We start from the raw sequence: 57,671 nt of genomic DNA, 5'->3' as shown, positions 1-57,671 counted from the left end.
CGCCCTCGAAATCATGGATGGCGGTGGGGCAGCTGGCGCCGGCCGCCTTGTCCGGACACACCGCATGGACCGTGTGGCCCACCATCTGGAGTGCCTGGAAAGGCACCATGGTTTCATAGTCTTCGGCGTAGTCGCCGACCAGCATCAAGATCTTTTTCGCCATCGCTGTCTCCTGTATGGTTACGGTTGTCCTGGGGGAGCCACGCCGCAAAGCGTGCCATCCGCCCAGGCGTTGCCCATTGTGTTGCCGTTTGCGGCAGCCCGGGTGGTAACCCATTACCGCATCCAGCCTGCCGATTTGGCGGGCTGCCCGAACGAGTCCCCATGCCCAACACCACTATCCAGTCGTCCGCCCTTGGCGACGTTACCCACTACCTGCGCGAACGCATCCGTACCGTGCCGGACTGGCCCCAGCCCGGCGTGATGTTCCGCGACATCACGCCGTTGCTGCAGGATCCCAAGTCCCTGCGCGTGCTGATCGATGTCTTTGTGCACCGCTACATGGACGCCAAGCTCGACGTGGTGGCCGGCATCGACGCACGCGGCTTTATCCTGGGCGCCATCGTGGCGTACGAGCTGAACCTGGGCTTCGTGCCGATCCGCAAGAAGGGCAAGCTGCCGTTCGAGACCGTGGCCGAGGAGTATGAGCTGGAGTACGGCAGCGCCACGGTGGAGATCCACGCCGATGCCTGCAAGCCGGGTGACCGCGTGCTGCTGGTGGACGACCTGATCGCCACCGGCGGCACCATGATGGCTGGCCGCAAGCTGCTTGAGCGGCTGGGCGCCACCGTGGTGGAAGGCGCCGCCATCGTCGACCTGCCCGAGCTCGGCGGCTCGCGCCACCTGCTGGATAGCGGCCTGCCGCTGTTCACGGTTTGCCGCTTTGACGGGCATTGACCCGCATTGACGGCCGCTCTCCGAGCGGCTTGCGCATTGGGCTTGCGGCCATTTCCACCGCGTGGACATGGCGTTGCCCACACATGCCGGCAGGCGCATAATGCCCCATTGACAACGATACGATGGCCGGGCGAAATCTTGCGATCCGCAATGGAGGCACCGGTCACATAAGGGCATAAGGGCGCAGCATGGGCGTACTACTACATTTGCTTTCCGGCGTGGCGCTGCTGGTGTGGGGCACCAACATCGTCAAGGTCGGCATCCTGCGCGTGTACGGCGCCAACCTGCGCCACGTGCTCTCGTCCAGCATTTCCAACCGGTTCACGGCCTTTGCCGCCGGCCTCGGCGTGACCGGCCTGGTCCAGAGCAGCAACGCGACCGCCGTCATCGTCAGTTCCTTCGTCGGCCAGGGCCTGATTGCCGTGGCGCCGGCGCTGGCCATCATGCTGGGCGCCAACGTCGGCACCGCCATCATGGTGCAAGTGTTCTCGCTGGACCTGTCCTGGCTGTCGCCGCTGCTGATCTTCGTTGGCGTGATCCTGCATCTGTCCTGGAAGGGCAACAAGCCTGGCCACGTGGGCCGCGTGCTGATCGGCCTGGGGCTGATCACGCTGGCGCTGGAGCTGATCTCCATTGCCACCCGCCCCGTGGTGGAAGCGGCTGGCGTCAAGGTGTTGTTCGGCACGCTCACCGGAGACCCCACGCTGGACATGCTGATTGGCGCCTTACTGACCATCCTTTGCTATTCCAGCCTGGCGGTGGTGCTGTTCTGCGGGGCGCTGGCCTCGGCCGGGGTGGTGTCCCTGCATGTGGCGATGGCGCTGGTGCTAGGCGCCAACCTGGGCTCGGGCATTTCCGCGTTGCTGACCACCTCCGGCAACAACCAGCCCGGCAAGCGCGTCACGCTGGGCAACCTGCTGTCGCGCCTGCTCGGATGCGTGATCGCGCTGCCTTTGCTGGGGCAGGCCGAACAACTGCTGGCGCTGGTCGACGCCGATCCGCAGCGGCTGGTCGTGAATTTCCACCTGCTCTTCAATGTGGCGCTGGCAGTGCTGCTGCTGGGCGCCACCGGTCCGCTGGCGCGCCTGTGCGAGGCGGTGCTGCCCGGGCGCAACACCGGCGACAGCCAGGTCACCCCGCGCCACCTCGATCCCGCCGCGCTGCCCACGCCGGCGCTGGCGCTGTCCAATGCCGCGCGCGAGGTGCTGCGCATTGGCGACCGCATCGAGCAGATGCTGGACAACATGCTGCGCGTGCTGCGCACCAACGATGCCAAGCTCGCCACCGCCACCTGCCGCATCGACGACGAGGTGGACGATCTCTACACCGCGATCAAGCTCTACCTGACCCGGATCAGCCTGGAGGCGCTGGATGAGCGCGACGGCCGGCGCTGGACGGAAATCATCTCGCTCACCATCAACCTCGAGCATGCCGGCGACATCATCGAGCGCATCCTGCAAGACGCGCGCGAAAAGAAGATCGCTCATAACCTGGCCTTCTCGGAAGCGGGCATGCAGGAGATCTCGCAGATGCACGCGCGCGTGGTGGCCAACCTGCGGCTCGGGCTGTCGGTCTTCCTCTCCGGCGACCTGAAAAGCGCGCAGCTACTGATGGCGGAGAAAGCGACTTTCCGCGAAATGGAGCGCCAGTACGCGCGCACCCACCTGCAACGCATCGCCGTGCAGACCGCCGAGAGCATCGAGACCAGCTCGCTGCACCTCGACGTGATCAGCGATCTCAAGCGCCTGAACTCGTTGTTCTGCGCCACCGCCTACCCGGTGCTGGAAGAAGCTGGCGTGCTTAACCGCAGCCGCATGAAGGAAGACGATGGCGAACCCCCGGCCAGGGCCGTGCCGTCCGCGCAGGCGCACTAAGGAGCCACTAAGGAGTGGCTACAGCTTGTAGCCGATCTCCCGCAGCAGGTTCCGCCGCGAGGCAATGTCAGCCTCGGTTTCCAGCCCGAGCGGCGAAGCGCCATCTACCACGCCAAGCACCGCGCGCCCCTGCGCGGTCTGCGCTACCACCACCTCGGTCGGGTTTGCCGTGGCGCAATAGATCCGGCATACCTCCGGCACCGCGCGCACGGTCGCGAGCACATTGACCGGATAGAAGCCGTCGCCAAGGAACACCAGGAAGCAGTGGCCGGCACCGATTGCCAGCGCGTTCTGGCACGCCAGGTCGATCATCGCCTCGTCGGTGCCGGACCAGCGCACAAGGCGCTTGCCCGAGGCCTCGCAGAACGCTAGTCCAAAGCGGATGCCCGGCACCGCGCCGGCCAGCGCCTCGTGGATGTCGTCCACGGTCTTGATGAAGTGGGATTGCCCGAAAATGAAGTTGGTCGCCTCGGGCTTGGCGATCGGCACTACGGTGAGTTCCATGGCCGTGCTCCTGCATTGGCCTGTGCCAGCCCCGGAAAGGGCTTCAGGAGGCGCGGCCTTGCGCAGTCTATGGTAGGCCGGGCAAGGTCGAATGCAAGGCGCAGCGCGGGCCTACTTCGAGGAGGGCGGGCGGCGTCTGCGGCGCGCGCGCTGCAGCATCGCGGCGATGGCCACAAGCACGGCCGCGCCGCCCAGCGTCAGCGCCAGATTGCCGGATACAGCGCCGCTCGCCTTGGCAGGTACCTGGGCAGCGCTGGCGGCACTGGCCTCCCGGGCGCCTTGCGCGGGCGGAGCGGATGCCGCCGGCGCGGCGGGTTCATCGAGTGCTCGCGCCGCCGGCGCGGCCAGGTCGATCGGCGTGACGGTGGCTTGCGCCACAGCCGGGCCGGCAACGGCGGCGCTGCCGAGCAGCAGCGCGCATTGCCAGGCGCAAAGGATGAGGCGGAAACGCGTGCGCACCGTGGTCAGCGGCGCTCGAGCAGCGGCGCCAGGTACTTGCCGGTGAAGCTCGCGCGGCTAGCCGCCACCGTTTCCGGCGTGCCCTTGGCGATCACCTGGCCACCGCCCGCACCGCCCTCCGGGCCCATGTCGAGCAGCCAGTCCGCGGTCTTGATCACGTCCAGGTTGTGCTCGATGATGACCACCGTGTTGCCCTGGTCGCGCAGCTTGTGGATGACCTTGAGCAGCAGCTCGATATCGTGGAAGTGCAGGCCCGTGGTGGGCTCGTCCAGGATGTAGAGCGTGCGGCCGGTGTCGCGCTTGGACAGCTCCAGCGACAGCTTGACGCGCTGCGCCTCGCCGCCCGAGAGCGTGGTGGCGGACTGGCCCAGCCGGATGTAGCCAAGGCCCACGTCCAGCAGCGTCTTGAGCTTGCGCCGCACGACAGGCACCGCCAGGAAGAACTCGTGCGCGTGCTCTACCGTCATGTCGAGCACTTCGTGGATGTTCTTGCCCTTGTAGAGCACCTCCAGCGTTTCGCGGTTGTAGCGCTTGCCGTGGCAGACGTCGCAAGGCACGTACACGTCCGGCAGGAAATGCATCTCGACCTTGATCACGCCATCGCCCTGGCAGGCCTCGCAGCGCCCGCCCTTGACGTTGAACGAGAAGCGGCCCGGATCGTAGCCACGCTCCTTGGCCGAGGGCACGCCCGCGAACAGCTCGCGGATCGGCGTGAACAGGCCGGTGTACGTAGCGGGGTTGGAGCGCGGGGTGCGGCCGATCGGGCTCTGGTCGACGTTGATGACCTTGTCGAAATGCTCCAGCCCGTCGATGCGGTCGTGCGCGGCCGGCTCCGCCGTGGAGCCATACAGGTGGCGCGCCACCGCGTGGTAGAGCGTGTCGTTGATCAGCGTCGACTTGCCCGAGCCGGACACGCCGGTCACGCAGGTGAGCAGGCCCACCGGGATCTCGGCGCTGACGTTGCGCAGGTTGTTGCCGGTTGCGTTGATGATGCGCAGCAGCTTTTCCTCGTCGGGCGCGGCACGCTCTTTCGGCACCTCGATGCGGCGCGCGCCGGACATGTACTGCCCGGTGAGCGAATTGGCCGACTGCTCGATCTGCTGCGGCGTGCCTTCGGCCACGATCATGCCGCCGTGCACGCCGGCGCCCGGGCCGATGTCGACCACGTAGTCGCAGGCGCGGATCATGTCTTCGTCGTGCTCCACCACCAGCACGGAGTTGCCGATGTCGCGCAGGTGCTTGAGCGTGCCGATCAGGCGGTCGTTGTCGCGCTGGTGCAGGCCGATGGAAGGTTCGTCCAGCACGTACATCACGCCGGTCAGGCCGGAGCCGATCTGCGACGCCAGCCGGATGCGTTGCGCCTCGCCGCCCGACAGCGTGTCGGCGCTGCGCTCGAGCGACAGGTAATCCAGCCCCACGTTGTTGAGGAAGTTCAGGCGCGCGCTGATTTCCTTGACGATCTTGTCGGCGATCTCGCGCTTGGCGCCGTGCATGTCCAGCGTGAGGAAATAGGTGAGCGCGTCGCGCAGCGGCCAGCCGTTGATCTCGTAGATGGCGCGCGCCTGGTCGTTCTCGCCCAGCTTGACGTGGCGCGCCTCGGTGCGCAGGCGGGTACCGTGGCAGGCGGGGCAGGCCTGGTTGTTCTGGTACTTGGCGAGCTCCTCGCGCACCGCGATGGAGTCGGTCTCGCGGTAGCGGCGCTCCAGGTTGGGAATGATGCCCTCGAAGGCATGCTCGCGCACCGTGGTGCGGCCACGTTCGTTCATGTAGGTGAACGGGATCTCCACGTCGCCCGAGCCGTGCAGCACGACTTCCTGCACCTCGGCCGGCAGGTCCTCGAAGGCCGTATCGAGCTCGAAGTCGTAGTAGGCCGCCAGGCTTTGCAGCATCTGGAAGTAAAACTGGTTGCGGCGGTCCCAGCCCTTGATGGCGCCCGAGGCCAGCGACAGGTTAGGGAAGGCCACCACCCGCTTGGGATCGAAGAAGGTGATCTGGCCCAGGCCGTCGCAGCTCGGGCAGGCGCCCATCGGGTTGTTGAACGAGAACAGCCGCGGCTCCAGCTCCTGCAGCGAGTACGAGCAGATCGGGCAGGCAAACTTGGAGCTGAACCCGTGCTCCTGGTTGGTGTCGATCTCCAGCGCGATGGCGCGGCCATCGGCCAGGCGCAGCGCGGTCTCAAACGATTCCGCCAGTCGTTGCTTGATGTCCGGGCGTACCTTGACGCGATCCACCACCACGTCGATGGAATGCTTCTCGGTCTTTTTCAGCTTGGGCAGCGCGTCCACCTCGTAGACCACCGCCGGTGCCTCATGCGTGGTGCCGCCGCCGGAGCGGATGCGAAAGCGCACGAAACCCTGGGCCTGCATGGTGTCGAACAGGTCGGAATGTTCGCCCTTGCGGTTGGCCACCACCGGTGCCAGGATCATCAGCTTGGTGTCTTCCGGCAGCGCCAGCGCGGCGTCGACCATCTGCGAGACGCTTTGCGCCTGCAACGCCAGGTTGTGGTCGGGGCAGTAAGGCGTGCCGGCGCGTGCGAACAGCAGCCGCAGGTAGTCGTGGATCTCGGTGACCGTGCCCACGGTTGAGCGCGGGTTGTGGCTGGTTGCCTTCTGTTCGATGGCGATCGCGGGCGATAGCCCCTCGATCAGGTCGACGTCCGGCTTTTCCATCAGCTGCAGGAACTGGCGCGCGTAGGCCGACAGCGACTCCACGTAGCGGCGCTGGCCCTCCGCGTACAGGGTATCGAAGGCGAGCGAGGACTTGCCCGATCCGGACAGCCCGGTAATCACGATCAGCTTGTTGCGCGGCAGATCGAGATTGATGTTCTTCAGGTTGTGGGTACGGGCACCACGGATTCTAATTTCTTCCATATACCGATTGTCTTCGCCAGGCGGGGCCGCCGGTCGGGTCGACAGGCCGGGTCTCACGGAATTTCAAGAAAAAAGCATGCCAGCAGGGCTGCGACCGGCTTCAGGCCAGCCTCAGGCCGGGCTTTGCCGGCCCGCGCCGGGGCTCGCGGTGTCCGATTCGGAGCCGAAAGCGCAGCGGAGCAAACCTGTTAATATACCGAACTTCGGTTTCCGGGGGTTGCTTGGGCCATGAGACTGCGCCCTGCAGCAACGGTGGCAGAAGCGCCGCAACTTCCGCTCCGGCCATGGATCGAAGTTGTCGCCGCCCCGTCAGCATTGGGGTGATGCGGTGCGTGCGCGGTGCACGACCCGGCAATCCGTCATAGAAATTCCCCACGATCGCAATGTCGTCGATCCATAGCTCCTCCCAAGATGCGGCCAAGGCCGACGATTCCAAGGTTCAGCCCGCTGCCGGGCGCGACCGCATGACCGGCACGGAAGTGCGGGCCAGCATTTCGCTCGCCAGTATTTTTGCGCTGCGCATGCTGGGCCTGTTCCTTATCCTGCCCGTGTTCGCCGAATATGCGCATGGCCTGCCCGATGGCCACGACGCCCAGCGCGTGGGCCTGGCCATGGGCATCTACGGCCTGATGCAAGCCTTCCTGCACATTCCTCTCGGCTGGCTGTCCGACCGCGTTGGCCGCAAGCCGGTGATGGTGGCGGGCCTGCTGCTGTTTGTCGCCGGCGGCCTGGTGGCGGCCAACTCCGACACGCTGTCCGGCATCATCATCGGCCGCTCGCTGCAAGGCATGGGCGCGATCTCGGCAGCCATCACCGCCTGCATCGCCGACCTGACCCGCGAGCAGCATCGCACCAAGGCCATGGCCATGGTGGGCGGCAGCATCGGCCTGACCTTCGCGCTGTCGCTGGTGATTGCCTCGCCGCTGCTGCACAGCATCGGCATGCCCGGGATCTTCACGCTGATGTCGGTGCTGGGCGTGGTCGCCATCCTGGTGACCCTGTTCCTGGTGCCCACGCCGCCGCCGCCGCATCCCGTGCGGCTGCCGTTTCGCAGCGTGCTGCTCAACCCCGACCTGGTCCGCCTGAACGTGGGCGTGCTGGCACTGCACGCGTCGCAGGTGGCCATGTTCATGGTGGTGCCGGCCATGCTCAGCGATGCCGGCATGCCGCTGGACCAGCACTGGAAGGTCTACCTGCCGGTGGTGCTGGTGTCCTTCGTGCTGATGCTCGGGCCGATGATGGCCGCCGAGCGCTATGGCAAGGTACGCCCCGTGCTGCTCGGCGCGGTCGGCCTGATGACCGCGGTGCAGCTGCTGTTTGCCGCCGTGCACGGCCTGTGGGGCATCGTGGGTGTGTTGCTGCTGTTCTTCGTGGCCTTCAACGTGCTGGAAGCCATGCAGCCCTCGCTGGTGTCGCGCTACGCCGCCGCCGCGCGCGGGGCGGCGCTTGGCGTCTACAACACGACGCAGGCGATGGGACTGTTCCTGGGCGGCGCCGTGGGTGGCTGGCTGCTCAAGCACGAAGGCCGTAGCGCGGTCTTCATCGGCTGCGCCGTGGTGCTCCTCCTCTGGCTTATAATCGCCTGGAACATGAAGTCGCCGCCGGCCCGGAAAAGCAGTGCCCAGGCCGTCGCTGCCTGAAGTTGGCAGCCCGCGGTCATTGGTCCGCAAGGGCTGCCCGCATCACTTCGTATAGCTTTTTGCCGTAATTAGGCACTAGCATGACCGCGCGCCCGACTTCTTGGCCGGGGGCGCGTTATTCGTTTACGCATCAGTCAACAGTCAAGGCATTGCCACGCCGCTTGCAGCAGAGGGCGTGGCCCTGGGAGAACATTCACATGGCATCGATCAACAAAGTCATCCTCGTCGGCAACCTGGGCGCGGATCCGGAAACCCGCTACCTGCCCAGCGGCGACGCCGTGAGCAACATCCGCCTGGCGACCACCGATCGTTACAAGGACAAGACCAGCGGCGAGATGAAGGAAGCCACCGAGTGGCACCGCATCGCCTTCTTCGGCAAGCTGGCCGAGATCGCCGGCCAGTACCTGCGCAAGGGCTCGCAGGTCTATATCGAAGGGCGCATCCGTACCCGCAAGTGGACCGACCAGTCTGGCGCGGAAAAGTACAGCACCGAAATCGTGGCTGAGCAAATGCAGATGCTGGGCTCGCGCCAGGGCATGGGCGGCGGCGGTGGCGGCGGTGGCGACGACATGGGCGGTGGCGGCGGTGGCTACGGTGGTGGCCGCGAATCGTCGGGCGGCGGCGGTGGTTACGGCGGCGGTGCGCGCAGCGGTGGCGGCCAGGCTGCCGGCGGCCAGCAAGGTGCTGGCGGCGCGCGTCGCCAGCAGCAGGCTCCGTCGAACGGCTTTGAAGACATGGACGACGATATTCCGTTCTAAATCGTTCTGAGCATCCCCGCCATCCCAGGCCGACACAGTCGGTACGGCCTGCACCGGCAAACAAAAAACCCCGGGAGTCGTTGACTCCCGGGGTTTTTTGTTTCTTGGCTCCTCGAAGGCGCCGTGCGTGCTCAGTGCGGCATGGCGGTGAAGTCCAGCGCGTTGGTCAGGTCGCCCATGGCCTTGCCCTTGTTGGCGAGCAGGGCGGTATCGCGTTGCTGCAGGCCCGGCAGGGTCGGCAGGACAAAGCGGCGGGTGATGAAGCGCAGCGCCGAGGCCGTGTCGTATTGCGTGTGGTCGACAAAGCCTTTCTTCGCGTACGGCGACACGAGGATCGCAGGGATGCGCGTGCCCGGGCCCCAGCGGTCGCCGGCGGGCACTTGCGCGTGGTCGTAGAAGCCGCCGTTTTCGTCGTAGGTGACGAGAATCAGCATGTTCTTCCACTGCGGGCTCTGCTGGAGTTGCGCGATCACGCTGGCGATATGCTTGTCGCCGTCGGCCACGCTCGCGTAGCCGGGATGCTGGTTCAGGTTGCCCTGCGGCTTGTAGAAGGTGACCGCAGGGAGGTTGCCGGCAGCGGCGTCCTGCAGGAACTGGCTGTCGAAGTCCTTCAGGTGCGCGCTGCGGTTGGCAGCCTGGGTGACCGGGTCGAAGTTGGCGTAGTAGTTGAACGGCTGGTGGTGCGCCTGGAAGTTGGGCACCGTGTTGTTGTAGATGGCGGTCGGGTCCTGCGTGGCCTTGGCCCAGGCACCGGCGTACCAGGCCCAGCTCACGCCGCGCGCGTTCAGCAGGTCGCCGATGGTGGTCTGGGTCTGCGGCGGCAGCGTGGTCGCCTTGGTGGGGTCGGCGTAGAGGCCTGTGGCATCGGTGGTGGCGGGCTTGTTGCCGCTCGGCTGGTAGTCCGGCTGCATGGTGTTGACCGCGTAGAACATGCCGCTGGCGTCCTTGGGCGTCAGCGTGCTGTCGTTCTGGTACACCGCCTTGCCGGAGAGGACCGAGGTGGGGTTGCCGGTGCCGGGGGTCAGGCGCACGAAGTTGCCATTGGCGTCGAGATCGATCGCCGAGATCGAGTTCTTGGCCGGCGAGGTGGCCGCGTCGGCGTTCGGGTACTGCGGCGCGCAGGCGCAGATCAGGTACTGGTGGTTCAGGAACGAGCCACCAAATGCACCCATGTAGAAATTGTCGGCCAGCACATATTGCTTGGCGAGCTGCCACATCTGCATCTGGCTGCCGTCGTAATAGCCCATCGTCAGGCCGCCCGCGTCCGAGAACGCGGCGTACTTGTCGTTCTTGCCGCCGTTGATCTGCATCTGGTTGTTGTAGAAGCGGTGCACCAGGTCGCGCGTGGTGACGGATTGCGAGACAAATGTGCCGGTGCCGTTGACGCCGGCAGGATTGTCGATCTGGAACGGCTTGTTCGGCCAGTTGGCGGTGCTGGCCTGCTGCAGCTGCAGGCTTTGCCCTTGCGCGGTGAACCCGCCCCAGGTCGGCGGCAGCACCGGCAGCACGGAGCCGTCGAAATCCTTCTGGGGCTCGGCGGTGCCGGTCGAGGTGGGGTTCACGCCGGGGATGCCGTTGGCGCCCGGGAACAGGCCGTAGAGATTGTCGAAGCCGCGGTTCTCGGCATAGATCACCACCACGGTCTTGATGTTGTCGAGGGCGACCCGCTTGGCGACGCCGTCGCGCAGCGCCTGGGCGATGTCGCCGCCGCCGGCCACCGAGTCGGCGATCAGGTCGATGGTCTGATCGATCTCCGCCTGCAGGGTCGCCTTGATGGTCTTGTCGGTTTCCTTGTTGTGGTCGGCCAGCAGCTTGTCCGCCGTCACGCCGATGCGGGCGGCCAGACGTGCCTTGGCCGCGGTGAGGTCGCCACCGTTGGACTCCATGAGCGCGACCAGTTCGGTCGTAATCGCGCTGAGCACGCCGTTGGCGCCGGCCGGTGCGCGGAACACCAGCGGACGGGTCACGGCTGCGTGGCCGCCGGTGTCATCGTTGCGGAAGGCGTCGCTGCCGATCTCGGCGGCGATCGCGCCCTGGCCGGTGAGCGTAAAGGCGCCGTTCTTGTCGGTGTAGGTGCTGGTCTCCGTGCTTTCGCACTTGCCATTGTTGTTGGCATCGATGCAGACCTTGGCGTGCTCGAAATAGCTGCCGGTCACCACGCCCGAGGTGGTGACAGCTGCGGGCGTGCTTCCGCTCCCGGAGTCGCTGCCGCCGCAGGCGGCCATGGCAGCGGCGGCCACCGCTGCAAGGGGATAAAGTCTTAAGGCTCGGCGCATGGAATATCCTTTTTTCGTTATGTGTAAGGCGGTTTTTTTTGGGACAGCCGCGCGATTCTCGCGCCGCTCCATGTCAGATTGATGATGGCGCCGGGACGAGAAAAAGACATCCGCCACGCATGACATGCCGCTGTCATGCACGCGTGCTAGCGTGGCGGCCCGTTCCTGAATCTCCTGTGCCTGGGCTGCCGCACCCATCCCGCCCTGGCCATTCCACTTCGCCGCACAGATGCCACCGCGCTTTGTTCTGCCGCCAGTTCCTTCCCCGATCCGCCGCCTTGCCACGGGGGCCTTGCTGCTGTCTTTCGCCCTGACCCTGGCGGGCTGTGGCAAGTCCGCACAGGAGGGCGTGGCCGCGGCCCCGGCATCCGCGCCGGCTGCCAGCCAGGTCGCCGCGCCTTCGCGGCCAGCCTATGCCGACGCGTTCTACACCATGATGGCAACGCGCCGGCCGCAGGTGCCGGCCATGGCCGCGCTTGGCAAGGCGCTGTTCTTTGATCCCGCGTTGTCGGCGTCCGGCCGGCTCGCGTGCGCAAGCTGCCACAGCCCGGAACACGCCTATGGGCCGGCCAACGACCTGTCGGTGCAACTGGGCGGCCCCGACATGCTGCGCGCCGGCGCGCGCGCGGCGCCGTCGCTGCGCTATGTGCAGAACGTGCCGCCGTTCTCCGAGCATTTCCACGAGAACGACGGCAACGACAGCGAAGACCAGGGCCCCACCGGCGGCCACAACTGGGACGGGCGGGCGTCTTCCACGCACGAGCAGGCCGGCATTCCCTTGCTGTCACCGCATGAGATGGCGAACGCGGACGCGGCGGCGGTGGCCGCCAGGCTGCGCACCGGCAAGCATGCGCAGACCTTGCGCGAGGTGTTTGGCGCCGACATCCTGGAGCGCGACGAGGTAGCCTTCCAGGCAGCGCTGATGGCGCTCGAGGTGTTCCAGGAAACGCCGTCCGAGTTCTATCCCTACAGCAGCAAGTACGATGCGTTCTTGCGGCGCAAGGTCAAGCTGAGCGAGCAGGAAGCGCGCGGCCTGCGCCTGTTCAACGATCCCGCCAAGGGCAACTGCGCGGCCTGCCACCCCAGCGCGATCAGCGCCGACGGCGTCTTTCCCGCCTTCAGCGATTTTGGCTTTATCGCGCTGGGCGTGCCGCGCAACCGCAAGCTGGCGGTCAATGCCGATCCGGCCTTCTTCGACATGGGCCTGTGCGGGCCGGATCGCACCGACCTGAAGGCGCGCGCAGAGTACTGTGGCCTGTTCCGCACGCCTGGCCTGCGCAACGTGGCGCAACGCAAGACCTTCTTCCACAACGGCGCCTTTCATTCGCTGGAAGAGGTGTTGCGTTTCTATGTGCAACGGGACAGCAATCCCGGCAAGTGGTACCCGCGCAAGGCCGACGGCAGCATCGACAAGTTCGACGACCTGCCGGCGCGGTATCGTGACAACGTCAATATGGAGCCTCCGTTCGGCGGCGCGCCTGGCAGCAAGGCCGCGCTGTCGGAGGCGGAGATCCGCGACGTCGTCGTGTTCCTGAAGACCCTCAACGACGGCTACCGCTTGCCTGCAACCCATTGAGGCGTCCTGGCGGCAGTGGCTGTTCGCCGGTACCTGCGGATTAGCGCGCAATGGTGGGTGGGCACGCGCCCGGCAAGGCGCCGGGCGCCTCGCAGGCCTTTCCTTTTTCCAATCCGTCCCCATTTCCTCCTGACACCGTGCTGTCAGGAGATGTCAGCGCCACACTTCAGCGCGCGGCACGCTGCCGTCCTTCGGGATAGGATAGCGGCCTGACCGTACCAACACCGCGATTCGCGAAGGCTTTCGCCGCGCTCCCGGGGCCCGTGTGCCCTGCCAGGCCCGTCTTCGCCAATCGCACGCCGCACGCAAGCCACCAGCTAGCCACTCGCAAGCCACGCTTTAAAGGACGCATCCCATGTCATCCGGTGTCATCCGTATCCGCGGAGCCCGTCAGCACAATCTCAAGAATCTCGACCTCGACCTGCACACCGGCGAAATGACCGTGGTGACGGGGCCGTCGGGCTCGGGCAAATCGAGCCTGGTGTTCGATACGCTCTACGCCGAAGGGCAGCGGCGCTATGTCGAAACCTTCAGCGCCTATGCGCGCCAGTTCCTGGACCGCATGGACCGGCCGCAGGTGGACCGGGTGGACGGCGTGCCGCCGGCCATCGCCATCGACCAGACCAACCCGGTGCGCAGCTCGCGCTCCACGGTCGGCACGATGACGGAGCTCAACGATCACCTGAAGCTGCTGTACGCGCGCGCCGCCGAGCTGTTCGACCGCCAGACCGCGCAGCCCGTGCGGCATGACTCGCCGGAAACCATCTACGCGGAGCTGCAAGCACGTGCCGCCCAGGGCGATCCACGCCTGGTCGTCACCTTCCCGGTGGAACTGCCGGAAACCACCACCGATGCCGAGATCGAGCAGTGGCTCTCCGTCAGCGGCTACACGCGAGTGCAGGCGCAGCGCGTGGTGGCCTCGCCCACCGGCCCGCGCAAGGTGCTGGACGTGGTGGCCGACCGCTTCCGTCTCGGCAATACCGAGAAGGTGCGGGCGCTGGAAGCCATCGAGGCATCGCTCAAGCGCGGCAGCGGCCGGGTCAACGTCTATGTGCCCGACACTGCCAATGAGGGCGCGGAGCCACAGGTTTGGCGCTTCTCCACCGGCCTGCACAGCCCGGAAAGCGATATCCGCTATGCCGATCCGCAGCCCGCGCTGTTCTCCTTCAACTCCGCCTACGGCGCCTGCGAGACCTGCCGCGGCTTCGGCCGCGTGATCGGCGTCGACCTCGGCCTGGTGATCCCGGACGAGCGCAAGACGCTGCGCGGCGGCGCCATCAAGCCGATGCAGACGCCGGCCTGGAAGGAGTGCCAGGACGACCTGATGCGCTACGCCGCCAAGGCGGGCATTCCGCGCGACGTGGCCTGGTCGAGCCTCACCCCGGCCGAGCGCGCCTGGGTCATCGACGGCTCGCCGGACTGGAACGGCAAGTGGAATACGCACTGGTATGGCGTCAAGCGCTTTTTCGACTACCTGGAGTCGAAGGCGTACAAGATGCACATCCGCGTGCTGCTATCGAAGTACCGCAGCTATACGCCGTGCGAGACCTGCGACGGCGCGCGGCTGAAGACCGAGGCGCTGTTGTGGCGCCTGGGCAGCAAGCCGGGTGCGGACGCCGTGTGCGCGCCGGAGAAGCGCTTCCTGCCGCGCGGCGTGGACTGGGACCGCACGCAGCTCGAAGCGCTGCCGGGCCTCACCGTGCACGACCTGATGCTGATGCCGATCGAGCGCATCCGCAAGTTCTTCGACGAGCTCACGCTGCCGAGCCTGATGCTCGATGACGCGCTCAAGCTATTGCTGGCCGAAGTGCGCACGCGCCTGAAATACCTGTGCGACGTGGGCCTGGGCTACCTGACGCTGGACCGCCAGAGCCGCACGCTGTCCGGCGGCGAGGTGCAACGGATCAACCTCACCACCGCGCTGGGCACTTCGCTGGTCAAGACGCTGTTCGTACTGGATGAGCCCAGCATCGGCCTGCACCCGCGCGACCTGAACCGCATCGTCGAGGCCATGCATCGCCTGCGTGACGCCGGCAATACGCTGGTGGTGGTGGAGCACGATCCTTCGGTGATGCTCGCGGCAGACCGGCTCATCGACATGGGCCCCGGCCCGGGCGAGCGCGGTGGCAACATCATCTTTGACGGCACGCCTGCCGATATCCGCGGCTCGGGCACGCTCACCGGCGAATATCTTGCCGGCCATCGCCAGGTAACCGATCTTTCCCGCTGGCAACCTCGCGCGGTGGATGCCGCCACGCCGCGCATCGTGCTCGAAGGCGCCTCCGAGCACAACCTGCGTGACGTCACCGTGGAGATCCCGCTGCAGCGCCTGGTATGCGTGACCGGCGTTTCTGGCTCGGGCAAGTCCACCTTGCTGCAGGACGTGCTGTATCCAGCCATGGCGCGCCAGTTCGGCAAGTCCACGGATGCGCCCGGCGCCTTTCGCAGCCTCACCGGCGCGGAACAGGTGGCCGATGTGGTGTTCGTCGACCAGTCGCCCATCGGCAAGACCGCGCGCTCCAACCCGGCCAGTTATGTGGGGGCCTTCGACGAGATCCGCAAGCTGTTCGCCAAGGCGCCGATGGCGCTGCAGCGCAGCTATACCGCGGGCATGTTCAGCTTCAACTCCGGCGACGGGCGCTGCCCCACCTGCGGCGGCTCGGGCTTCGAGCACGTCGAGATGCAGTTCCTCTCCGACGTCTACCTGCGCTGCCCGGATTGCGATGGACGGCGCTACCGCGCGGAAATCCTCGAAGTGAAGATCGAGCGCGCATTGCCGGGCCAGCCGCCGCGCGCGTTCAGCGTGGCCGATGTGCTGGAACTCACCGTGAGCGAGGCCGTGGCGTATTTTGCTGGCGACGCGGCGGTGCTGCGCGTGCTGCAGCCGATCGTCGACGTGGGCCTGGAATATGTGAAGCTGGGCCAGCCGGTGCCGACATTGTCCGGGGGCGAGGCCCAGCGGCTGAAGCTGGCAGGCTACCTGGCCGAGACCGCGCAGGCGAGCAATACGCGCGCCAAGCCGATGCCGTACGAGTGCAAGCTGTTCATGTTCGACGAGCCCACCACCGGGCTGCACTTCGACGACATCGCCAAGCTGATGCGCGCATTCGGCAAGCTGCTCGATGGCGGCCACTCGCTGATCGTGATCGAGCACAACCTCGACGTGGTGCGCGCCGCCGACTGGATCATCGACCTCGGCCCCGAGGGCGGCGACGCCGGCGGTGAAGTGCTGTGCGTGGGCACGCCGGAAGACGTCAAGCGCTGCGCGCACTCGCATACCGGCAAGGCGCTGCTGCAATACGACCGCGCCGTCGGCCATGCCTTCGTCGCGGAGGACGCGGGCGTGCCCTTGCAGGCAGCCTTGCGCGCTGCGCGCGCGCGCCGCGCCATCGAGGGCGAGGACGTGGTGCGCATCGTCAACGCGCACGAGCACAACCTGAAGGCGCTCAACGTCGATATCCCGCACGGCAAATTCAATGTGGTCACCGGTGTGTCGGGCTCGGGCAAATCCACGCTTGCTTTCGACATCCTCTTCCATGAAGGGCAGCGCCGCTATCTCGAATCCCTCAACGCCTATGCGCGCTCCATCGTGCAGCCCGCCGGGCGCCCGGAGGTGGATGCGGTGTACGGCATTCCGCCCACCGTGGCCATCGAGCAGCGCCTGTCGCGCGGCGGCCGCAAGAGCACGGTGGCGACCACTTCCGAGGTCTGGCATTTCCTGCGGCTGATGTATGTGAAGCTGGGCATCCAGCATTGCATCCACGACGGCACGCCAGTCACCTCGCAAAGCCCCGAGTCCATCGTGGCGCAATTGCTGCGCGACTACAAGGGCCAGCATGTGGGCCTGCTGGCGCCGCTGGTGGTCAACCGCAAGGGTGTCTATACCGACCTGGCCAAATGGGCCAAGGCGCGCGGTAACACGCACCTGCGTGTCGACGGCGAATTCCTGCCGGTGGACCCGTGGCCGCGCCTGGACCGTTTCCGCGAGCACACCATCGAACTGCCGGTGGGTGACATCATCGTGTCCGCGGACAACGAAGCCGCATTGCGCGCGCTGCTCGGGCAGGCGCTGGAAGCCGGCAAGGGCGTGATGCACCTGCTGGCGCCGCTCGATGGTCTGCAGCACGCGATGGGCAACGGCGGCACCGCCCGCGTCGGCAGCACCACCGTGTTCTCGACCAAGCGCGCCTGCCCGGTGTGCAGCACCAGCTACCCGGAACTGGACCCGCGCCTGTTCTCCTACAACAGCAAGCACGGCTGGTGCACCAGTTGCGTCGGCACCGGCCTGACCCTCACGCGGGAGCAGCGCGCGGTCTACGACGATACCGTGATGGCCGACGACAACCGCGGGCGCGAGCAGACGCTGCCCTCGGAGCAGCAAGAGCCCGATGACGTCGCCGATACCCCGTGCGCGGATTGCGGCGGCACACGGCTGAACCCGGTGGCGCGCGCGGTCACCTTCGACGCGCACCCCATCGTGGAAGTGGCACAGTGGACGGTGTCCGACACGCACCGCTGGGTGCAGGGCCTGCACCTGGCCGGGCGCGAAGGCGAGATCGCGCGCGATGTGGTGAGCGAGATCCGCAGCCGCCTGCAGTTCCTGGAAGAGGTCGGCCTGGGCTACCTGAGCCTGGACCGCGCCGCGCCCAGCCTGTCCGGCGGCGAGGCGCAGCGCATCCGGCTGGCGGCGCAGCTTGGCAGCAACCTGCAGGGCGTGTGCTACGTGCTTGACGAGCCCACCATCGGCCTGCATCCGCGCGACAACCAGATCCTGCTCGACGCCCTGCGCAAGCTCGGCGAGAAGGGCAACACGCTGGTGGTGGTGGAGCACGACGAGGACACCATCCGCCGCGCCGACCATATCATCGACATCGGTCCTGGCGCCGGCAAGCGCGGCGGCACGCTGGTGGCGCAAGGCGGCGTGGCCGCGCTGTCGGCCAGTGCGGATTCGCTGACCGGGCAGTTCCTCGCCCATCCGATCCTGCATCCGTTGCAGCCACGCCGTGAGGTCAAGCCGGCGGGCAAGAACAATGAGGCCATACCCGAGCGCTGGCTGACCGTGCATCACGCCACGAAGCACAACCTGCGCAACGTGACCGCCAGCATTCCGCTGGCGCGGCTGGTTGCCATCACGGGTGTCAGCGGTTCCGGCAAGTCCACGCTGGCGCGCGATGTGCTGATGGCCAACCTGCTCGACGCGGTGGGCCGCTCGGTGATGTCGTCGCCGGCCACGCGGCGCGCGCGCAAGGCGGCGGGCAGCGAGGCGCCCGCGCGCTCGCAGGCCACGGCGCGCACCGAGCCGCGCCGCAAGCTGGAGGTCACGCACAACTGGCAGGGCTGCGAGTCCATCACCGGGTATGAGAGCATCGACCGCGTGCTGGAGGTCGACCAGACCCCGATCGGCAAGACGCCGCGCTCCTGCCCGGCCACGTATATCGGCGTGTGGGACACCATCCGCAAGCTGTTCGCGCAGACGCTGGAGGCCAAGGCGCGCGGCTATTCCGCCTCGCGCTTTTCCTTCAACACCGGCGACGGGCGCTGCCCGGCCTGCGAGGGGCAGGGCGTGCGCACCATCGGCATGAGCTTCCTGCCGGATGTGAAGGTGCATTGCGATGTCTGCCACGGCCAGCGCTTCAACCCGGAGACGCTGGCGGTCACCTGGCGCGGCAAGAATATCGGCGACGTGCTGACGATGGAGATCGACGAGGCGGTGGAATTCTTCTCCGCCATGTCCAATATCGCGCACCCGCTGCAGCTGATGAAGGACGTGGGCCTGGGCTACCTGACGCTGGGCCAGCCGTCGCCCACGCTGTCCGGCGGCGAGGCGCAGCGCATCAAGCTGGTGACCGAGCTGTCCAAGGTGCGGGACGACATCACCCGCCGTGGGCAGCAGGCGCCGCATACGCTGTACGTGCTGGATGAGCCTACCGTGGGCCTGCACATGGCCGACGTGGCCAAGCTGATCCGCGTGCTGCACCGGCTGGCCGATGGAGGGCACAGCGTGGTGGTGATCGAGCATGATCTCGACGTGATCGCCGAGGCCGACTGGATCCTCGACCTGGGCCCGGAAGGCGGCGTGGCGGGCGGCGGCATTGTCGCCGCGACCGACCCCGAGGGGCTGGTGCGGGTGCGGGCCAGCCACACCGGCGCGGCGCTGGCGCCGGTGCTGGCCCGCGGCAAGTCGGCTGGCAAGGCAATGCCGGAGAGCGGCAACGACGCCGGGCACCGCCTTGCGGCGGCGCAGTAAAGCCAGCGCGGCGGCCTCGCCCCTCCCCGGAGGGCGAGGCTGCAGGCCGTTTTCACCCGGCGGCCCCGGTAGCTGACACAATGACGGATTCAGCAACTGGTGGCCGCCGCCGGTCCAGCCGTGCGCCACAGAGGTGGCGGCCGGGCGGGCCATGCGTAGCCGCCGCATGACAGCGTGATAGCAAAACCCCTTTCCCTTTTCTCCCTCCTCTCCCTACCCGCCATCGTGACGGCGCTATCGCTCGCCCTGGCCAGCACGTCCGCGCTGGCGGCACCCGCTGCCGCATCGGACGCTAGCGGCGCACGCGCGCCTGCCAAGGCGGGCAAGCGCGCGGCCTCGGCGCCGACGCCAACCTCCCGGGCCGTTCAGCAAGCCACCACCGCACCGCAGGTCAACCACGACCAATACGCACTGCGCCCCGAGCGCGACGTGCAGCCGCGCAGCAGCTTTGGCCTGCGGATGAAACCCGGCTGGCCGCAGCAGGACGACTCCGGCGGGCCCGGGCGTTAGCCAGCCAGCTCGGCATGCTGCCGGGCATACCGGCGGCAGTGCCTTTGCGGTACGCTCTGTGGGTTCCGCAGTCCGACCCGCAGTCCGACCCTTACACCGCAAGGAGCTCAGATGTCCACCAGCCCGTCCGGCTTTGCGTGCGCCCCGGCCGCAGCCCGCGCCACCGTCCATCACCTGCGCGCCTCGCGCATCCGCGAGGTGGCCAATGCCGGCATCGGCCTGCCCGACGTACTGCCCTTCTGGTTCGGCGAATCCGACCAGGTCACGCCCGCCTTTATCCGCGACGCCGCCAGCCGGGCACTGGCCGGCGGGGCGACGTTCTACACGCACAACCTGGGCATTGCCCCGCTGCGCAGCGCGCTGGCCGACTACGTCAGCGCGCTGCATGGCGCCACCGCCCTGGACAATGTGGTGGTGACCAGCGCCGGCGTCAACGCGCTGATGCTGGCTGCCCAACTGGTGGCCGGGCCCGGTGACCGCGCGGTTGCCGTCACGCCGCTGTGGCCCAACCTGGTGGAAATCCCCAAGATCCTTGGCGCCGAGGTGGAAACCGTCTCGCTCGATTACGGCGCGCACGGCTGGACCCTGGATCTCGACAAGCTGCTGGCCGCGCTGACGCCTGATACGCGCTTGCTCATGATCAACTCGCCGAACAACCCGACCGGCTGGGTGATGTCGCACGCGGACCAGCAAGCGGTGCTCGCGCACTGCCGGCGCCATGGCATCTGGATCATTGCCGATGAAGTGTACGAACGGTTGTATTACGGCGAAGGCGATGGCGCCATCGCGCCGTCGTTCCTGGATATCGCCAGCCGCGACGAGCGGGTGATCTGCGTCAACTCGTTCTCCAAGGCCTGGCTGATGACCGGCTGGCGGCTGGGCTGGATGGTGCTGCCCGCGGCGCTCACCGACGACCTGGGCAAGCTGGTTGAGTACAACACGTCGTGCGCGCCGTCCTTCGTGCAGGAAGCCGGCATTGTGGCGGTGCGGGAGGGCGAGGCCTTTACCCGTGAACTGGTCGGCAGGCTGCGCGCGGCGCGCGATCACCTGGTGGGTGCGTTGGCTGTGGTGCCGGGCGTGGATGTGCATGCGCCCGAGGGGGCCATGTATGTGTTCTTCCGGCTGGCCGGCGCCAGCGACAGCCTGGCGTTGTGCAAGCAGCTGGTGCGCGAGGCACGGCTCGGGCTGGCGCCGGGAAGCGCGTTCGGGGACGAGGGGGAGGGCTTTGTGCGGTGGTGCTACGCGTGTGATCCGGCGAGGCTGGATGAAGGTGTGCGGCGGTTGCGCGGTTTCCTGGGGCGTTGAGCGCCGCGCCGTTCGCGGTGCGAGCGGGCTGGCGTGCGCCATCTTCATGTCGAGACGGCACCGCTAGCACTAGCATTAGCACTACGCTTCACTGCGCAGCGGCCGCTTCTGCCTGCCACCAGCCGCCCCCTAGCGCCTGCAGCAGCGCCGCGGAATCGGTAAAGCGGCTGGCGGTAGCCTGCGACAGCGAAAGCGCGGCCTGCCGGTACTGCCGCTCGGCATCGAGCACCGCAAGCTGGCTGACGCCGCCGAGACGATACTGGCCGGTCACGATCGACAGCGTATCGGCGGCCTGTTTCGCACTGTCGGCGCGCGCCTGCAAGGTGTTGGCATCGGCCTCCAGCGCGCGCAGCGAATCCGCGACTTCGCGCAGGCCCTGCAGCACCGTTTGCTGGTAGGCCGCGAGCGATTGCGCGTAGGCCGCTTGCGCCGCGCGCTTGCGCGCCACCAGCTCGCCGCCCCGGAACACCGGCTGCACCAGCCCCGCGGCCAGCGACCACACGTTGAGGCTGCCAAACAGATCGCGCGCGGAGAGCGCCTGCGTGCCGGCGCTGCCGGACAGCGTGAGCTGCGGGTAGAGCTGCGCGGTGGCCACGCCGATATTGGCCGACGCCTGGTGCAGCAGCGCCTCGGCCGCGCGGATATCCGGGCGCTGCCTTGCCATGGCGGAGGGCAGGCTCACCGGAAGCGTGGCGGGCAAGGTGAGATCTTCCAGCCGGAACTCGGGCAGCTGGACGCTCGCGGGCGCCTGTCCCAGGTACACGGCAAGCTGATGCCGCGTGGCCGCAAGCTGCTGCACCAGGCCCGGCAGCAAGGCCTGGCTCTGCGCCAGTTCATTGCGCTGGCGCTGCGCGTCCACCTGCGCCACGCCGCCTGCGCGCAAGCGTTGCTCGGTGATGGCGAGCTGGCGCTGCTGCGCCGCCACGATGGCCTCGGTGTTGGCAATCTGCGCGCGCAAGCCGGCCTCGCGGATGGCGGCCGTGGCCACGTTGCCGGCCAGCGTCAGGCGCGCGGCTTCCAGCTCGAAGCGTTGATAGTCCACCGCCGCGCGCAGGCCTTCCAGTTCGCGGCGCTGGCCGCCGAACAGGTCGAGCGAGTAGGAGATTTCCACGCTGGCGCCGTACAGCGTGAACGGCCCGGGACTGGGAAAGGCGGTGATACCAAGCGAGTTGAAGTCGACCTGCTGGCGCGTGGTGTTGAGCTTGGCGTCCACCCGCGGCAGCAGGCGCGCGCCGGTGGTGGCCACCAGTTCCTGGCGCGCCTGTTCAATGCGGGCCTGTGCTTGCGCCAGCGTCGGGCTGGCGTCCAGTGCCGCGCGGATGGCGTGGTCCAGCGCGGGGCTGCGGAACAGCGTCCACCATTGCGCCGGCACGTCGGCGCCGCTCTCCAGCGTTTGTGCCTGGCCGTGCGGTGCGTCGGCGGCGCTGGTGCGCGCTGGCTGTGTGCCCTCGGTATAGGACGGTGCAGCGGGCGCGGCCGGCTCGGTGAAGTCCGGGCCCACCGCGCATGCCGAAAGCATGGCTGCCGCCAGCACGGCGAGGACCGTGCGGGATGTGGATTTACCGTGTGGCGAGGCTTGCATGGCAGGCTCCTCAATCCAGCGTGCGGCGATAGAAGCGCACTGCAATGGTCATGACGACGACCGTGAACAGGGCCATCGGCCACACGTTCGGCCAGAGCTCGGTCCAGCTGTTGCCCTTGAGCAGGATGCCGCGGATCAGGCGGTTGAAGTAGGTCATCGGCAGCACATTGCCAATGGCCTGCGCCCAGCGCGGCATCCCCTGGAAGGGAAACATGAAGCCGGACAGCAGCAGGTTCGGCAGGAAGTAGAAGAACGTCAGCTGCACCGCCTGCAGCTGGTTTTGCGCAAGCGACGACAGTGTGATGCCCACGGTCAGGTTGGCGGCGATAAACAGCAGCGCCGCCAGGTAGACCGCGACCACCGAGCCGACAAAGGGCACGCCGAAGACCCAGCGCGCGGCCAGCAGGATGATGGTGGACTGGATCAGGCCGATGAAGATGTAAGGGACGATCTTGCCGCTGATCACCTCCAGCGGCCTGACCGGCGTGGAAAGCAGGTTTTCCATGGTGCCGCGCTCGCGTTCGCGCGTCATCGCCAGGCCCGTCATCATGACCATGGTCATGGTCAGGATCACGCCCATCAATCCGGGAATGATGTTGTACTGCGTGAGTCCCTCCGGGTTATAGAGGCGCTGCACCTGCACGTCGAACGGCGGCTTGCCGCCCGCCAGGTGCGCCAGCGCGCCCTGCAGGTCCTTGTCCGCGACCGAGAACGGCAGCTGCGACAGCGCGGCGATGGCCGAGCCGGTGGCGGAAGGGTCGGTGGCATCGGCCTCCACCAGCAGCGCCGGGCGTTCGCCACGCAGCAGCCGGCTGGTGAAGTCGGGCGGGATGCTGAGCACGAACTGCACCTCGCCCTTCATCAGCGCCTCGCGCCCGGCGGCTTCGTCGGGCAGGGTGCCGACCACGTTGAAGTAGGTGGTTGCCTGCATGCCGGCCACGAAGGAGCGGGTGAACTCGCTCTGGTCTGCGGCGATGACCGCGGTGGTGAGGTGGCGTGGATCGGTGTTGATGGCGAAGCCGAACAGCATCAGCTGCACGATGGGCAGGCCGACGATCATGCCGAAGGTGACGCGGTCCCGGCGCAGCTGCAGGAACTCCTTGATCACGATGCTCCACCAGCGCTGCAGGGAGAGCGGGAAGCGTGCGCCGTTGGTGGCCTTGGCCGGTTCGCCTGCGTCGCGCGTCATGCCCGGGCCCCCTTGCCGTCCTGCCTGGTTTTTTGCTTTTGCTTGCCCGCGCGCATATTGTCCTCAGCGCCGCTCATCATGTGGATGAAGACGTCTTCCAGGCTGGTCTCGATCGGCTCGATCCGGTGCTGCGGGCCGGCAACGCGGCGCAGCGTGGCTTCCAGCGCGGGCGCGTCGTGCCCGGTGACGTGCAGGGCGCTGCCGAACACCACGGTCTGTTCCACGCCCGGCGCGCCCTTGAGCTGATCCGACAGCGCGGAGAGCTGCTCGCCCTGCACGCTCCAGGTGACGAGCTTCTGGCTGGCTACCACTTCGCTGGCCGTGCCCTGCGCCAGCAGCTTGCCGTAGGCGATATAGGCGAGCTTGTGGCAACGCTCGGCTTCATCCATGTAGTGCGTGCTGACGAGCACCGAGATGCCGCGCGCCGCTAGCTGGTGCAGTTGCTCCCAGAAATCGCGGCGCGCCTTCGGGTCGACCCCGGCGGTGGGCTCGTCCAGCAGCAACAGTTCCGGTTCATGCAGCAGGCAGGCGGTCAGCGCCAGGCGCTGCTTCCAGCCGCCCGAGAGCGCGCCGGCCAGTTGCTGCGCGCGGCTGGCCAGGCCGAGGTGCTCGAGCGCCCGGTCCACCACCTCGCGCCGGCGCGGCATGCCGTACACGCGCGCCACGAAATCCAGGTTCTCGCGGATGGAGAGATCGTCCCAGTAGGAGAACTTCTGTGTCATGTATCCCACGCGCCGCTTGATCTCGGCGGTCTCGCGCAGGATGTCGTAGCCCAGGCAGGTGCCGGTGCCGGAGTCCGGCGTCAGCAGCCCGCACATCATGCGGATGGACGTGGTTTTGCCGCTGCCGTTCGGGCCGAGGAAGCCGAAGATCTCGCCGCGCGCGACTTGCATCGTCAGGTTGTTGACGACGTGCTTGTCACCGTAGTGCTTGTTGATGCCGTGCACGTCGATGGCCAGGGCGCTGGCTTTGCCGGGCCCGCCGTCCAGGGGAGCAACGGTCGCGTTCATGGCCTTGCCACCTCGACCGGCTGGCCCGGATGGAGCTTGGGCGCGTCGGCCGGTGCGGGCCGCGCTTCCACCAGGAACACCAGCTTGTTGCGCGTTTCATTGCTGTAGATCACCGGCGGCGTGTACTCGGCCTGGCTGGAGATGTAGGTGACCGTGGCCGCAATGGGCGCGGCGCAGCCATCGCAGCGCACGCGCACGGCCTGGCCGTTCTTGAACGCGCCGAGCACGGCCTGCGGCACGTAGAAACGCACCTTGACGTTGCCCGGCGGCAGCAGCCGCACCACCGGGCTGCCGGCCGGCACCCAGTCGCCAAGGCGGAAGGGCGTGTCGTAGACCAGGCCGGCCTGCGTGGCGCCCACGGTCTTGCGCGACAGCTTCCACTCGGCCTGCGCCAGCGCGGCGCGCGCGGCGGCCACCTGGGCTTGCTGGGCCGCCTGCTGCGCGGTGCGTCCCGGCAGCCGGGCCACGTCGATATCGCGCTGCAGCTCGCGCACGCGGGCGGCGTCGGAGGCGGCGGTGGCGCGGCTCTCTTCCAGCTGCGCCAGCGCGATCCCGCCGATGGCGTACTGGGCTTCGTCGCGCTTGCGTTGCGCGGCGCTGCGCACCGAGGCGGCTTGCGCCTGCGCCAGCTGGGCTCGGCTCACGTCGACTTCCGGCACGCGCTTGCCGGTCTGCAGGTCGGCGAGTTGGGACTCGGCCACGCGCACTTGTTCTGCCGCTTGCTGCCGGGCCGCGCGCTCGTCGTCGGCCTCCAGCGCGAACAGCGGCGCGCCACTTGCCACCTGCTGCCCGCGCTGGACGGAGATCTGGTCCAGCCGGCCGGCAAAGGGGGAGGCCACGCTGACGAATTCGCCCTCCACATAACCTTGCCAGGAGGGTGGCGCAGGCTCGCCACAGGCAGATAGCAGCGCCGCGCCGATCAGGGCGGCCGATGGCCAGCCCGCACGCAGGTTCGCGACGAGGCGGGAGGAATGAGGCTGAGCGTGGCGAGGCATGCGGGCTCCGTGGCGGGCAGGCTGGGTTCAGGCGGACGGCGGCGCGGCCGGCCCGGGATGCGGTATCGGCGCGATCGGCGCGATCGGCGGTACGCCCAAGCCGTGCGCCAGCAGCGCGCTCACGTGACGCACCAGCGCCTCGCTGTCGATGGCGCCGGCGCCGGGCAGGCGGCGCCAGATATGGGTAGTGGCCAGCGGCAGCAGCGTCAGGCCGATCAGCGACACCATCAGCAGCGCCGGCTCCAGGCTGGCGTTGATCTCGCCGCGCGCGCGCGCCGCGGCCAGCGGGCCGATCACCAGGCCAGCGCGCTGCAGCGCGATCTTCTGCAGCACGCGCTGATGCAGCTGGCCGTCCGCGCCGACGATCTCGCGGATCCACAGCCCGGGAAACCATGGCGTGGCGGCGGCGGTGCGGATCAGCCGCCCGGCAATGCCCACCAGCATGGCTGCCGCGTCCGCGCTGTCGGCGGCGGCCGGCGCGAACACCTGTTCCACCAGCGGCTGCAGGCGCTCGTCGACCACCGCGTCAAGCAACTGGTCGCGATCGCGGAAGTAGTAGTGCACGAGCGCCGGGGTGACGCCAGCATGGATGGCGATGGTCTTGATCGGCGTGGCGGCAACGCCGCGCTGGGCGAACAGCTCGGTGGCGGCGTCCAGCAATTGCTCGCGCTGGCCCGCGCTACCCCCATGCCCGGCGGCAGGCCGGCCCGGACGGCGGCTTGGGGGCGGGGTGGCAGTAGCAGGCGGCATGGCGGCTCCTGAATCTGCAGATAATATTAATTTGTGAATTAATTAATTCAAGGCCGATTACAACGTGATGTTTAAGCAACTTGTCTTCTCATTATGTTGCGCCGCAGCAATGCAAGGTAGACATGTCATAAACGCTTGGCTATGCTTCGTCCGCCCATCAGCCGGGCTTGCCCCTGAATTTGCCTGCGGCTGTTCCCCGGATTTTTTCATGCTGCTTTGTCGCTTCCACGCCGCCCCAGCGCGGCTACGCCTGTTTTTTGCCACTCGCCTGGCGGGTGTGGCCTTGTCGCTGGCCGGCCTTGCCGGCATGGCGGCCATGCCCGCCCTGGCGCAGGGAAAAGCCGGGACAAGCAGCGACGCGCCCGCGCAGGCCGATGCCCCCGAGGACTACGCCTTCCATGGCCAGACCACCTATATCTGGCAGCGCAAGCCGTCCTTTGGCGCGGCCTACTCCGGCGCCAACAGCCTGACGGCGGACCGCGCCAAGAGCTACTCGTTCAGCACCACGCTCGATCTTGGCTTGCGCCTGTGGCGCGGCGCGGAGTTCCACTTCAATCCGGAGGTGACGCAGGGCGTGCCGTTTTCCGAGCTGCACGGCCTGGGCGGGCTGAGCAACGGCGAGCTGGCCAAGGTATCGAGCACCAATCCGGTGTTCTACCGGGCGCGCGCGTTTGTCCGCCAGACCTGGGGGCTGGGCGGCGGCAGCGAACAGCTGGACGCCGATTTCAACCAGCTGGCCGGCAGCGTCGACAAGCGCCGCGTGGTGCTGACCGCCGGCAACTTCGGCGTGCTCGATGTGTTCGACCAGAACGAGTACGGCTCCGACCCGCGCACCCAGTTCATGAACTGGTCGTTCATGGCGCACGGCTCCTTCGATTACCCGGCCGATGCGCGCGGCTACAACTGGGGCGTGGCGCTTGAGTACATCGGCGACATGTGGTCGGTGCGGCTTGGCCGCTTCCTGCAGCCGCTGGAGTCCAACGGGCTGGAACTCGATACGCGGATGTTCCAGCACTATGGCGACATCCTCGAGTTCGAGAAGCGCTACAACCTGGCCGGCCAGCCCGGCGTGGCGCGCCTGCTGCTCTGGCGCAACAAGGCGCGCATGGGCGCGTTCAGCGATGCCGTGCAACTCGGCGCCGCCACTGGCGCCGCGCCGGACGTGGCCAATGTGCGCGAGGAGCACGCCAAGATCGGCGCGGGATTGTCGCTGATGCAGCGGGTCAACGAATCGCTCGGTGTGTTCGCGCGCGCCAATATGTCGGACGACAAGACCGAGACCTACGCCTTTACGGAAATCGGCCGCCAGGTCGCCGCCGGCGGCGTGCTCAACGGCAATGCGTGGGGCCGGCCGCGCGATGTGGTTGGGTTGGCGATGTCGGTGAATATGCTGGGGTCGCGGCACCAGGCTTACCTGGCTGCCGGCGGGCAGGGCGCCTTTCTTGGCGATGGCGCGTTGCGCTATGGTCCTGAGCAGGTCGTTGAGCTGTTCTATAGCTTCCAGCCGGTCAAGTACCTGAGCATCAGCCCGGACTTCCAGTACATCCGCAATCCTGGCTACAACCGCGACCGCGGCCCGGCGATGTTCTACGGCGTGCGCCTGCACGCGGAGTTCTGAGTCCCGGGGGCGGCGGCTTGCCGGTGGCTCAGTCGCCCAGCGCGCTCAACAATGCCCTGAGCTGTTTCGCCTTGGCGGGCCCAAGGCTGCGCACGATGCCGTCCTCATGCTGCTGCACCAGCCGATTGAGCCGCTTGGACAGAGCCAGTCCATCGTCGGTGGCGTAAAGCAGCACGCGGCGGTTGTCGTGCAGGTCGGGGCTGCGCATGGCTAGGCCATGGCCGATCATGCGGTCAACCAGCTTGGTCAGGGTGGGCGGATGCATCGCCAGCGCCTGGGCCACCTCGCCCATGGCGTGCCCTTGCTCGTCCGCCAGCACCCGCAGTACTTTCCAATGTTCGACCTGTACGCCTTCCGCCGCCAGCGCCTGTTCCAGCCGGGCGTGGACGGCGAGGTGGGCGCGTGACAGGAGTTGGGCTAGGTAGCTGTCGAAATCGCTCATGAGCAGGCCTGCGTGAAACACTGCGTTAGTATACGGGAAAAATACGGGAAAACTTTCCCAGGAAAGTTTTCTGGCCTTGTCCTCGCTTGCTATTCGTGCGGATCGAGGCGCGCTGACAAGACGCGGCGTTGCCGCCCCGCCCGGCAAGGAGACGAAGCCATGCAATGGAAGCCACTGCAGCCCAGTTGTGCCCCGGCGCCGGACGACCCGGCTTTGACCTGCCTGGTCGATGCGCCGCCGGCCGGCTACGGCGCGCGCCGCGCCGATTGCCTGAACGTCGGCCTGCTAGTCCCGGTGCGGGGCGCCGCAGGGATCTGGGGCCCGTCGGCACGCGCCTGCGCGCAGCTCGCGGCGGAAGAACTGAACCGGCAGGGTGGCATACGCGGGCGGGAGCTTCGCCTCCACGTGTTCAACGCCGTCGACGAGTGCCGCGATATCCCCGACTTGCTCGGCGGCCTGGTGCGCGAGGGCGAAATCGACGCTGTGGTCGGCATGCATACCAGCGCGGTGCGCTCGCGCGTGCGCGCCGCCACGGGGGGACGGATTCCGTTTGTCTATACGCCGCTCTATGAAGGTGGCGAATGCGCGCCCGGTGTCTACGCGATCGGCGAAACACCGGATCAGCAACTCTTGCCCGCGCTGGCGGCGATGTATCGCCAGTACCGCGCGCGCCGCTGGGTGTTCGTCGGCAATGACTGCGTCTGGCCGCGTGCCTCGCACGGGCTGGCCAGCGGCGCACTAAGGGCGCTGGGCGGGGAAGTGCTGGCCGATCGTTATGTGGAACACGGTTGCGCGTCCTATCGCAAGGTCCTGCAGGAGATCGAGATGCTGCGGCCCGATGCGGTCCTGCTTTCGCTGATCGGGCAAGATGCCGTGCGTTTTAACCGCGAGTTCGGCGCATCGGGCCTGCAGCGGCGTGTGCGCCGGCTGTCGTGCGCCATCGAGGAAAACGGCTTGCTTGCCATCGGGGCCGCCAATACCGAGGGGCTGTTCGCGGCCGCCGGCTATTTCGCCGCCCTGCCCAACGAGGCCAACATGGCCTTCAAGGAACGCTATCACGGCCGCTTTGGTGAACGGGCACCGGTGCTGAATGCGCTGGGGCAGTCCGTCTACGATGGCGTGCACTTCCTGGCGGCGCTGGCCGCTGCGCCGCAGCGTGCGCGGCGCACAGCGCCGCTGGTTTTCCGCAGCGTGCGCGGACTGTCGTGGCGCGGCAATGCACGGGTGCAGCAACCGGTCTTCCTTGCCGAGGCCAACGGCCACTTTTTCAACGTCGTCAGGCAACTCTGAGTCCACGGCTGTGTCGCCATGGTTTTCCCTAGCCGCTAAATATTTTCCTTGGAAATTATTTCTTTGGAAAATAATATGACGACTGCCCCAGGATAACGGGCCATTCTTCTCATGCCTTTCCCACCTTGCACAGGAGTACGCCATGACCGTGAAGCGCCCCACCCAGGCCCAGATGCACGAGCTGATCGCCAGCCTGCACATGACGATGAGCGAGGCCGAATGCGCCGAGTACCTCGCCTTGATGGAAGGCAGCATCCAGGCCTACGACCGCGTCGACGAACTGCCTGACTTCCTGCCCGAGCCGAAGTACCCGCGCAACGCGGGCCACCAGCCGCCGCCCCAGGAAAACCGCCTCAATGCCTGGTACGTCAAGACCGAAGTGAAGGGGGCCGCCGGCGGCGCGCTGGCAGGGCGCTCGGTCGTGCTCAAGGACAATATCTGCCTGGCCGGGGTGCCGATGATGAACGGCGCATCGACGCTGCAAGGCTACGTCCCCGATCTCGACGCCACGGTGGTGACGCGCATCCTCGACGCCGGCGGCACCATCGTCGGCAAGGCGCATTGCGAGTGCTTCTGTCTGTCCGGCGGCAGCCATACCAACGCCACCGGCCCCGTGCACAACCCCTATCGGATGGGCTATATCGCGGGTGGGTCGTCCTCCGGTTGCGGCGCACTGGTCGGGGCGGGCGAGGTGGACATGGCGATCGGCGGCGACCAGGGCGGCTCGATCCGCATTCCCGCCGCGTTTTCCGGCTGCTATGGCATGAAGCCCACGCATGGGCTGGTTCCCTATACCGGCATCATGCCGATCGAATCCACCATCGACCACACCGGCCCGATGACCCGCACCGTGGCTGACAACGCCTTGCTGCTGGAGGTGATCGCCGGGCCCGATGGCTTGGACCCACGCCAGTACGCGCCGAGGGTCGAGCGCTATACCGAGGCGCTCGGCAGGGGCGTGGCGGGCTTGCGCATCGGCGTGGTGCGCGAAGGATTCGGCCTGGCCAACAGCGAGGCCGATGTCGATGCCAAGGTACGCGAGGGCGCCCAGCGCCTGGCGCGGCTTGGCGCGGTGGTGGAGGAAGTCGGCATTCCCATGCATCTGGACGGCGCCGCCATCTGGACGCCCATCGCGCTGGAAGGCTTGCAGGCGCAGATGATGCATGGCAACGGCATGGGCTTCAACTGGAAGGGCCTTTACACCACGAGCCTGCTGGAGCGCCATGCGGGCTGGCGCGAGCAGGCGGACCAGCTTTCGCCCTCGCTCAAGTTGTCGATGTTTGTCGGCGAGTTCTTCATGCAGCAGTATGGCGGGCGTTTCTATGCCAAGGCGCAGAACCTCGCGCGTCAGCTGCGCCAGGCTTATGACGACACCTTGCAGCGCTATGACTTGCTGCTGATGCCGACCTTGCCTTTGAAGGCGCAGCCGATTCCCGCGCCCGGTGCGCCGCTGGCCGAAGTGATCCAGCGCGCCTTCGAGATGGTGGCCAATACGGCGCCGTTTGACGCCACCGGTCATCCGGCCATGAGCGTGCCCTGCGGGCTGGGCAACGGGCTGCCGATCGGCTTGATGCTGGTGGGCAAGCATTGGGATGAGGCGACCATCTACCGTGCCGCGCATGCCTTCGAGCAATCGGGAGACTGGCACAAGTTCTGATGCGTAAAAAAGCCCGGCGCACGCGCCGGGCCTTCTCTCTTCTCTGCTGGCTGCAAGGCCTACGGCATCACTGCCGTGCGTTGCGCCGGTTGTCCGGCCACGGCGTGTTGAAGTTGGTGCGGAACGGGTTGATATCCAGCCCGCCGCGCCGCGTATAGCGCGCATAAACCGCCAGCTTCACCGGCTTGCACTGCCGCATCACGTCGGTGAAGATCCGCTCCACGCATTGCTCGTGGAACTCGTTGTGGTTGCGAAACGAGATCAGGTACTTGAGCAGTCCTTCCTGGTTGATCGGCGCGCCCACGTAGCGGATCTGTACGCTGCCCCAGTCCGGCTGGCCGGTTACCAGGCAGTTCGACTTGAGCAGGTGCGAGACCAGTGTTTCTTCCACTGGCGATTCGTCCTGGGCGGCATGCAGCAAGTGCGGCGCCGGCTCGTAGATGTCGGTTTCGATGTCGAGCCGGTCCAACTGCACGCCGTCCAGCTCGGCCATCTTCTGCGTGCCGAGATCAGCCTCGGTCACCAGGCGCACCTGCACCGTGCCGCCGGTGGCCTCGGACAGGTCGTGGTGCAGCAACTGCTGCAACGCCTCGGGCGAGGCGATCTTGCTCTGGTTGAATGAATTCAGGTAGAGCTTGAACGACTTGGACTCGACGATGTTGGGCGTGTCGGCCGGAATGATGAAGCTGGCCAGCGCCACCTGCGGCTTGCCCTTCATGTTCAGCCACGACAGCTCGTACGCGTTCCAGATGTCCACGCCGAAGAACGGCAGCGCGCGGCCTTGCGCCAGCCCGATCTCCGTGCGCTTGGGCTGGCGCGGGATCGGGAACAGCAACGTCGGGTCGTACTCGGTCTTGTAGGCCGAGGGTTTGCCTAGCGGCGATTGTTCGGGAAGGCTCATGGTTGCCTCGGATGATCAGGACAGGAACAGCTTGTACACGGGATTCTCGGTCTCTTCCCAGTGTACATAGCCCAGCGTGGCGAGGAAGGCGCGGAAGGCGCGCTTCTCGTTCTTGGGCACCTGGATGCCAACCAGGATGTTGGAGGTGTCGCCGCCCTGGTTGCGGTAGTGGAACAGGCTGATATTCCAGTTCGGGCTCATGCTCGACAGGAAGCGCATCAGCGCGCCCGGCCGCTCGGGAAACTCGAATCGGTACAGCAGCTCGTCATGCGCCAGCGGCGAGTGCCCGCCCACCATGTAGCGGATGTGCTGCTTGGCCAGCTCATCGTTGGACAGGTCCAGCGTATCGAAGCCGTGGCGGCGGAATCCGGCGGCGATCTTCTCGTTCTCCGCGCGGCTCGCAATCTGCACGCCGACGAAGATATGCGCCATGCTCTTGTCGGCGATGCGGTAGTTGAACTCGGTCACATTGCGCGTGCCGAGCTGCTCGCAGAAGCGCTTGAAGCTGCCGCGTTCCTCGGGGATGCTGACCGCGAAGACCGCCTCGCGCGCCTCGCCCACCTCGGCGCGCTCCGCCACGAAGCGCAGGCGGTCGAAGTTCATGTTCGCGCCGCAGGCAATGGCCACCAGGTGCTGGCCCTTGAGCTTCTCGCGCTCGGCGTAGAGCTTCAGGCCGGCCACGGCCATGGCACCGGCCGGCTCCAGGATGCTGCGGGTATCCTGGAACACATCCTTGAGCCCGGCGCAGATGGCGTCGGTGTCCACCAGGATGATCTCGTCGACCAGCTCGCGCGTGATGCGGAAGGTTTCCTTGCCGACCAGCTTCACGGCGGTGCCGTCCGAGAACAGGCCCACTTCCTTGAGCTCCACGCGCTTGCCCGCGTCCACCGAGCGCTTCATCGCGTCGGAGTCCACGGTCTGCACGCCGATCACCTTGATCTCCGGGCGCACGGCCTTGATGTACGACGCGATGCCGGAGATCAGCCCGCCACCGCCGATCGCCACGAACACCGCATGCAGCGGGCCCGGGTGCTGGCGCAGGATTTCCATGGCGATGGTGCCTTGGCCGGCGATGACTTCGGGATCGTCGAAGGGGTGGATGAAAGTCAGCTTGTGCTTTTTTTCCAGCACCGCGGCGTGGTTGTAGGCGTCGCTGTACGAGTCGCCGTGCAGCACGATTTCCACCCACTCGCCGCCGCGCTCGCGTACCGCGTCGATCTTCACCTGCGGGGTGGTGACCGGCATCGCGATCAGCGCCTTGCACTTCAGGCGCGCGGCCGACAGCGCCACGCCCTGCGCGTGATTGCCGGCCGAGGCGGCGATCACGCCGCGCTTGAGCTCTTCCGGCGACAGCGAGGCCATCTTGTTGTACGCGCCGCGCAGCTTGAACGAGAACACCGGCTGGGTGTCCTCGCGCTTGAACCACACCTTGTTGCCGGTGCGCGCGGAGAGCAGGTTTGCATAGGTGAGATCGGTCTCCTGGGCCACGTCGTACACCTTGGCGGTCAGGATCTTTCTCAGGTAATCGGGTTTGCGGGTCATCGTGGACAGCCGGGGCGGGGATTGGCGGAAACCGGTAATGATAAAGGATGGCGGGGGGCGGCGATGGCTGCACCCCTGTGCAGGCGGCCGCGAAGGGCAGGCAAGCTCACCTTCGTGCGCCGAGGCGCGTTGTGCACCGCAGCGGTGCAGGCACCGCCGTGGCGCGCCCAAGGGGCGCTTGCGCACCTTGTAGGACGAAGCCCGGTGGACGCTGCCGGAACACTCGTGATACGGTGTAACGCAATGCCTTCCCTACCTCTAATCGAACCGAACACCGCACTGTTCCTGGATTTCGACGGTACGCTGGCCGACCTTGCGCCGCGTCCTGACCTCGTGCAGGTCGAACCGGAACTGGTGGGGACGCTGCGCGCCCTGCATCTGCATCTGGGTGGCGCGCTAGCCCTGGTTTCCGGCCGGCCGATCGCCGAGCTGGATCATTTCCTGCATCCGCTGCAACTGCCGTGCGCCGGCGTGCATGGCGCGGAGCTGCGCGACGCGGGCGGCCACCGCCTGCGCCAGCCCGACCCCGGCGTGCCGCTGCTGCTCCCGCCGCTGGAAGTCCTGGTCGGTACGCATCCCGGCTTGCAGCTCGAGCGCAAGTCGGTCGCGGTGGCGGTGCACTACCGCGCCGTTCCCCACCTCGAAGGCATGGTGCGCAACTTCGCGGCCGAACTCGCCAGCGGCGTGCCCGGCATCGAAGTCCTGCACGGCAAGATGGTGGTGGAGCTCAAGCCGGCAGGCATCGACAAGGGTGGCGCCATCGACGCCTTTATGCGCAGCCCGCCATTTGCGCGGCGCACGCCGCTGTTTGCCGGCGACGATATTACCGACGAGGCTGGTTTTGCCGTGGTGCGCCGCCTCGGCGGCGTCGGCCTGCTGGTTGGCGCGCGGCCCAGCGCCGCCACCGTCAGCGTGACCGGCCCGGCCGCGCTGCGCTGCTGGCTGCATCGCTCCGCCAAGGCACTCGAAGTCATGGCCGCCGCGCAGGGCAAGCAGCAGGTTTCCGGAGCTACATCCACAACGACGTCTTGAGGGGGATTCGCTGTGAGCAACCCATCCACCGAGGATAATCCGGCGCGCGCCGGAGGTGCCGGCCGCTACGCCGACCCTTCGCTATCGCTGGGCATGATCGGCAACTGCGCGATCTCCGCGCTGGTCGACGGGCGCGGGCGCATTGTGTGGTGCTGCCTGCCGCGCTTTGACGGCGACCCGGTCTTCAATGCCTTGCTCGATCCGGGCGAGAACGCTGGCCACTTTGCCATCGAAATCGAGGACTTCCAGGAAGCGCACCAGTGGTACGAGCCCAATACGGCCGTGCTGAGGACCCGGCTGACCGACCGGCATGGCAACAGCCTTGAAATCACCGATTTCGCGCCGCGTTTTTTTCGCATCGGACGTTACTTCCGCCCCACCTCGCTGATCCGCCGCATCCGGCCGGTTCAGGGCGCGCCGCGTGTGCGCGTGACGGTGGCGCCGCGTTTTGACTGGGGGCGCGTCAAGCCCGAGATCACGCGCGGCAGCAGCCACGTGCGCTATATCGGCGACGGCACCACGCTGCGCATGACCACCGACGCGCCGCTGACCTATGTGCTGTCGCACACGCCTTTCCTGCTCACGCGCGACCTCAACTTCATCCTCGGGCCGGACGAAACCCTGCAGGGCGGCGTGGAGGAAATCGCACGCGACTTCGAGCAGGAAACCACGGCTTACTGGAGGATGTGGAGCCGCCGTCTTGCGGTGCCGCGCGAGTGGCAGGACGCGGTGATCCGCGCCGCCATTACGCTCAAGCTGTCGCTGTATGAAGAGACGGGCGCCATCGTCGCGGCCATGACCACCAGCATTCCCGAGGCGCCCGGCAGCGGGCGCAACTGGGATTACCGCTTCTGCTGGCTGCGCGATGCTTTCTTCGTGATCCGTGCGCTCAACAGCTTGTCCGAGGTCGGCACCATGGAGGACTACCTGCGCTGGTTGTCGAACGTGGTGATGCAATCCAAGAATGGCCATATCCAGCCGCTGTACGGCATCGGGCTGGAACTCGAATTACCGGAGAGCATGCTCGATCATTTGTCCGGCTACCGTGGCATGGGTCCGGTGCGCGTGGGCAACCAGGCACAGGAGCACTTCCAGCATGATGTCTACGGCAACGTGGTGCTGGGCGCGGCGCAGGCTTTCCACGACCATCGCCTGCTGCACCGCGGCGGGGCGGCTGAGTACCATGTGCTGGAAACCGTGGGCGAGCAGGCGGTACGCGTGTTCGGCACGCCCGATGCGGGCATGTGGGAGCTGCGCACGCGCGCGCGGGTGCATACCTCGTCCGCGCTGATGAGCTGGGCCGCCTGCGACCGCCTCGCCAAGATCGGCGATGCGCTGCAATTGCCCGATCGCGCGGCTTACTGGCGCCAGCATGCCGACGGCATGAAGGTGCGCATCGTGCGCGAGTCCTGGAGCGAGGAACGCCAGGCGTTCGCCGAGAGCTTCGGCGGGCGCGAGCTCGATGCCAGCGTGCTGCTGATGGCCGAGGTCGGCTTTATCGAGCCCAGGGATGAACGTTTCATGTCCACGCTCAAGGCCATGGAAGCGTCGCTGTGCGACGGGCCTTATATGCGTCGCTACGAGGCGCCGGACGACTTCGGCAAGCCCGAGACCGCCTTCAACATCTGCACCTTCTGGCGTATCGATGCGCTCGCGCGCGTGGGGCGCCGGGAGGAAGCGCGCGAGATCTTCGAGGCCATGCTGGCGGCGCGCAATCCGCTTGGCCTGCTGTCCGAGGATACGCACCCCGTGACCGGCGAGATGTGGGGCAATTTTCCGCAGACCTACTCGATGGTGGGCCTGATCAACGGCGCCATGCGCCTGTCCGCGCCATGGGATTCCGTGATCTGAAGGCGCGCGCGGCAAGGCCAGCGCAAAGGAATGTATGGGCAGACTAGTAGCGGTATCCAACCGCGTGGCCGATCCGCGCAACCTTGCCGCGGGCGGCCTCGCCGTGGCACTGGGCGAAGCGCTCAAGGCTACCGGCGGCATGTGGTTCGGCTGGAGCGGCAAGATTGTGGAGGCCGCGCAGGGCGGCACGCCGGGCGAGGGCGAGCTGCATATCCAGCAAGCCGGCAATGTCACGCTGGCTACGGTCGACCTGTGCCGCGAGGACCACGACGCGTACTACCAGGGCTACAGCAATGGCGTGCTGTGGCCGGTGTTCCACTATCGCATCGACCTGGCGGATTTCGACTCCGGTTATCTCAACATCTACCGCCGCGTCAACCAGCTCTTTGCACGCAAGCTTGCCCCGCTGCTGCGCCCGGACGATGTGATCTGGATCCACGACTACCACCTGATCCCGCTTGCGTCGGAGCTGCGCGCCATGGGCTGCGGCCAGCGCATGGGTTTTTTCCTGCATATCCCGCTGCCCCCGCCGCTGATCCTTGCCGCCATCCCGCAGCACGAATGGCTGATGCGAGCCCTGTTCGCCTATGACCTGGTTGGCTTCCAGAGCCAGCTCGATCTCGAGCATTTCTCGCGCTACGTGCAAAGCGAAGCGCAGGCCGAGCCCATGGGCGAGTATCGCTTCCGGGCTTTCCACCGCACCGTGCGCGCGCAGGCGTTTCCGATCGGCATCGACGTCGACGAGTTCGCCGCGCTGGGCCAGTGCGAGGAATCGCGCGAGACGTACGAGATGATGCGCGGCCAGTATTCGAGCCGCCGTCTTCTGCTTGGGATCGACCGGCTCGATTACTCCAAGGGGCTGCCGCAGCGGCTCAAGGCGGTCAGGACGCTGATGGCGCAGTATCCGGAGAACCGCCGCAGCGCCACGCTGATCCAGATTGCCGCGCCGTCGCGCGAAACGGTGGACGCCTACGCGGATCTGCGGCGCGAGCTGGAAGGGCTGTCCGGGGCGATCAATGGCGAGTATGGCGAGCTGGACTGGATGCCGGTGCGCTATATCCACCGCACCACGGCACGGCGCCGTTTGCCGGGCCTTTGCCGCGCTTGCCGCGTGGCGCTGGTGACGCCGTTGCGCGATGGGATGAACCTGGTCGCGAAGGAGTTTGTTGCCGCGCAGGATCCGGACGATCCCGGGGTCCTGGTGCTATCGCGGTTTGCTGGTGCTGCCGAGCAATTGCGCGAGGCGTTGCTGGTGAATCCTTACGATATCAATGCTACCGCGCAGGCGATTCAGCAGGCCTTGCATATGCCGCTGGCTGAGCGGCAGTCCCGGCATCAGAAGCTGCTGGAGCGGATTCGGGCGCAGGATGTGCATTGGTGGAGGAGGGAGTATTTGAGGACTTTGGCGGAGACGGATGGGGGGTAAAGGGGGGGAGGGGGTAAGGGGGTAGGGGGGTATTGGGGTGTTTGCTGGCGGTGTTGGTTTTTGGACCCAAGGGCCGGACGACATCGCCCTTGCTTGCTTGGTTGCTGTTTCTTTGAGCGGCGTTGGTTATTGCACCCAAAAGCCATACGACATCCCCCTACGGGGGCTGCCGGTCACTTTTCTTTGACCGGCAAAGAAAACTAACGAAAAGAAAGCCGCCCTGCCGGGAGCAGAGCAATCAGGCTTATGTGGGGCGGTGGTTGCGTCGTACGGCCCGGAGTGTTGGCTAGCCGATCCTACCGACCCCAAGGGCATCGTTTCTGCATGGCCCATGGGTTACGTGGTGCGGCCCCTGACCTCGTGTGCGGTGCCCGTTCCCACATCTGCCGTTCGCGGTGCGAAGTGCTGCGCCGTTTCGGGTGTGGCTGGTTTCGTGGTTTTGTCTCGGAGGACGAGCGCCGTGGGTGCAAGCGCGGCCCTCGCGCACGGGCCACGGTGCCCACCACGAAACCAGAGGGGGGTGAAGCAAGGCGCCGCTCGCGCCGGTACGGCAGGGCATCAAATGGCCGGGCGCCCGCCGCCAGAGACAAAACCACGAAACCACCGAGGCAGGCAGGATAGTGGTGCTACGCACCGCGAACGGCAGATGCTCGAACGCTCACCGAGCAAAGCGATCAGGGGCACCACCACGTGACCATTGGGTCATGCAGTAGCGATGACCTCCAAGCCGGCATGGCAAAGGCCAGCCTACACTCCGGGCCGTACGACGAAACCACAGCCCCACATAAGCCTGATTGCTCTGCCCCCGGCAGGGTCGGCTTTCTTCTCGTTAGTCTTCTTTGCCGACGCAAAGAAGAGTGACCGGCAGCCCCCGCAGGGGGATGTCGTATGGCCCTTGGGTCCAAAAACCATCGCCGCTCAAAGAAACAGCAACCAACCAAGCAAGGGCGATGTCGTACGGCCCTTGGGTCCAAAAACCAACACCGCCAGAAAACACCCCAACACCACCCCCTATACCCCCCCTAAATCCCCCAAAGTATCCACATCCCGAAACGCCCCCTCATCCTCAGTCAGAATCCTCATCACCGGCTGCGTCTTCAACAACGCCCGCGCGCCTTCATCCCCATCAAGCTTCAGCAGGGCATCCCGCCACGCGGACCCGAATCCAACCGGATGCCCACGCCGTCCGTCGCGCCACGGTGCGGCAATCGCGTCACGTGTCGTGATCGTCAACGCCACCGCGCGCACCAGCTCGGCCGGCAGCCACGGCATGTCGGCCAGCGCCACTACCCAGCCGCTGGCGCCGGGCGTGGCGGCCACCGCCGCAGCCAGCGCGGCGCCCATGCCGGCCTCGGCTGCTGCCGTCTCCAGTACCCGGCAGCCGGCAGCTTGCAATTCGGCTGCCAGCGCGGCATTGCCCGGGCGGATCACGGCTAGCGTGCCGGGCAGCACGGAGACCAGCGTGCGGGCGCTGCGGGCGGCTACGGTGTGGCCGTCGGGCAGCGTGGCCAGGAGTTTGTTGCGCTGGCCGGCGGGGTCGAAGCGGCGGCCGTAGCCGGCTGCCAGCAAGATGCCGGTGGGGGGCTCGGCAGTGTGGATGGCGCCGTTGATGGGGCCCGTCAGCGGGCTGGTCACGGGGTGGGGCTGCAGGTGCTGCCTTCGTTGGCGGCCAGTTCGCGCGCGGCCTTGGCGCCTTCTACCTGGAGGATGTCGGGCAGCGAGACGTGGTTCTTGGCGGCGACGACTTCGGCCAGGATCGAGATGGCGATCTCGGGGGGCGTGCGGCTGCCGATGTAGATGCCGACCGGGCCGTGCAGCCGCGCGAGCTGCAGGTCGTTGAGGTCGAACTCCTTGAGCCGCTCGCGGCGCGCCTGGTTGTTGCGGCGCGAGCCGAGGGCGCCGACATAGAAGGCGCGCGTGCGCAAGGCTTCCATCAGGGCCAGGTCGTCGAGCTTGGGGTCGTGCGTGACGGCGATCACCGCGCAGCGCTCGTCGAGCTTCATGTCGGTCACGGTGTCGTCCGGCATGGTGCGCACCATGGTGACGCCGGGGATGTCCCAGGTCTCGGTGTATTCCTCGCGCGGATCGCACACGGTGACCTGGAAGCCCAGGCCAACAGCGATCTGGCTCAGGTACTTCGACAGCTGTCCCGCGCCAATCACCAGCATGCGGTAGCGCGGCCCGTGAATGGTGAGCAGGGTGGCGCCGTCGAAGGCAAGGCCGTCGGTGGCCTCGGCCGGGCCCAGGGTGGCGCGGCCAGTTGCCATGTCGAGCGTGCGGGCTACCAGCTTGCCGCCTTCCACGGCGGCCAGCAGTTCGTCCAGGTGGCTATCGGCGCCGAGCGGCTCGGTCACCAGTTCGATGGTGCCGCCGCAGGGCAGGCCGAAGCGGTGCGCTTCCTCGGCGCTGATGCCGTACTTGACGGCTTCGGGGTGCGCGCCGGCAATGCCTTCGCGCCGTACCCGGTCGATGATGTCATCTTCGATGCAGCCGCCCGAGACCGAGCCGACCACCAGGCCGTCGTCGCGCACGGCCAGCATGGCGCCTTCCGGCCGGGGCGACGAGCCCCAGGTTCTGACTACCGTTACCAATAGCGTGCGATGGCCTTCGGCCTGCCACTTCACACTGCTTTTCAGGACTTCGAGATCCACGCTGTCCATGATCGTTTCCGCTTCGTTTCACCGTTTTGTTCATCGGGCGCGCTGCCTTCACCGGCCGCCGCTCCGTCCTTGGCGACATTGTCATCCGTGCCTGGCTCGTCACCCTGCGCGCCGGACCCGCTCACCGCCGCCGTGAAGCGGTCGAAGAAGGTATCGGCCATCTTGCGCGCGGCAGCGTCGACCAGGCGCGAGCCGATCTGCGCGATCTTGCCGCCAACCTGGGCGTTGACCGTGTAGGTCAGCACCGTCGCGTCGCCTTCGGGGGCCAGCGTGACGGCCGCGGTGCCTTTGCCGAAACCGGCGACCCCGCCTTGTCCGTCGAACTGGATGGTGTAGCTGTCGGGCGCCTGGATGTCCTGCAGGGCCATGCGCCCCTTGAAGCGCGCCTTGACCGGGCCCACCGCGGCGGTCAGCGCCACCAGGTAGGCGTTGTCGCCGTCAGGCTCGATGCTCTCACATCCTGGGATGCATTGCTTGAGCAGCGCCGTGTCGTTCAGGGCTTCCCAGGCGGTTTGCTGCGCTACCGGCAGTTGCCGCGTCTGTGTCATTTCCATGGTTGGGGCGTCTCCTTGGTGTCCTTCATGTTTTTAATGTCTGCGGGCCTCGGCGCCGCGGGAAACGCGGGCATGGCCAGGGTGTCGCGCGCGGCCAGCATGGATTCGAGCGCGAACAGGCTGTCCAGGTTGTGCGCCGAGCGCAGGGCGTCCACATGCGGCAGGATGGCTTGCACGCCACGTGCCTGCGGCACGAAGCCGGCATAGCGCAGCAGCGGGTTGAGCCAGACGATGCGATGGGCGAAGCGGCGCAAGCGTGCCATTTCGGCGTCTAGCAGGTCGATGTCTTCATGGTCGAGCCCGTCGGTGACCAGCAGCACCGTGGCGCGTCCGGACAGCGTGCGGCGCGCCCACTGGCGGTTGAAGGTGGCCAGCGCGGCACCGATGCGGGTGCCGCCGGCCCAGTCTCGCACCTGGCCCGTGATGGCGCCAACCGCTTCGTCCGGGTCGCGCTCGCGCAGCCAGCGGGTGATGTTGGTCAGCCGGGTGCCGAACAGGAACACAGACAGCCGCTCGCGCGATTGCATCAGCGCATGGCAGAAGTACAGCACCGCGCGCGAGTACTGGCTCATCGAGCCGGAGATGTCGAGCAGCAGCACCAGCGGCGGGCGGCGCTCGGCGCGGCGGCGGTATTTCCAGCGCAGCCATTCGCCTTGCTGGCGTACCGCCAGCCGCGCGCTGGCGCGCAGGTCGGCGTACGGCCCGCTGGCGGCGGCGCGCAGGCGGCGCGTGCGCTCGGTGGCCAGGCGCGCGTGGCGCGCGCGGATCATGTGCTGCAGCGCGCGCCATTCTTCCGCGCCCAGGGTTTCAAAGTCGCGCTGCGCCAGGCGCTCCTGCGCGGAGAAGGTGAGCGGCGCGGTAAAGCGTTCGACATGGTCCTCGCCACGTCGGCCGGACTCGGGCGGGCGCTGGGCGGCGAGCGCGTCGGCCAGCCGGTTGTTGCGCGGCGGCGGCGGTGCGCCGGCATCCACGCGCGGCAGCAGCAGGGCGCGCAGCTTGCCCTCCCAGTCCGGGTCGCGCCAGAACAGGTCGAAGGCGGCGTCGAACAACAGGCGCTGATCGGGCCCGCTCACCATCAGGGCCGCCATGGCTGCGCGCACCTCATCGCGCCTGCCGATGTCCACGTATTGCAGCGCTAGCAGCGTATCCACAGCCTGTGCGGGCGACAGCGCAAAGCCGGCATCGCGCAGCAGCCGCACGAAATGCGTGACGTTGCGCGCCAGCATGGGCAGCGTGCCGGCGGGTGGCACGGTGGCCAGCGGAGCGTCCGGATGGAGCCGGGGCATGGCTCAGGCTCCCGGCGCCCGGCTGGCGAGCAACTCGGCCACGGTGGGGCCATCGACCCGGGCCAGGTCGTCCTGGTACTTGAGCAGCACGCCCAGCGTGTCACGCACCGATTGCGGATCGAGCTCACAGACGCCCAGCGCGGCCAGCGCGCGGCACCAGTCGATGGCCTCGGCGATGCCGGGCGACTTGAACAGGTCGATGCCGCGCAGCCGGTGGATGAAGTCGATGGCCTGGTGCTGCAGCGCGGCGGCGGCCTCGGGGGCGCGCGCGGCCACGATCTGCAGTTCGCGCTCGCGCTGGGGATAGCCCATCCATTGGTACAGGCAGCGGCGCTTGAGTGCGTCATGCACCTCGCGGGTCCGGTTGGAGGTGACGATGATGAGCGGCGGCTGCTCGGCCCGGATCACGCCGATTTCGGGGATCGACACCTGGAACTCGGACAGCACCTCCAGCAGGAAGGCTTCGAAGGGCTCGTCGGCGCGGTCGATCTCGTCGATCAGCAGCACGCGCGGGATGCCGGGCGCGGCCGGGTCGGGCAGCAGGGATTCCAGCAAGGGGCGCTTGAGCAGGAAATCGTCGTGATACAGCGATTGCGTGTCGGGCCGCTCGCCGCGCGCTTCCGCCAGGCGCAGCGCCATGATCTGGCGCGGGTAATCCCATTCGTACAGCGCGCTGGAGGCGTCGAGCCCCTCGTAGCATTGCAGGCGCAGCAAGCGCGTGCCGAGCGCGTCGGCCATGGCCCGCGCCAGCGCGGTCTTGCCCACGCCTGGCTCGCCTTCGAGGAACAGCGGGCGCTGCATGCGCAGTGCCAGGTACAGCACGGTGGCGGTTTCGCGATCGGCGAAGTACTGCTGTGCCTCCAGCAGGGCAGCGGTTTGATCGATGGACTGGGGAAGCATGGGTGCTAGCCGGTTGGCTCCCCTCTCCCACCACGTGGGAGAGGGGCTGGGGGAGAGGGCGGGCGTGCGCTCGAAGTGAACACGCCCGGCTTGGCGAGTGCCGGCGCTTTCGCTCCGGCTTTCTCCCTTATCCCTTCAACGCCTGCTCCACCGCGCGCGCCGCCAGCACCGGGATCAGGTGCGCACGGTACTCGGCGGAAGCATGCAAGTCGGTGTTCAGCTTGCTTGCATCCACCACCACCGCGCGTGCTGCCGCCGGCGTGAAGCTGGCTGCCAGCGCCTGCTCCAGCGGTGCGCTGCGGAACACGCTGTCGGCCGCGCCGGTGACCGCGACCCGCACGACCTTGCCGAACTGCGCCACCATCACGCCCACCAGCGCGAAGCGCGATGCCGGGTTGCGAAACTTGATGTAGGCGGCCTTGTCCGGCGTGGGGAAGCGCACGGCGGTGATCAGCTCATCGGGTTCCAGCGCGGTTTCGTAGAGGCTCTTGAAGAAGCTATCTGCGGCGATATTGCGGCGGTCGGTGACCACCGTGGCGTTGAGCGCGAGCACGGCCGCTGGGTAGCAGGCGGCCGGATCGTCGTTGGCGAGCGAGCCGCCCAGCGTGCCCATCGCGCGTACCTGGCGATCGCCGATGCCGTCGGCCAGCGCGGCCAGCGCGGGAATGCGCTTGCGCACGTCGGCGTTGGCCGCCACGTCGGCATGGCGTGCCGCCGCGCCGATCACTAGCTCATCGTTCTCGACACGGATATCCGCCATGCCGGGAATGCGGGCTACGTCGATCAGCGCGGATGGCGCGGCCAGGCGTAGCTTCATCGCGGCCAGCAGGCTCTGGCCGCCGCCGAGGTACTTGGCGTCGGGGTCCGCCTTGAGTTTGTCCACGGCCGCCTTGGTATCGGCGGCGCGTTCGAAATTGAATGCGTACATGATGTGCCTCCGATCTCAGTTAGGGGCCTGCGCGTGGCGGATGGCCTGCCACACGCGATGCGGCGTGGCGGGCATCTGGATGTCGTGCACGCCAAGCGGCGAGAGCGCATCCACCAGCGCATTGATGAAGGCCGGCGGCGAGCCGATCGCGCCGGCTTCGCCGCAGCCCTTCACCCCAAGCGGGTTGTGCGTGCAGGGCGTGCCCTTGGCGGTCTCAACCGTGAAGTCCGGCAGGTCGCTGGCGCGCGCCATGGCGTAGTCCATGTAGGAGCCGGTCAGCAACTGCCCACTGTCGTCGTCGTACACGCACTGCTCCAGCATGGCTTGGCCGAGGCCCTGGCCGATGCCGCCGTGTACCTGGCCTTCGACGATCATCGGGTTGATGATGTTGCCGAAATCGTCCACCGCGGTGAACTTGATCACCTTGCTCTCGCCGGTGTCCGGATCGACTTCCACCTCGCAGATGTAGGCGCCCGACGGATAGGTGAAGTTGGTCGGGTCGTAGAAGGCGTTTTCGTTCAGGCCCGGCTCCAGCTTGTCGAGCGGGTAGTTGTGCGGCACGTAGGCGGTGAGCGCCACCTCGCCGAAGGTCTTGCTGCGGTCTGTGCCGGCCACGCTGAACGTGCCGTTCTTGAACTCGATGTCGGCGTCCGAGGCCTCCAGCAAGTGGGCCGCGATCTTCTTGGCCTTGGCTTCGATCTTGTCGAGCGCCTTCATGATGGCCGAGCCGCCTACCGACAGCGAGCGCGAGCCATAGGTGCCCATGCCGAACGGCACGCGGCCGGTGTCGCCGTGCACCACTTCCACGGCATCCAGTGCAATGCCGAGCCGGTCCGCCACGATCTGCGCGAAGGTGGTTTCATGCCCCTGGCCATGGCTGTGCGAGCCGGTGAAGACGGTCACGGTGCCGGTCGGGTGGACACGGATCTCGCCGACTTCGAACAGTCCCGCGCGCGCGCCCAGCGCGCCGGCGATATTCGACGGCGCCAGCCCGCATGCCTCGATGTAGCAGGAGTAGCCCAGGCCGCGCAGCTTGCCGCGCTGCTTCGCTTCTTCACGACGCGCGGGAAAGCCTTTGACGTCAGCGAGTTCCTGCGCGCGTGCCAGGCACGGTTCGTAGTCGCCGGTGTCGTAAGTCAGGCCGACCGGGGTGGCGTAGGGGAAGTCGTGGATGAAGTTCTTGCGGCGGATTTCCGCCGGGTCCATCTTCATTTCGCGCGCCGCGGCTTCCACCAGCCGTTCCACCACATAGGTGGCTTCCGGGCGGCCCGCGCCGCGGTAAGCATCCACCGGCGCGGTGTTGGTGAACACAGCGCGCACTTCGGCATAGATCGCCGGCGTGGTGTACTGCCCGGCGAGCAGCGTGGCGTACAGGATGGTCGGCACGCTGGACGCGAAGGTCGACAGGTAGGCGCCCATATTGGCGGTGGTGTGCACCCGCATGGCCAGGAACTTGCCGTCGGCGTCCATCGCCAGCTCGGCCTTGGTGACGTGGTCGCGGCCGTGCGCATCGGTCAGGAAGGACTCCGAGCGTTCGGCGGTCCACTTGATCGGGCGCTTGATCTTCTTCGACGCCCAGGTCAACGCTACGTCTTCCGCGTACAGGAAGATCTTGGAGCCGAAGCCGCCGCCCACATCCGGCGCGATGATGCGCAGGCGCGACTCCGGCAGGCCAAGCACGAAGGCGCCCATCAGCAGGCGCTCCACGTGGGGGTTCTGGTTCGATACATAGACCGTGTAGCTGTCGTCCTGCCGGGTGTAGCTGGCATTGACGGCGCGCGGCTCGATGGCATTGGGGATCAGCCGGTTGTTGATGATCTCCAGCGTGGTCACGTGGGCGGCCTTGGCAAAGGCGGCGTCGGTGGCGGCGCGGTCGCCGTGGCCCCAGACATAGCTGGTGTTCTCGGGCACGTCGTCATGCACCAGCGAGGTGGCCGAGGCAGCGTGGGCGGTGTTCACCACGGCGGGCAGCTCATCGTATTGCACGTCGATCTTCTCGGCGGCGTCCTTGGCTTGCTGCAGCGTTTCGGCGATGACCAGCGCGACCTGGTCGCCCACGTGGCGGGCCTTGCCCTGCGCCAGCACGGGGTGCGGCGGCTCCTTCATCGGGCTGCCGTCGATGCTGTGGATCAGCCAGCCGCAGGGCAGGCCGCCGACCTTGTCGGCCGCCACGTCGTCGCCGGTGAAGATGGCGACCACGCCGGGCGAGGCGAGTGCTTCGGTCTTGTCGATGGAGACGATGCGGGCGTGCGCGTGCGGCGAGCGCAGGAAGTAGCCGTAGCTTTGCTGCGGCAGCACGATGTCGTCGGTGTATTGGCCGTTGCCGGTGAGAAAGCGGTAGTCTTCCTTGCGCTTGACCGAGGCGCCGATCAGGTGTTGGTTGTGCTGGTTGTCAGGTGCGTTCATGGCGGTCCCCTTATTCAGCGCTGACGCCATGCATCGCGGACTGGCCGTCTTGCACCGCGCGCACGATGTTGTGGTAGCCGGTACAGCGGCACAGGTTGCCGTCGAGCTGCTCGCGGATGGCGGCGGCGTCGGCATTGGGCTGCTGCGTGACCAGGGCGATGGCGCTCATCACCATGCCGGGCGTGCAGAAGCCGCACTGCAGGCCGTGGCAGTTGCGGAAGGCTTCCTGCATGGGGTGGAGCTGGCCCTCCGGGGCGAGCCCTTCGATGGTGGTAATGCTGGCGCCATCCACCTGCAGCGCCAGCATGTTGCACGACTTGACCGCGCGGCCGTCCATGTGCACGGTGCAGGCGCCGCACTGGGCGGTGTCGCAGCCGACATGGGTGCCGGTCAGGCGGAGTTGTTCGCGCAGGAACTGGACGAGAAGGGTGTGGGGTTCTACCTGCGCGTCGACGGCGCGGCCGTTGACGGTCAGGCGGATAGGAATCGCCATGCTTGTCTCCATGTGGGTGGACACGTGCACGACCAATCCCTGAATCCCGAAAAAACTGCGCGGGACTGGCCACGACGCGTTACTGCCGTTTGTTGGGTACGGCTATTTCGTGATGTTGGTACTGCGGTGCTGCGGTGCTGCCCGTCAATGCCTGACAATGGCCTGGCAATGCCGTGCCACGAACGTTTGGCCACGACATGCTCTAACAGTTAATCACAAATCTCCGGCGCATGCCATGCGGGTTGCCCCTTCGCCACCTGGCGCTGCCAGAGGGTGCGGACGGCGTCGGGCGCGGGCGTGCAGGATGGCGCTGCTAGAATGGCCCGCCGTCCGGCCGCCACACCGCATTCACCTCGCTCCGGCACCAGATCTCTCAATATGGAAGGCTTTATCGACTGGCTGTTCGAAACCGTTGCCCTGCCCAAGGTGGGCTTGCCGGCTATCTTCGTGGTCAGCCTGGTGTCGGCCACCTTGCTGCCCCTGGGCTCGGAGCCGGCGGTCTTCGCGTATATCAAGCTCAATCCGCATCTGTTCTGGCCGGCCATCGTCGTCGCCACGCTCGGCAATACCGCGGGCGGCGCCATCGACTGGTGGCTTGGCTACGCGGCCAAGCTGGCCGTGGTGCGCTTGCGCAAGCGGCGCCAGCAGCGCGTGCACGAGGAGGAGCACGCCGAACACCGCCGCCATCCCCGCCAGCCGCGCAAGCCGTCGCTGGATGCGCGCTACTTCCGGTGGATGCGCCGGCTGGGGCCGCCGACCCTGCTGGTATCGTGGCTCCCCGGAATTGGTGATCCTTTGTGCACTTTAGCCGGCTGGCTCCGGTTGTCATTCTGGCCGAGCCTGGTTTACATGGCGATTGGCAAGTTTCTGCGCTACCTTGCCATGACGATTGCCCTGCTCTGGATCCCGGATAGTTTCTGGCACGGCATCGCAGCCAGCCTCAAAAGCCTGTTCTAGCTAGCGCCTCTCACGGCACGGCAAGGGTAAGGCAACCCTTGCCCAAGCAAGGTTCTGCCATGTTGCGGTGCGGCGAAAGCAGGCCTTGAAGTACAATTGCCCTTTAAAGACGATCCGGCGCACCGTCCCCGTGCGCTACAGGAAGCGGTCCCCTCCCCATGAACGCCCCACTCGTGCTCGATGCCAAACTCGCCGCGCAGGATGCGCCTGCGCGCCTGCGAGAGATCCCTTATAACTACACGTCATTCTCGGATCGCGAGATTGTCATCCGGCTGCTAGGCGAAGAAGCCTGGCGTATCCTGGCCGAGCTGCGCGGCGAACGCCGCACCGGCCGCTCCGCCCGCATGCTGTACGAAGTGCTGGGCGATATCTGGGTGGTGCGCCGCAATCCCTACCTGCAGGATGACCTGCTGGAGAACCCCAAGCGTCGCCAGATGCTGGTTACGGCACTGCACCACCGGCTCTCCGAGGTGGAAAAACGCCGTGCCGCCGACCGTGCCGAGCACGCCGAGCCGGCCGCCGAGGACCGCTCCCACCGGGTCGAGCAGCTGGTCAGCTTTGCCAAGCAGGCCATCGAGGACTTCAAGCAGGAGTTCGCCAACGCCTATGACCTGCGCAAGCGCACCCAGCGCGTGCTGGGCCGCATCACGCAGAAGGACAACATCAAGTTCGACGGCCTGTCCCGCGTCTCGCATGTGACCGACGCGACCGACTGGCGCGTGGAATATCCCTTCGTGGTCCTCACCCCGGACACCGAGGAAGAGATCGCCGGCATGGTCAAGGGCTGCTTCGAGCTGGGCCTGACCATCATCCCGCGCGGAGGCGGCACCGGCTATACCGGCGGCGCCGTGCCGCTGACGCCGATGAGCGCGGTCATCAACACCGAGAAGCTGGAACAACTCGGGCCGGTCGAGCAGACCGACCTGCCGGGCGTGTCGCACAAGGTCGGCACCATTTTCTCCGGCGCTGGCGTGGTGACGCGCCGCGTGGCGGATGCGGCGGACAAGGCCGGGCTGGTGTTCGCGGTCGACCCGACCTCGATCGATGCCTCCTGCATCGGTGGCAACGTGGCCATGAACGCCGGCGGCAAGAAGGCCGTGCTGTGGGGCACCGCGCTGGATAACCTGGCCTGGTGGCGCATGGTGGATCCGGAAGGCAACTGGCTGGAAGTCACGCGCCTGGACCACAACCTGGGCAAGATCCATGACGTGGCGGTCGCCACCTTCGAGCTCAAGTGGTCGGACGGCAACCGCGCGCCCGGCGAAAAGCCGCTGCGTACGGAAACCCTGGCCATCGAAGGGCGCAAGTTCCGCAAGGAAGGCCTGGGCAAGGACGTCACCGACAAGTTCCTGGCGGGTCTGCCCGGCATCCAGAAGGAAGGCTGCGACGGCATCATCACCAGCGCGCGCTGGATCCTGCACCGCATGCCGGCGCATGTGCGCACCGTCTGCCTGGAGTTTTTCGGCCAGGCGCGCGACGCCATTCCGAGCATCGTGGAAATCAAGGATTACCTCGACGCCGAATCGCGCACCCCTGGCGGCGCCATCCTGGCCGGCCTGGAGCACCTGGACGAGCGCTACCTGCGTGCGGTGGGATACGCCACCAAGAGCAAGCGCAACGCCTTCCCGAAGATGGTGCTGATCGGCGACATCGTCGGCGACGACCAGGACGCGGTCGCCCGCGCCACCTCGGAAGTCATCCGCATGGCCAACGGCAAGAGCGGCGAAGGCTTCGTCGCGGTCAGCCCGGAAGCCCGCAAGAAGTTCTGGCTGGACCGCTCGCGCACCGCCGCCATCGCCAAGCACACCAACGCCTTCAAGATCAATGAAGACGTGGTGATCCCGCTGCCGCGCATGGGCGAGTATACCGACGGCATCGAGCGCATCAATATCGAGCTGTCGATCAAGAACAAGCTCCAGCTGACCGATGCGCTGGAAGCCTTCTTCGCGCGCGGCAACCTGCCGCTGGGCCGCAGCGACGACGCTAACGAGATCCCCAGCGCCGAGCTGCTGGAAGACCGCGTGCAGCACGCGCTGCAGCTGCTGCGCGAGATCCGCTCGCGCTGGACCTACCTGCAGGACCACCTGGATACGCCGCTGGCCACCGCGCGCGCGTCGCTGATCGGCCACGGCCTGGGCCTGCTCGGCCAGGCTTTCGAGGCGCGCCTCGAGCAGCAGCCGGATGCCACCGTGTTCCACCTGCTGCAGGACCGCACCATCCGCGTGTCCTGGAAGAGCGAAGTGCGCGCCGAGCTGCGCAATATCTTCAACGGCGGCGAGTTCAAGCCCATCCTCGACGAAGCGCAGAAGATCCACAAGCAGGTGCTGCGCGGCCGCGTCTTCGTGGCGCTGCACATGCACGCCGGCGACGGCAACGTGCACACCAATATTCCGGTCAACTCCGACGACTACGACATGCTGCAGGACGCCCACCGCGCGGTGGCCCGCATCATGGCGCTGGCGCGCTCGCTGGACGGCGTGATTTCCGGCGAGCACGGCATCGGCATCACCAAGCTGGAGTTCCTGACCGAGGACGAGATCGGCGAATTCCGCGAGTACAAGCAGCGCGTGGATCCGCAGGGCCGCTTCAACAAGGGCAAGCTGTTGCCCGGCGCTGACCTGCGCAATGCCTATACGCCGTCGTTCGGGCTGATGGGGCATGAGTCCATCATCATGCAGCAGAGCGATATCGGTGCCATTGCCGACAGCGTCAAGGACTGCCTGCGCTGCGGCAAGTGCAAGCCGGTGTGCGCCACCCACGTGCCGCGCGCCAACCTGCTGTACAGCCCGCGCAACAAGATCCTGGCGACCTCGCTGCTGGTGGAGGCCTTCCTGTACGAGGAGCAGACCCGCCGCGGCATCTCGATCAAGCACTGGGACGAGTTCTCCGACGTGGCCGACCATTGCACGGTCTGCCACAAGTGCGTGACGCCGTGCCCGGTCAAGATCGACTTCGGCGACGTGTCGATGAACATGCGCAACCTGCTGCGCAAGATGGGGCAGAAGAAGTTCAATCCCGGCACTGCCGCGTCGATGTTCTTCCTCAACGCCACCAACCCGCAGACCATCAACATGACCCGCAAGGTCATGATCGACTGGGGCTACAAGGCGCAGCGCCTGGGCAACGACGTACTCAAGAAGTTCGCCAGGAAGCAGACCGCGCATCCGCCCGCCACGGTGGGCCGCGCGCCGGTGCAAGAGCAGGTGATCCACTTCATCAACAAGAAGATGCCGGGCAACCTGCCCAAGAAGACCGCGCGCGCGCTGCTAGACATCGAAGACAACGAGATCGTGCCGATCATCCGCGACCCGAAGCGGACTTCGCCCGAGACCGAGGCGGTGTTCTACTTCCCGGGCTGCGGCTCGGAGCGGCTGTTCTCGCAGGTGGGCCTCGCCACGCAAGCCATGCTGTGGCATGTGGGCGTGCAGACCGTGCTGCCGCCGGGCTACCTGTGCTGCGGCTATCCGCAACGCGGCAACGGCCAGTTCGACAAGGCCGAGAAGATGGTTACCGACAACCGGGTGTTGTTCCACCGGGTCGCCAACACGCTCAACTACCTCGATATCAAGACCGTGGTGGTGAGCTGCGGGACCTGCTACGACCAGCTTGCCGGGTATGAATTCGACAAGATCTTCCCGGGCTGCCGCATCATCGACATCCACGAATACCTGCTGGAGAAGGGCGTCAAGCTGGAGGGCGTGACCGGTACGCGCTATATGTACCACGACCCTTGCCACACCCCGATCAAGACCATGGACCCGACCAAGCTCGTCAACGAGCTGATGGGCGGCAATGAAGGCGGCGGCAAGATCGAGAAGAACGAGCGTTGCTGCGGCGAGTCCGGCACGCTCGCGGTGTCGCGCCCCGACGTTTCCACCCAGATCCGCTTCCGTAAGGAAGAGGAAATGACCAAGGGCGCGGACAAGCTGCGCACCGACGGCTTTGTGGGCGACGTCAAGATCCTGACCAGCTGCCCGTCCTGCCTGCAGGGTTTGTCGCGCTACAAGGAAGACGCCACGGTCACGGCGGACTACATCGTGGTGGAGATGGCCAAGCACCTGCTGGGCGAGAACTGGATGCCGGACTACGTGGCCAAGGCCAACTCGGGCGGCATCGAGCGGGTGCTGGTGTGATGAGGCAGGCGAGGGCGGTGAGCACGATGCGCTTCGACAAGCCTCTGATTTGCTCCCCTCTCCCGCTTGCTGGAGAGCAACCGGGGGAGAGGGGAGCCAACCCTGGGCAGCGGACTGACGCCCTTGGGGTCCCGGGAGCGCCCGCATGAACCTCGTCCCCAACTGCCCGCTGTGCGAGACCGACGGCGGCGAACTGGTCTGGCGTGGTGAGCGCGCCCGGGTCATCCTGGTCGAGCATGAGCGCTTTCCCGGCTTCTGCAGGGTGGTGTGGAATGGCCACGTGGCCGAGCAGACCGACCTGCCCGAGGACGACCAGGCCTGGCTGATGCGGCTGGTGGCGCGGGTGGAGCGCGCGGTGCGCGAGACCATGGTGCCCGACAAGGTCAACCTGGCCGCCTTCGGCAATATGGTGCCGCACCTGCACTGGCATATCATTCCACGCTACCGCTGGGACACCCATTTTCCCGAAGCCGTCTGGGCGGCTGTGCAGCGCGAGCCTGATGCTGAGCGCCTGGCCGGCCTTGCGCAGCGCCTGCCGGCGTTGCGTGCGGCCCTGGCGAAACTGGACGAAGCAGGCTGACGCCTGGCGTAGCCGTGCCCGTGCCGTGCTGGCATTGCTGTCGGTTTTTTTGAATTTCCGGAACCAGCCGGGCAGCGCCGTCTTCTAACACCCGTTGTCTTCATTCCCACAAGAGCGGGGCCGGTGGATCTGCCATGGCCCGCTTGCGCGAAAGGTGCCATGTCCACACCGACTTCCGTTACTGTTCCAGGCCCGGCCGTGCCGGCCCGTGCCCTCAAGATCCAGAGCCGCCTGCGGGTGGCTGAGACGTGGGACCTGATCAAGCCTTACTGGAAATCCGAGGACCGCAAGGCCGGCCTCGGGCTGCTGGCCTTCGTGGTCGCGCTCAATCTCGGCATCGTTTATATCAACGTGCTGCTCAATGACTGGACCCGCGTGTTCTACAACGCGCTGGAGCAGCACGACTACGCCTCCTTCAAGGCGTTGCTGATCCGTTTCTCGTGGATTGCCGGCTTCTTCATCGTGGCGGCCATCTCGCGCCAGTACTACACCATGATGCTGCAAATGCGCTGGCGTACGTGGATGACGGGGCGCTTCATGGACCACTGGCTCAGTCACCAGGCGTACTACCGCATCGAGCAGACCCATACCACCGACAACCCCGACCAGCGGCTGGCTGACGACCTGCGCTCGTTTACCGACGGCGCCCTGACGCTGTCGCTCGGGCTGCTCAACTCAGTGGTAACGCTGCTGTCCTTCGTCGGCATCCTGTGGGCGGTGTCAGGGCCGATCAGCTTCATGCTCGGCGGCAATGAGATCATCATTCCCGGCTATATGGTGTGGTTCGCCATCGGCTACGCGGTGATCGGTTCGCTGATCGCCCACCTGGTGGGACGGCCGCTGATTGGCCTGAGCTACCAGCAGGAGCAGTACGAGGCGGATTTCCGCTTCACGCTGGTGCGCTTGCGCGAGAACAGCGAGCCCGTGGCGCTGTACCGGGGGGAACCGACCGAGAAGGCCGGCCTACGCTCGCGCTTCGACCGCATTCGCGCCAACTGGAACCAGTTGATGCGTTATACGCGGCGCCTGACCTTCGTCAATTCCGGCTATGCCCAGTTCGCCATCATCTTTCCGCTGATCGTGGCCGCTCCACGCTACTTCGCCGGCAAGTTGACGCTTGGCGGGTTGATGCAGGTGAGTTCCGCATTCGGGTCGGTGCAGGGCGCCCTGTCCTGGTTCGTCGATAACTACGCGACGCTGGTCGGCTGGAAGGCCGCGGCCAACCGGCTGATCGACTTCCGCGACGCCATCCGGGTAGCCGAGCGGCAGGACGAGGAGCACACCGGTGTGCGCGATATCGAGGTGGACCAGGCCGATACCGACGGCATCCGCATCGACACCCTCGCGCTGGCGCTGCCGGTGCGCACCGGCAATGGCGGCGAAATCCAGCAGCGGCCGCTGGTGGCGCCGTTCTCGCTGGAGATCGGCGCCGGCGAACGTTGGCTGGTCAGTGGTCCCTCTGGCTGCGGCAAGAGCGTGTTGTTCCGCGCGCTGGCCGGCATCTGGCCCTATGGCAGCGGCAAGGTAGCCATGCCGCGTGCGGCCAGCTTGCTTTTCCTGCCACAACGCAGCTACCTGCCGATCGGCTCGCTGGCTGATGCGCTGGCTTATCCCGACGCCGGCACCGTGCATAGCCGTGAAGCCTTGCAGAAGGTGCTGCGCGAAGCCCGGCTCGGCGCCCTGGCCGAGCAGCTCGACGTGTTCGATAACTGGTCGCTGCGGCTGTCGCCGGGCGAGCAGCAACGCCTGGCCTTTGCGCGCGCCCTGCTGCAAAAGCCCGATTACCTGTTCCTGGACGAGGCCACCAGCGCGCTCGACGAGGAAACGGAAAGCGCGATGTACCGCCTGATGGTGGACTCCCTGCCCGGCGCGGCGATCATCAGCATCGCCCACCGCAGCACGGTTGCCGCCTTCCATGGCAAGCGCCTGCGCTATGTCGCGGCCGACGGAGCGCACTGGGAGGCGGAGCACAATGGGCAAGGCGAGGCGGCTGCGGTAAGCTATCGGGTCGTACACGAAGCGTAAAGGCCGGTGTGGCCGCAACCTGCGGCTCGCCCACAGCCGCGCGCCACCCATCATGGCAGGCCTTGAAAAAGATACTCCCCATCCCACCGCCCTTACCGTGCACACCCAGTCGCGCGTGCTGGAGGTGGGTTTTGACAACGGTTCCAGCTTCCGGCTGCCGTTCGAATACCTGAGGGTGAACTCACCCTCGGCCGAAGTGCAGGGCCACGGTCCGGGCCAGGAAGTGCTGCAGACCGGCAAGCGCGACGTCACCATCGCCGCGGTGGAGCCGGTCGGCAACTACGCCATCCTGATCCGTTTTTCCGACGGCCACGATACCGGCATCTATTCCTGGGAACTGCTTTACCGCCTGGGCGCCCAGCAGGACGCCATCTGGCAGTCCTACCTGGAGCGGCTGGACGCGGCCGGCGTCGATCGCGACGCCCCCATGGTGGCCCCCGGCGGCCATGCCTGCGGCAGCCATTGAGATTGCGTGCCCCCGCGGGCCATTACTGAGTTCTGGAGCGAGTTATGAGCGAGACCCACTTCGGGTTCGAGAAGGTCAAGGAAGAAGAGAAGGCCGGCAAGGTAGCCGAAGTCTTCCATTCGGTGGCCAATAAGTACGACGTCATGAACGACCTGATGTCCGGCGGCATGCACCGGCTGTGGAAGATGTTCACCATCGCGCAGGCCGGCGTGCGGCCTGGCTTCAAGGTGCTCGACATCGCCGGCGGCACCGGCGACCTGGCCAAGGCCTTCGCACGCCAGGCCGGGCCCACCGGCGAGGTCTGGCTGACCGATATCAATGAGTCGATGCTCCGGGTTGGACGGGACCGCTTGTTGAATAAAGGCATCGTCGTCCCCACCTGTCTCTGTGATGCCGAGCGGATTCCGTTCCCGGACAACCACTTCGACCTGGTCACCGTGTCCTTCGGGCTGCGCAACATGACGCACAAGGAGGTGGCATTGTCCGAGATGCGCCGGGTGATCAAGCCGGGCGGCAAAGTCATGGTGCTGGAGTTCTCCAAGGTGTGGAAGCCGCTGGAAAAGGCCTACGACATGTATTCGCTGAAGTTCCTGCCGTGGCTGGGGCAGCGCGTGGTACAGGATTCCGATAGCTATCGCTATCTGGCCGAATCGATCAGAATGCATCCAGACCAGGCTTCACTTGTACGTCTTATGGAACATGCGGGCCTGGAGAATGTCGAATACTTCAACCTGACGGCGGGAGTGGTGGCACTCCACGTCGGGCGAAAGTACTAGACTGATATAGGCTCAAAGAAAAATGAGCGAACTTAACAGGGGAAGCACTGATATGTCGCTATTTCGCGCAAAATTCATGGCGGGTGTGCTGATTGGCACGCTTGCCCTCGGCATGGCGCTCGACGCCAATGCCAAACGCCTCGGCGGGTCGCGCAGCATCGGCAAGCAATCGTCCGGCGTGACGCAACGCCAGCAGGCACCGGCACAGCAATCGCCGAACCAGACGCCCGCGCAGCAGGCACCGGCCCAGCAAGCCGCGCCCGCAGCAGCAGGCGCCGGCGCTGCTGCTGCTGCTGCGGCGCCCAAGCGTAACTGGGGTGGCATGCTCGGCGGCATCGCCGCCGGCCTGGGTATTGGCTGGCTGCTGTCGCACTTCGGCCTGGGCGGCGCCGCCATGGGCTTCCTGTCCAACCTGATCCTGATCGCCCTGGTGGCATTCGCCGCAATCTGGCTGATCCGCAAGTTCCGCGGCGGCGCCAAGGCGCCGCAGCAACCGGCCTATGCAGGTGCGGCAGCCGGTGCCGGCAGCGGCTCGGGTAACGGATTTGGTGGCAGCAACGAACCGGTCCTGCGCCAGCAAGTGCCGGTCGGCGCACCCAACCCGGTGATGCCTGCGCCCGGTTCCGTCGCCTCGATGCAGTCCGCCGCACCGGTGATGGCTGGCGCCGCCGTTGGTGCAGCCGCAGGCGCGGCCCAGCCCTGGGGCGTGCCGGCCGACTTCGACACCCAAGCCTTCCTGCGCAATGCCAAGATCTACTACGTCCGCCTGCAGGCAGCCTGGGACGCCGGCAATCTCGAGGACATCCGCGAGTTCACCACGCCGGAAATGTTCGCCGAGATCAAGATGGACCTGTCCGAACGCGGCGCCGAGGTCAACAAGACCGACGTGGTCACGCTGGAAGCCGAACTGCTCGGCATCGAAGACAGCCCGGCCCAGCATCTGGCCAGCGTGCGCTTCTCCGGCATGATCCGCGAAAAGGCCGGCGATCCCGCGCAGTCCTTCGCCGAAGTCTGGAACCTGGCCAAGCCGGTAAGCGGCCCCGGCGGCTGGCTGCTGGCAGGGATCCAACAAACTTCCTGAGTGCAGGGAGTGCCTCGCCGGCAGGTCCAAGGCCGGCAGGTGGCATAGAATGGAGGCCCACGTGAAAACGTGGGCTTTTTTTGTTTGTGGGGTGTGGGGGATTCCGTTGCTTGACTGCAAGGTCAACGTCAAGGGCTTAAAGTCAAAGGCAGTTTCACCACCCCTGCGGGGCGGCGACCTACTTTCTTGTCTCGCCAAGAAAGTAGGCAAAGAAGGCGACCCGGA

42 protein-coding genes (1 of these 42 running past the window's edge) are annotated in these 57,671 nt (G+C 66.8%); 21 read left to right on the top strand and 21 right to left on the bottom strand.

The features are described 5' to 3' along the window. Positions 1-163 carry the 5' portion of a DJ-1/PfpI family protein gene (locus AC1Q7Q_RS15220; protein ID WP_006159426.1) on the bottom strand. 416 nt of this gene lie to the left of the window's left edge, so 163 of the gene's 579 nt are visible here — the first part of the coding sequence; its start codon is at positions 161-163; the stop codon falls past the left edge of the window. Between the two features lie 161 nt (positions 164-324). On the opposite strand from AC1Q7Q_RS15220, the gene AC1Q7Q_RS15215 reads away from it, so the two are divergent. Further along, positions 325-897 carry an adenine phosphoribosyltransferase gene (locus AC1Q7Q_RS15215; protein WP_267605425.1) on the top strand — a complete coding sequence of 191 codons (573 nt, stop codon included), beginning with the start codon at positions 325-327 and terminating at the stop codon, positions 895-897. A gap of 188 nt (positions 898-1,085) precedes the next feature. Beyond that, positions 1,086-2,771, top strand: a complete 1,686-nt coding sequence (locus AC1Q7Q_RS15210; protein ID WP_492375327.1) for a Na/Pi cotransporter family protein — start codon at positions 1,086-1,088, stop codon at positions 2,769-2,771. Positions 2,772-2,789: 18 nt separating this feature from the next. On the opposite strand, the gene AC1Q7Q_RS15205 is transcribed toward AC1Q7Q_RS15210, so the two are convergent. The 3 genes from AC1Q7Q_RS15205 to uvrA (AC1Q7Q_RS15195) all read right to left on the bottom strand — a co-directional run bounded on the left by AC1Q7Q_RS15205 (position 2,790) and on the right by uvrA (AC1Q7Q_RS15195) (position 6,604). Continuing rightward, positions 2,790-3,275 carry an adenosine-specific kinase gene (locus AC1Q7Q_RS15205; protein WP_492375328.1) on the bottom strand — a complete coding sequence of 162 codons (486 nt, stop codon included), beginning with the start codon at positions 3,273-3,275 and terminating at the stop codon, positions 2,790-2,792. 111 nt (positions 3,276-3,386) lie between these two features. Further along, the gene (locus AC1Q7Q_RS15200; protein ID WP_492375329.1) at positions 3,387-3,734 is read right to left on the bottom strand and encodes a hypothetical protein; all 348 of its coding nucleotides are present in this window, start codon (positions 3,732-3,734) and stop codon (positions 3,387-3,389) included. Between the two features lie 5 nt (positions 3,735-3,739). Then, positions 3,740-6,604 carry an excinuclease ABC subunit UvrA gene (uvrA, locus tag AC1Q7Q_RS15195; RefSeq protein ID WP_150991795.1) on the bottom strand — a complete coding sequence of 955 codons (2,865 nt, stop codon included), beginning with the start codon at positions 6,602-6,604 and terminating at the stop codon, positions 3,740-3,742. 383 nt (positions 6,605-6,987) lie between these two features. Between uvrA (AC1Q7Q_RS15195) and AC1Q7Q_RS15190 the strand changes: the two genes are divergently transcribed. Then, positions 6,988-8,244, top strand: a complete 1,257-nt coding sequence (locus AC1Q7Q_RS15190) for an MFS transporter (RefSeq protein WP_492375330.1) — start codon at positions 6,988-6,990, stop codon at positions 8,242-8,244. 197 nt (positions 8,245-8,441) lie between these two features. Continuing rightward, positions 8,442-9,002 (top strand): single-stranded DNA-binding protein, encoded by a 561-nt coding sequence (gene ssb / locus AC1Q7Q_RS15185; RefSeq protein WP_174425613.1) that lies wholly within the window; start codon positions 8,442-8,444, stop codon positions 9,000-9,002. A gap of 131 nt (positions 9,003-9,133) precedes the next feature. Here ssb and acpA read toward each other — a convergent pair whose 3' ends face one another. After that, positions 9,134-11,278 carry an acid phosphatase gene (gene acpA / locus AC1Q7Q_RS15180; protein ID WP_492375775.1) on the bottom strand — a complete coding sequence of 715 codons (2,145 nt, stop codon included), beginning with the start codon at positions 11,276-11,278 and terminating at the stop codon, positions 9,134-9,136. Between the two features lie 229 nt (positions 11,279-11,507). On the opposite strand from acpA, the gene AC1Q7Q_RS15175 reads away from it, so the two are divergent. The 4 genes from AC1Q7Q_RS15175 (at position 11,508) to AC1Q7Q_RS15160 (ending at position 20,916) form a co-directional block, all read left to right on the top strand. Further along, entirely contained in the window at positions 11,508-12,854 is a 1,347-nt protein-coding gene (locus AC1Q7Q_RS15175; RefSeq protein WP_492375776.1) for a cytochrome-c peroxidase, read from the top strand. Between the two features lie 355 nt (positions 12,855-13,209). Beyond that, positions 13,210-19,101, top strand: a complete 5,892-nt coding sequence (uvrA, locus tag AC1Q7Q_RS15170; protein WP_492375777.1) for an excinuclease ABC subunit UvrA — start codon at positions 13,210-13,212, stop codon at positions 19,099-19,101. A 174-nt stretch (positions 19,102-19,275) separates the two neighbouring features. Further along, entirely contained in the window at positions 19,276-19,611 is a 336-nt protein-coding gene (locus AC1Q7Q_RS15165) for a hypothetical protein (protein ID WP_492375778.1), read from the top strand. Positions 19,612-19,722: 111 nt separating this feature from the next. Further along, a complete protein-coding gene (locus AC1Q7Q_RS15160; protein WP_492375779.1) occupies positions 19,723-20,916 on the top strand; it encodes a pyridoxal phosphate-dependent aminotransferase in 1,194 nt (397 codons plus the stop codon). 88 nt (positions 20,917-21,004) lie between these two features. Here AC1Q7Q_RS15160 and AC1Q7Q_RS15155 read toward each other — a convergent pair whose 3' ends face one another. The 5 genes from AC1Q7Q_RS15155 to AC1Q7Q_RS15135 are packed head-to-tail and all read right to left on the bottom strand — an operon-like array spanning position 21,005 to position 26,442. Continuing rightward, positions 21,005-22,498, bottom strand: coding sequence for an efflux transporter outer membrane subunit (locus AC1Q7Q_RS15155; protein ID WP_492375780.1), 1,494 nt, complete (start codon positions 22,496-22,498; stop codon positions 21,005-21,007). Positions 22,499-22,508: 10 nt separating this feature from the next. Continuing rightward, positions 22,509-23,687, bottom strand: a complete 1,179-nt coding sequence (locus AC1Q7Q_RS15150) for an ABC transporter permease (RefSeq protein WP_492375781.1) — start codon at positions 23,685-23,687, stop codon at positions 22,509-22,511. Then, positions 23,684-24,697 carry an ABC transporter ATP-binding protein gene (locus tag AC1Q7Q_RS15145; RefSeq protein ID WP_492375782.1) on the bottom strand — a complete coding sequence of 338 codons (1,014 nt, stop codon included), beginning with the start codon at positions 24,695-24,697 and terminating at the stop codon, positions 23,684-23,686. Before AC1Q7Q_RS15145 ends, AC1Q7Q_RS15150 begins: the two co-directional genes overlap by 4 nt. Beyond that, entirely contained in the window at positions 24,694-25,692 is a 999-nt protein-coding gene (locus AC1Q7Q_RS15140; protein ID WP_492375783.1) for an HlyD family secretion protein, read from the bottom strand. The genes AC1Q7Q_RS15145 and AC1Q7Q_RS15140 overlap by 4 nt, the downstream gene beginning before the upstream one ends. 27 nt (positions 25,693-25,719) lie before the next feature. Further along, positions 25,720-26,442, bottom strand: a complete 723-nt coding sequence (locus tag AC1Q7Q_RS15135) for a TetR/AcrR family transcriptional regulator (RefSeq protein ID WP_492375784.1) — start codon at positions 26,440-26,442, stop codon at positions 25,720-25,722. 208 nt (positions 26,443-26,650) lie between these two features. Between AC1Q7Q_RS15135 and AC1Q7Q_RS15130 the strand changes: the two genes are divergently transcribed. Then, positions 26,651-28,060: a carbohydrate porin gene (locus AC1Q7Q_RS15130; RefSeq protein WP_492375785.1), complete on the top strand. Its 1,410-nt coding sequence runs from the start codon at positions 26,651-26,653 to the stop codon at positions 28,058-28,060. Between the two features lie 28 nt (positions 28,061-28,088). On the opposite strand, the gene AC1Q7Q_RS15125 is transcribed toward AC1Q7Q_RS15130, so the two are convergent. After that, the gene (locus tag AC1Q7Q_RS15125) at positions 28,089-28,502 is read right to left on the bottom strand and encodes a MarR family winged helix-turn-helix transcriptional regulator (RefSeq protein WP_309407351.1); all 414 of its coding nucleotides are present in this window, start codon (positions 28,500-28,502) and stop codon (positions 28,089-28,091) included. A gap of 159 nt (positions 28,503-28,661) precedes the next feature. On the opposite strand from AC1Q7Q_RS15125, the gene AC1Q7Q_RS15120 reads away from it, so the two are divergent. Together AC1Q7Q_RS15120 and AC1Q7Q_RS15115 are read left to right on the top strand one after the other, a co-directional pair. Next, a complete protein-coding gene (locus tag AC1Q7Q_RS15120) occupies positions 28,662-29,792 on the top strand; it encodes a substrate-binding domain-containing protein (protein ID WP_492375786.1) in 1,131 nt (376 codons plus the stop codon). Positions 29,793-29,934: 142 nt separating this feature from the next. After that, the gene (locus AC1Q7Q_RS15115; protein ID WP_492375787.1) at positions 29,935-31,449 is read left to right on the top strand and encodes an amidase; all 1,515 of its coding nucleotides are present in this window, start codon (positions 29,935-29,937) and stop codon (positions 31,447-31,449) included. A 67-nt stretch (positions 31,450-31,516) separates the two neighbouring features. Here AC1Q7Q_RS15115 and queF read toward each other — a convergent pair whose 3' ends face one another. Both queF and ilvA read right to left on the bottom strand, forming a co-directional pair. After that, positions 31,517-32,350, bottom strand: a complete 834-nt coding sequence (queF, locus tag AC1Q7Q_RS15110) for an NADPH-dependent 7-cyano-7-deazaguanine reductase QueF (protein WP_043343529.1) — start codon at positions 32,348-32,350, stop codon at positions 31,517-31,519. Positions 32,351-32,365: 15 nt separating this feature from the next. Next, on the bottom strand, positions 32,366-33,892 hold the full coding sequence (gene ilvA / locus AC1Q7Q_RS15105; protein WP_174425600.1) for a threonine ammonia-lyase, biosynthetic: 1,527 nt from the start codon (positions 33,890-33,892) through the stop codon (positions 32,366-32,368). 243 nt (positions 33,893-34,135) lie between these two features. On the opposite strand from ilvA, the gene otsB reads away from it, so the two are divergent. From otsB to AC1Q7Q_RS15090, 3 genes are read left to right on the top strand one after another with little or no spacing between them, the layout of a single operon-like run. Further along, positions 34,136-34,924, top strand: coding sequence for a trehalose-phosphatase (gene otsB / locus AC1Q7Q_RS15100; protein WP_492375788.1), 789 nt, complete (start codon positions 34,136-34,138; stop codon positions 34,922-34,924). Between the two features lie 12 nt (positions 34,925-34,936). Further along, positions 34,937-36,775, top strand: a complete 1,839-nt coding sequence (locus AC1Q7Q_RS15095; protein WP_492375789.1) for a glycoside hydrolase family 15 protein — start codon at positions 34,937-34,939, stop codon at positions 36,773-36,775. Between the two features lie 34 nt (positions 36,776-36,809). After that, a complete protein-coding gene (locus tag AC1Q7Q_RS15090) occupies positions 36,810-38,201 on the top strand; it encodes an alpha,alpha-trehalose-phosphate synthase (UDP-forming) (RefSeq protein ID WP_174425597.1) in 1,392 nt (463 codons plus the stop codon). A 1,011-nt stretch (positions 38,202-39,212) separates the two neighbouring features. On the opposite strand, the gene AC1Q7Q_RS15085 is transcribed toward AC1Q7Q_RS15090, so the two are convergent. The 8 genes from AC1Q7Q_RS15085 to AC1Q7Q_RS15050 all read right to left on the bottom strand — a co-directional run bounded on the left by AC1Q7Q_RS15085 (position 39,213) and on the right by AC1Q7Q_RS15050 (position 47,428). Then, complete coding sequence (locus AC1Q7Q_RS15085) at positions 39,213-39,836, bottom strand: nucleotidyltransferase family protein (protein WP_492387184.1); 624 nt, start codon at positions 39,834-39,836, stop codon at positions 39,213-39,215. Beyond that, complete coding sequence (locus AC1Q7Q_RS15080) at positions 39,833-40,861, bottom strand: XdhC family protein (protein WP_492376387.1); 1,029 nt, start codon at positions 40,859-40,861, stop codon at positions 39,833-39,835. Before AC1Q7Q_RS15080 ends, AC1Q7Q_RS15085 begins: the two co-directional genes overlap by 4 nt. Beyond that, the gene (locus tag AC1Q7Q_RS15075) at positions 40,834-41,415 is read right to left on the bottom strand and encodes an SRPBCC family protein (RefSeq protein WP_183032719.1); all 582 of its coding nucleotides are present in this window, start codon (positions 41,413-41,415) and stop codon (positions 40,834-40,836) included. Before AC1Q7Q_RS15075 ends, AC1Q7Q_RS15080 begins: the two co-directional genes overlap by 28 nt. Further along, positions 41,406-42,701, bottom strand: coding sequence for a vWA domain-containing protein (locus AC1Q7Q_RS15070; protein WP_492376388.1), 1,296 nt, complete (start codon positions 42,699-42,701; stop codon positions 41,406-41,408). The genes AC1Q7Q_RS15075 and AC1Q7Q_RS15070 overlap by 10 nt, the downstream gene beginning before the upstream one ends. 3 nt (positions 42,702-42,704) lie before the next feature. Beyond that, positions 42,705-43,601 carry an AAA family ATPase gene (locus tag AC1Q7Q_RS15065; protein ID WP_150987835.1) on the bottom strand — a complete coding sequence of 299 codons (897 nt, stop codon included), beginning with the start codon at positions 43,599-43,601 and terminating at the stop codon, positions 42,705-42,707. A 127-nt stretch (positions 43,602-43,728) separates the two neighbouring features. Beyond that, positions 43,729-44,529: an FAD binding domain-containing protein gene (locus AC1Q7Q_RS15060; protein WP_492376389.1), complete on the bottom strand. Its 801-nt coding sequence runs from the start codon at positions 44,527-44,529 to the stop codon at positions 43,729-43,731. A 15-nt stretch (positions 44,530-44,544) separates the two neighbouring features. Continuing rightward, on the bottom strand, positions 44,545-46,935 hold the full coding sequence (locus AC1Q7Q_RS15055) for a xanthine dehydrogenase family protein molybdopterin-binding subunit (protein WP_492376390.1): 2,391 nt from the start codon (positions 46,933-46,935) through the stop codon (positions 44,545-44,547). A 10-nt stretch (positions 46,936-46,945) separates the two neighbouring features. Next, complete coding sequence (locus tag AC1Q7Q_RS15050) at positions 46,946-47,428, bottom strand: (2Fe-2S)-binding protein (RefSeq protein ID WP_492376391.1); 483 nt, start codon at positions 47,426-47,428, stop codon at positions 46,946-46,948. 378 nt (positions 47,429-47,806) lie between these two features. Here AC1Q7Q_RS15050 and AC1Q7Q_RS15045 point away from each other — a divergent pair, with 378 nt between their 5' ends. The 7 genes from AC1Q7Q_RS15045 (at position 47,807) to AC1Q7Q_RS15015 (ending at position 57,446) form a co-directional block, all read left to right on the top strand. Then, a complete protein-coding gene (locus AC1Q7Q_RS15045; protein ID WP_492376392.1) occupies positions 47,807-48,385 on the top strand; it encodes a YqaA family protein in 579 nt (192 codons plus the stop codon). A 158-nt stretch (positions 48,386-48,543) separates the two neighbouring features. Beyond that, positions 48,544-52,518 carry a DUF3683 domain-containing protein gene (locus AC1Q7Q_RS15040; RefSeq protein ID WP_492376393.1) on the top strand — a complete coding sequence of 1,325 codons (3,975 nt, stop codon included), beginning with the start codon at positions 48,544-48,546 and terminating at the stop codon, positions 52,516-52,518. Positions 52,519-52,663: 145 nt separating this feature from the next. After that, positions 52,664-53,098 carry an HIT family protein gene (locus tag AC1Q7Q_RS15035; RefSeq protein ID WP_183032725.1) on the top strand — a complete coding sequence of 145 codons (435 nt, stop codon included), beginning with the start codon at positions 52,664-52,666 and terminating at the stop codon, positions 53,096-53,098. A gap of 159 nt (positions 53,099-53,257) precedes the next feature. Next, positions 53,258-55,123: an ABC transporter ATP-binding protein/permease gene (locus AC1Q7Q_RS15030; RefSeq protein ID WP_492376394.1), complete on the top strand. Its 1,866-nt coding sequence runs from the start codon at positions 53,258-53,260 to the stop codon at positions 55,121-55,123. A 52-nt stretch (positions 55,124-55,175) separates the two neighbouring features. Continuing rightward, positions 55,176-55,589: a gamma-butyrobetaine hydroxylase family protein gene (locus tag AC1Q7Q_RS15025; RefSeq protein WP_492376395.1), complete on the top strand. Its 414-nt coding sequence runs from the start codon at positions 55,176-55,178 to the stop codon at positions 55,587-55,589. A 44-nt stretch (positions 55,590-55,633) separates the two neighbouring features. After that, positions 55,634-56,365, top strand: coding sequence for a bifunctional demethylmenaquinone methyltransferase/2-methoxy-6-polyprenyl-1,4-benzoquinol methylase UbiE (gene ubiE / locus AC1Q7Q_RS15020; protein ID WP_492376396.1), 732 nt, complete (start codon positions 55,634-55,636; stop codon positions 56,363-56,365). Between the two features lie 52 nt (positions 56,366-56,417). Next, complete coding sequence (locus AC1Q7Q_RS15015; RefSeq protein ID WP_492376397.1) at positions 56,418-57,446, top strand: Tim44 domain-containing protein; 1,029 nt, start codon at positions 56,418-56,420, stop codon at positions 57,444-57,446. Positions 57,447-57,671 lie beyond the last annotated feature (225 nt).

The organism is Cupriavidus sp. GW823-FHT07A04, from assembly GCF_058794615.1.
Note: the sequence above shows the minus strand (reverse complement) of the source record. Positions and strands in the feature narration are given on the sequence as shown.

Bases quoted from the DNA above. Each gene is read 5' to 3' on its own strand.
- AC1Q7Q_RS15215 (WP_267605425.1), top strand. From the start codon at position 325: ATGCCCAACACCACTATCCAGTCGTCCGCCCTTGGCGACGTTACCCAC.
- AC1Q7Q_RS15210 (WP_492375327.1), top strand. From the start codon at position 1,086: ATGGGCGTACTACTACATTTGCTTTCCGGCGTGGCGCTGCTGGTGTGG.
- AC1Q7Q_RS15205 (WP_492375328.1), bottom strand. From the start codon at position 3,275: ATGGAACTCACCGTAGTGCCGATCGCCAAGCCCGAGGCGACCAACTTC.
- uvrA (WP_150991795.1), bottom strand. From the start codon at position 6,604: ATGGAAGAAATTAGAATCCGTGGTGCCCGTACCCACAACCTGAAGAAC.
- AC1Q7Q_RS15190 (WP_492375330.1), top strand. From the start codon at position 6,988: ATGTCGTCGATCCATAGCTCCTCCCAAGATGCGGCCAAGGCCGACGAT.
- ssb (WP_174425613.1), top strand. From the start codon at position 8,442: ATGGCATCGATCAACAAAGTCATCCTCGTCGGCAACCTGGGCGCGGAT.
- acpA (WP_492375775.1), bottom strand. From the start codon at position 11,278: ATGCGCCGAGCCTTAAGACTTTATCCCCTTGCAGCGGTGGCCGCCGCT.
- AC1Q7Q_RS15175 (WP_492375776.1), top strand. From the start codon at position 11,508: ATGCCACCGCGCTTTGTTCTGCCGCCAGTTCCTTCCCCGATCCGCCGC.
- uvrA (WP_492375777.1), top strand. From the start codon at position 13,210: ATGTCATCCGGTGTCATCCGTATCCGCGGAGCCCGTCAGCACAATCTC.
- AC1Q7Q_RS15160 (WP_492375779.1), top strand. From the start codon at position 19,723: ATGTCCACCAGCCCGTCCGGCTTTGCGTGCGCCCCGGCCGCAGCCCGC.
- AC1Q7Q_RS15155 (WP_492375780.1), bottom strand. From the start codon at position 22,498: ATGCAAGCCTCGCCACACGGTAAATCCACATCCCGCACGGTCCTCGCC.
- AC1Q7Q_RS15150 (WP_492375781.1), bottom strand. From the start codon at position 23,687: ATGACGCGCGACGCAGGCGAACCGGCCAAGGCCACCAACGGCGCACGC.
- AC1Q7Q_RS15145 (WP_492375782.1), bottom strand. From the start codon at position 24,697: ATGAACGCGACCGTTGCTCCCCTGGACGGCGGGCCCGGCAAAGCCAGC.
- AC1Q7Q_RS15140 (WP_492375783.1), bottom strand. From the start codon at position 25,692: ATGCCTCGCCACGCTCAGCCTCATTCCTCCCGCCTCGTCGCGAACCTG.
- AC1Q7Q_RS15135 (WP_492375784.1), bottom strand. From the start codon at position 26,442: ATGCCGCCTGCTACTGCCACCCCGCCCCCAAGCCGCCGTCCGGGCCGG.
- AC1Q7Q_RS15130 (WP_492375785.1), top strand. From the start codon at position 26,651: ATGCTGCTTTGTCGCTTCCACGCCGCCCCAGCGCGGCTACGCCTGTTT.
- AC1Q7Q_RS15125 (WP_309407351.1), bottom strand. From the start codon at position 28,502: ATGAGCGATTTCGACAGCTACCTAGCCCAACTCCTGTCACGCGCCCAC.
- AC1Q7Q_RS15120 (WP_492375786.1), top strand. From the start codon at position 28,662: ATGCAATGGAAGCCACTGCAGCCCAGTTGTGCCCCGGCGCCGGACGAC.
- AC1Q7Q_RS15115 (WP_492375787.1), top strand. From the start codon at position 29,935: ATGACCGTGAAGCGCCCCACCCAGGCCCAGATGCACGAGCTGATCGCC.
- queF (WP_043343529.1), bottom strand. From the start codon at position 32,350: ATGAGCCTTCCCGAACAATCGCCGCTAGGCAAACCCTCGGCCTACAAG.
- ilvA (WP_174425600.1), bottom strand. From the start codon at position 33,892: ATGACCCGCAAACCCGATTACCTGAGAAAGATCCTGACCGCCAAGGTG.
- otsB (WP_492375788.1), top strand. From the start codon at position 34,136: ATGCCTTCCCTACCTCTAATCGAACCGAACACCGCACTGTTCCTGGAT.
- AC1Q7Q_RS15090 (WP_174425597.1), top strand. From the start codon at position 36,810: ATGGGCAGACTAGTAGCGGTATCCAACCGCGTGGCCGATCCGCGCAAC.
- AC1Q7Q_RS15080 (WP_492376387.1), bottom strand. From the start codon at position 40,861: ATGGACAGCGTGGATCTCGAAGTCCTGAAAAGCAGTGTGAAGTGGCAG.
- AC1Q7Q_RS15075 (WP_183032719.1), bottom strand. From the start codon at position 41,415: ATGGAAATGACACAGACGCGGCAACTGCCGGTAGCGCAGCAAACCGCC.
- AC1Q7Q_RS15070 (WP_492376388.1), bottom strand. From the start codon at position 42,701: ATGCCCCGGCTCCATCCGGACGCTCCGCTGGCCACCGTGCCACCCGCC.
- AC1Q7Q_RS15065 (WP_150987835.1), bottom strand. From the start codon at position 43,601: ATGCTTCCCCAGTCCATCGATCAAACCGCTGCCCTGCTGGAGGCACAG.
- AC1Q7Q_RS15060 (WP_492376389.1), bottom strand. From the start codon at position 44,529: ATGTACGCATTCAATTTCGAACGCGCCGCCGATACCAAGGCGGCCGTG.
- AC1Q7Q_RS15055 (WP_492376390.1), bottom strand. From the start codon at position 46,935: ATGAACGCACCTGACAACCAGCACAACCAACACCTGATCGGCGCCTCG.
- AC1Q7Q_RS15050 (WP_492376391.1), bottom strand. From the start codon at position 47,428: ATGGCGATTCCTATCCGCCTGACCGTCAACGGCCGCGCCGTCGACGCG.
- AC1Q7Q_RS15045 (WP_492376392.1), top strand. From the start codon at position 47,807: ATGGAAGGCTTTATCGACTGGCTGTTCGAAACCGTTGCCCTGCCCAAG.
- AC1Q7Q_RS15040 (WP_492376393.1), top strand. From the start codon at position 48,544: ATGAACGCCCCACTCGTGCTCGATGCCAAACTCGCCGCGCAGGATGCG.
- AC1Q7Q_RS15035 (WP_183032725.1), top strand. From the start codon at position 52,664: ATGAACCTCGTCCCCAACTGCCCGCTGTGCGAGACCGACGGCGGCGAA.
- AC1Q7Q_RS15030 (WP_492376394.1), top strand. From the start codon at position 53,258: ATGTCCACACCGACTTCCGTTACTGTTCCAGGCCCGGCCGTGCCGGCC.
- AC1Q7Q_RS15025 (WP_492376395.1), top strand. From the start codon at position 55,176: ATGGCAGGCCTTGAAAAAGATACTCCCCATCCCACCGCCCTTACCGTG.
- ubiE (WP_492376396.1), top strand. From the start codon at position 55,634: ATGAGCGAGACCCACTTCGGGTTCGAGAAGGTCAAGGAAGAAGAGAAG.
- AC1Q7Q_RS15015 (WP_492376397.1), top strand. From the start codon at position 56,418: ATGTCGCTATTTCGCGCAAAATTCATGGCGGGTGTGCTGATTGGCACG.